Below are 56,109 nucleotides of genomic sequence, written 5' to 3'. Positions count from 1 at the left end.
CGACCGGTGGAGAAGGTCTGCACCGAGATCCCGTTCCAGCTTGGCCAGACGCGCGCTGGCGACAGCCGGTGCAAGGCCGAGGTCCCGGCCCGCGGATCCGATATTCAGCTTTTCAGCGGCCAGCACAAAAAGGCGGAGGCAGTCGATATCCATTTGATTATTTCGAAATCCCGAATTCTGAACCCATTTTTAGCCCATTTATATTGGAAACGAAATGACCATATTGCACTCAACGCCGCGACACCATCAGCCAGAGAACAAGGACCGGATTCAATGCCCAGCGATACCGGGAGCCAAAGCTTTCGCCCGATCAACCGGGCATACAATACGGTGTTCAGGCCGAACCGGTTGAGCCTTGGCCTGGTAGTACCGCTTGAAGCCTATCCGCACAGCTCCGTGCCCATGATGGAAGCCCATCTGGAGCGTGTCAGGCTGGCTGAGGAGCTCGGCTTCGCTGCACTGTGGCTGCGCGACGTGCCGTTCAACGTTCCTTCCTTCGGTGATGCCGGGCAGATTTTCGATCCGTTCGTCTATCTCGGTCTTCTGGCTGGGCAGACACAGCGGATCGGCCTGGGCGTGGCAAGCATCATTCTTCCCCTGCGCCATCCAGCGCATGTGGCCAAGGCCGCGGCAAGCGCCGACGTCCTTTCAGGCGGACGGCTGCTTCTGGGGGTCGCTTCGGGCGACCGGCCGCAGGAATATCCGGCGCTGAACATGAGTTTCGCGGATCGCGGCGACCGGTTTCGCGAAAGCGTGGCCTATATCGGCAGGATGGCTGAGCCCTTCGCAGAGTTTTCGAGTGCACTCGGCAGTCCACATGACATGGACATGCTGCCGAAACCGGCAGGCGGCAAACTTCCCCTCCTGATCACCGGAGGTTCGCAACAGCATCCCGACTGGATCGCTGCGAATGGAGACGGCTGGATCACCTATCCGCGCGAAGTGCCGGCGCAGGCCGACATCGTTTCCGACTACCGGCGCAGGCTGGCGGAGGCGGATCAGCCGGACAAACCCGTTACCCAGTCGCTCTATATCGATCTCGCGGAAGACCCCGACGCCCGGCCGCAGCCGATTCATCTGGGGTTCCGCTCGGGCATCCGGGCGCTGCGTGAGTATCTACGTTTGCTGGAAGACATAGGCATCAACCACGTCGCCCTGAATCTGCGTTTCAACAAGGCGCCGACCGAAACCACGATGCGGCAACTGGCCGAGCATCTGTTGACCGATTTCGAGAGCTGAGGACAGACCATGGCAAAGACAATATTCATCACCGGAGCGACTGACGGTATCGGCCTGGAAACCGCCAAACGCCTGGCAGCCGACGGACACAAGCTCCTGCTGCACGGGCGCAGCCCAGCCAAGCTTCAGGCGGCTCAAACCGAAGTCTCGCCGGAAGCGGAGACCTATCTGGCGGACCTGAGCAGCCTGCCGCAGACCCTTGAGCTGGCGGATGCCATTCGCGCCAGGCACAGCCATATCGACGTGCTCATCAACAATGCCGGCGTCTACAGAACGCCGCAACCACTCACTGCGGACGGCCTGGACGTGCGCTTTGTGGTCAACACGGTCTCGCCTTATCTGCTGACCAAAACCCTCTGGCCGCTATTTGCGCACGAGGGGCGTATCGTCAATCTGGCCTCCGCCGCCCAGGCTCCGGTAGACCCGGAGGCCCTTGCCGGTAGAAAACGCCTTTCGGACATGGAGGCCTACGCACAAAGCAAACTGGCGCTGATGATCTGGACCCGCGCGCTTGCAGCAGATCACCCCGAGGGGCCGTCGGTCGTATCGGTCAACCCGGGTTCACTGCTTGCCACCAAGATGGTCAAGGAAGGTTTCGGGGTAGAGGGAAGCGACCTCGGCATCGGTGCCGATGTTCTTCGCCGGGCTGCGCTATCGGAGGAATTTACCGGGCACAGCGGAGACTATTTCGACAATGATGCAGGCGATTTCGGGCACCCACACCCGGATGCTCTCGATGCTCGCAAAACCGGAGTTGTGATGAAGGCTCTCAATGCGCTGGTGAAAGCGGCGTAAGGGGTTTTTCAACAGCACGTCGTGAGCGTCCATATCCGGCGGACGGCTTCCGGGACAGGCTCGATCAGCGGCACACGCGCCCGGGAAGAGAGAGCACGGGCGGCCACGGCGAGCGGACCGCCGCCGATGACCACGGCCTCCGCGCCATCCTGCGAGACGGCGGCCTCGACAGCCGCGCCAAGACGCTTGATGAGCAACCCGGGTGTCTGCATGGTCTCGGCGAGATCACCTTCCGTCAGCCGCACGGATGCGAGCTGCTTCCCGACGCCGTAACGTTCCGCGCGGCGCTCGATGGCGGCGACCAGATCGGGTGTCGTGGTTGCAACGGAAAACCGGCGTCTGCCCCCGGCCGCGGCAAGCATGCCCGCCTCGGCGATCCCGACAACGGGGACCCTGAGCGTTTGCCTCAATGCATCAAGGCCCGGATCGCCGAAAGCCGCGACGATCACGCCTTTCAGGTCAGCGAACCGCGTCAGGTCGATTGAAGCGACGGCTTGCGCGGCAACGGCAAGGGCAGGTTCGTCCGAAATCAGCGGATTGCCGAACCGGGCCGTCACTCCGGTTATGCCGGCTTCGGGCAGAGTTTCGCGCGCAATCCTTACCATCGCTTCGGTGGTATCCGGGGACGTGTTGGGATTGATCAGGACAATCGTCATCCGCTCATCTTACCAGCAGACCGTAGTGCCGCGGCTGCCTGTGCTGAGCGAAATCGAAGATGTTGTCCTGGATCTCCCGGCAGCGATCCAGGTCGCAGTCGGCCATGATCAATTCGTCGCCCAGTGTCGAGCACCTGGCGACGATTTCTCCGGTTGGCGCAATGATGCAGGTCCCGCCGATCAGGTCGCAGCCTTCCTCGCATCCTGCCTTGGCAACCCCGACGACCCAGGTGCCGTTCTGATAGGCACCCGCCTGCATTGACAAATGGTTGTGAAAGTCCTGCAGATGGTCATGTTCGGGAGCCGGCGGATAGTGAACCGGCGTGTTGTATCCGAGCAGGACGAGCTCCGCCTTCTGCAGACCGAGCATGCGGAAGGTTTCCGGCCAGCGCCTGTCGTTGCAGATGCACATCCCGACCCGCCCGCCAAGGGCTTCCACCACCGGGAAGCCGAGATCGCCGGTTTCGAAATAGCGTTTTTCCAGATGCTGGAAAGGCCGCCAGGTCTCGTTTTCCCGATGACCCGGCAAGTGGATCTTGCGGTACTTCAGCAGGACCGCACCATCCGGGGCGACAAGAAGCGATGTGTTGAACCGCCGCGTTTCACCACTCTCGTCAACCGTCTTTTCCGCGAAACCGAACGAGAAGGCGAGCCCGAGACGTCTTGCGGCATCGAAAAGCGGCAAGGTTTCTTCCGAGGGCATTTCGGTTTCGAAGAACGCGTCGATCTCGGCCTGATCCTCCATGTACCAGCGCGGAAAGAAGGTGGTGAGGGCGAGTTCGGGAAAGACGACGAGATCCGCACGCCGGTCCGCCGCGGTTTCCATCAGCTTCGTCATCCGGGAGACCACGGACGAGCGTGTTTCCTTGCGGGCGATCGGGCCGAGTTGCGCTGCGGCAATCACGAGCGTGCGGGACATCGGGTTTCCTTTGCGCAATTGGCGGTGCTCCTCATGTTCAGACCGCCTCCGGGGCGAGACCGACAAGCTGTTCATAGAGCAGGGGATCGGTTGCCCCCTCGGTGCCGAACACCAGGACGCGGGCATTTTCCGTGAGCCCGAGCGCAGTGCGCTCGGCGTCTTTTCCGCTGACCGCAAGCAGCGCCATCAGGCCCGCGACGGCTGATTCACCGGCCACAAGAGGCCGGTCGCCATCGCGGCCTCCGGCGAGCAGCTTCATGCCTTCCACGGCGGACGCGTCCGGAAGTCCGACGACTGCATCGGCACCTTTTTCCAGAATGCTCCAGGCCAGTTCGGAAATTTCCCCGCAAGCAAGGCCTGCCATCACGGTTTCGATGTCGCCGTCAACGACTGTCGGCGCGCCGTTGCGGATCGTCTCCAGCCAACAGGCCGAGTTCAGCGGATCCGCCAGCACGAAAACCGGACGATCGGCGCCAAAGCGCCGCCAGAAATGGGCGACCACCGCGGCAGCCATGCCGCCGACACCGGTCTGCAGGAACACATGCGTTGGCGGAGCTCCATGCGGCCACTGGTCCAGGGCTTCGAAGGCCATCAGTTCGTAGCCTTGCATCACATCCCGCGGGATATCCGTGTAGCCGGGATAGGACGTGTCCGAGACGACAGTCCAGCCGTTGGCATCCGCCTGGCGCTGCGCTTCGCGCACGCTGTCGTCATAGTTGCCCTTGCAGCGGACCACCGTGGCGCCAAAATTTTCGATTGCCTGTTTGCGGCCCTCGCTGACGGTTTCATGAATGTAGATAACGCAATTACAGCCGAAGGTTCGGGCCCCCCAGGCAACCGAGCGGCCGTGATTGCCGTCCGTTGCACAGGTCACCGTCAATCCTGCGGCGTGCGCCGCAAAGGCCTTGTCGTCCGACCGGGAGATGCCTGCCTGCGCGGCCGACCTGCGGAGTACCCGCCAGACAGCATAGGCGCCGCCCAGCGCCTTGAAACTTCCGAGGCCGAACCGGTCGGCTTCATTCTTGTAGGCAAGCGCGGCTATTCCCGCCTGCTTCGCAATTCCGGGAAGTAACACCAGCGGCGTAGGGGCATAACCCGGCCAGCCGGAAATTGTGGCACGGGCGGTTTCAAACGCCTGATCGTTCAGGATGGCGGACCGGTCAGGACCGTAGACCTCGCACCGGCCCGCCAAACCGTTCAGGCAGAATTCGTGGGTAAGCCCAGCTTCAGGTGTCCGTCCCATCACAACGCCTCCGCGAGAGCGAGAAGGTCTTCATCCCGCATACGCTCGCCGACAAGCGACAAGCCGACCGGAGCTCCATCCACCCTGGCACCGGGGACGGAGAGCTCCGGATAGCCGTTCAGTCCGGCAATGCAGGTCAGGCACATCGTCGCGTGCCGGTAGGCTTCCAGGTCCTGCTGAGACGCCGTCAGCAAAGGCGCCGCCCCCGGGGCCGACGGCAGGACAAGCACGGTGTTCTCCGTCATCATCGTGTCCATGGAACGACGGATCGCGGACCGGCGCCGCACGGCGCCCGTGAAGCTTTCCGCCGTGGTGGCGGAGGCTGTTTGCAGACGCTGGCCCACGCCGGGTCCGAATTCGGCGGACACCGAACTGACCCAATCGCCAACCGCCTGCCACGCTTCCGCGGCCTGATGAACCCGGAAGGTTTCGAACCAGTCCTCCAGCACCGGTTCCGGCAGGGGTGTTGTGTCGGCCGGACCCAGACGCGCCTCAAGTTTCGCCAGCCCGGGCCTCAGGGCCTCGACAACCGGAGCGGCCACACCCGCCCAGACGGTTTCCGGCATCCACAACCGGTCCGGCAGCCGGCCGCTTTCGGCCGATATTCCGTAGGCACCGCTGACGCGGACCATCACTTCCAGCTCTCGTGCGAACCACCCCGGCACATCGAAACTCAAGGCGAGTGGCAGAAGACCTTGCGAGTCAATGCGCTCGTGGCTGGTCCGCAGCCCGTAAAGACCGCAGAAGGAGGCGGGAACCCGCACCGATCCTCCCGTGTCACTGCCTAGCGCGAAATCGACCAGCCCCGCTGCGACCGCCGACGCGGAGCCTGAGGAGGAGCCGCCCGGAACACGGTCTGGCGCCGCGGAATTCACCGGCGTTCCGGTATGGGCGTTGGCGCCGATCACGCTGTAGGCCAATTCATCCATATGGGTAAAGCCGACCAGCGAAGCGCCGGCCTCCAGCACGGTGCGAAGGCAGTGAGCCGTCCTCTCAGCCGGCTCGTGCGTCTCCTTCCAGACCGGATTGCCGTTCGAGGCGATACGGCCCTCGAACTGGTAGTTCTCCTTTGCCGCGAAGGTCAGGCCGTCAAGCGGCCCGCCACCGGGCCTGTACGGCACCGAAAGAATTTCGGAAAATGCGGACACAGTGTCGTCGATCATGCGCCTGATCCTCGATGCGGGACAGCCAGTTCAATGTCGCAGCGGCGTGCGGCGGCGCGGATGTGGTCCGTCAGGGCGGCACAGGCGGCCGCGCTATCGTTCGCCTCGATCGCATCGACGATGGCAAAATGTTCCCTTGCCGTGTCGCGCACGCGCTCAATGATCACCATGGGCACCCATTGGCTCTCCTGCATAACCTTTGAAAGATGCCGGCGGATATCCCGGAAGATCGGATTGCGGCAATGATCGAAAATCACGTCGTGAAAGGCCGTGTCCTCTTCTGCGGCGGCAACCGCGTTGCCCTGCCGGGCCGCCAGCATCAGCGCCTCGGCATGCAGACGCAGACGCTGGAGGCCTTTGTCCTTGAGAAAAGGAAATGCCAGCGCGAGCGCCTGAGGTTCAAACCCCACCCGGAACTCGAAAACTTCCCTGAGGCCATAGCCCTTGCCCGACGGCCAGAACTCGGCCGGCAGCCGTCCGGCCGCGGCAGCGACGAACAGGCCCTTGCGCTTTTCCACGCGGATGAGCCCCAGCGTTTCCAGCATCGATATGCCCTCGCGCACCGAAGGCCGCGATGCCTGGAGCATGCCCGCGAGCTCACGCTGGGAGGGCAACGGATCTCCGGGCTGCAAGTACCGTTCCGCAACCATATCCTGGATTGCGCGGGCCACCCTTGCGGGGACCGAACGCTCACGCTCCGGGTCCCCACCGGTTTGCTCTTCATCGGTTTCAACTGGCGTCAAAATGATCATAAATGCCTAAACTATATTCTTGCACACTTTTTAGCCCATCAATACGCTGATCTGGTCAGACCAGAGAATTGGTAACCTGAACAGGCGTTACAAAACAAGAGGAAAAATCATAGAACTTACTGATTTCATTGATCTTTATAAGCCCTGCCAAATAAGGAGACGGGGCAAGAGATCGTGGACGGAAGGTTATATCAGTTCGATCGGAAACAGGCGGTTCGCCCGATTTTCCGCGCCGACCTGACCAATCTTCCGCTGCCTTCCAAAGGGCGGATCGGGTCGGCCAAGGACGACCATTGCGGGAAACGTTCCAGAAGTAGGCATTTCGAGACGTCGCGGCCTGCGGCAGACCGCAGAGGCCGGCATTTTCACGGAAGGACAACAGCAATGGCATTGAAGAGATTGAAGGGCGCGGCACTCGCAGCCTTGTCCGTCGCAGTGCTCGCGTCAGGTTCAGTTCAGGGTTGGGCAGCAGGCACGTTACGTGTCGGCATGACGGCGGCCGATATTCCGCTCACCACCGGCCAGACGGACCAGGGCGGCGAAGGCATGCGTTTCATGGGCTATACGGTCTATGATTCACTGATCGAATGGGACCTGACCAGCGCCGACAAGGCGTCCGTCCTGATCCCCGGCCTGGCGACCGAATGGAGCGTGGATCCCGACGACCAGACCAAATGGACCCTCAAGATCCGCGAAGGCGTAACGTTCCACGACGGCAGCCCGTTCACCGCGCAGGATGCGGTTTGGAACTTTGAGAAGCTTCTCAATCCGGATTCCGAACAGTACGATCCGCGCCAGTCCGCCCAGGGCAAGTCGCGCATCCCTGCCGTCGCCTCCTACAAGGCGCTGGACGACTATACGCTCGAAATCACCACCACGACGCCAGACGCGACGCTGCCCTACCAGCTTGCCTGGATCCTGATGTCTTCCAAGGCCAACTGGGAAGCCAAGGGCAAGAACTGGGAAGAGGTCGCCAAGGATCCGTCCGGAACAGGCCCGTGGAAACTCACCGGATTCGTACCGCGCGAGCGTGCCGAACTGGTGCCCAACACAGCCTATTGGGACGAGACCCGGATCCCGAAACTGGACAAGATGATCCTGATGCCGCTGCCTGAGCCCAATGCCCGAACCGCGGCACTGCTCTCAGGTCAGGTCGACTGGATCGAGGCACCGGCTCCGGACACGATACCGGCGCTCACCGGCAACGGTTTCGAGGTCGTCTCGAACGCCTATCCGCACAACTGGACCTGGCATCTCTCCCGCCTTGACGACTCGCCATGGAACGATATCCGCGTGCGGAAGGCTGCAAACCTTGCCATCGACCGCGAAGGCCTGAAGCAGTTGCTCGGCGGCCTCGCCGTACCGGCCAAGGGTTTTCTACCGCCCTCCAGCCAGTGGTTCGGCAATCCGACCTTTGACGTGAAGTACGATCCGGAAGCCGCAAAGGCCCTGCTGGCCGAAGCAGGTTACGGTCCCGACAAGCCGCTCAAGGTCAAGGCGCTGATTTCGCCGTCCGGCTCCGGCCAGATGCTGCCGCTGCCCATGAACGAATATGTCCAGCAGAGCCTGGCGGAAGTCGGCATCGAGGTCGAGTTCATGGTCGTGGAATGGAACCAGATGATCAATCTGTGGCGCGCAGGCGCGGCGGATCCGAGCGTCGACGGGTCCCAGTCCATCAACTTCACCTACTTCATCCAGGATCCGTTCACCGGCCTTATCCGGCACCTGTCCTGCGATCTGATCGCACCGAACGGCACCAACTGGGGTCACTATTGCGATGAAGAGATGCAGGACCTGTTCAACCAGATCAAGACCACTTTCGATCCCGAGGCACAGGACGCGGTTCTTCGCAAGACGCATGAGAAATTCGTCAACGAAGCCCTGTTCCTGATGGTCACCCATGACGTCGCACCGCGCGCCATGAGCCCGAAGGTCGACGGTTTCGTGCAGGCCCAGAACTGGTACCAGAACTTCTCCGGCATCACGATCGAGGAGTGATCCGACAACCGGGTTCGCGAAGCTCGTCTTCGCGAACCCTTTTTCGTTCCGCAGCTTCGTGCTGCGGCCTTGCAGATTCCGGACTTCAAGACGAGCGGCCCGAATGTTCACCTATCTCGTTCGCCGACTGATTTATGTTCTGCCGGTCGCCGTCGGCGTCAGCATCATCTGCTTCCTCCTGGTGCATATCGCACCGGGCGATCCGCTCACCGCCATCATGCCGGTGGACGCGACCGCCGAAGAACAGGCCGCGATGCGGTCGGCCTATGGTCTCGACAAGCCACTGCCCGTGCAATACGCGATCTGGATCGGCAAGGCGGCCATGGGCGATCTTGGAAAATCCATCGCCACCGGACGACCGGTTGCCGACGAGGTTTTCACGGCGGTCAGGAATTCGCTTCTTCTGGCTTTCAGCGCCAGCGTGATCGCTTTTCCGATCGGTCTGTTTCTCGGCTTTCTCGCCGGATATTTCCGCGACACGATTTTCGACCGGCTGGTCACGGCAATCGCCATCACCGGCGTGTCGGTGCCGAATTACTGGCTCGGCATCGTTCTGGTGATCATCTTCTCCGTCCAGCTCGGGTGGCTGCCCTCCATGGGCGCGGGACCGGGCGGATCGGGCGAATGGACCTGGGATTACGCCCATGTCAGACACCTGATCCTTCCGGCCGTCACGCTGGCCGTCGTACCGATCGGTATCGTGGCGCGCACGGTGCGTGCACTTGTCGGCGATATCTTCTCGATGGACTTCGTTCAGGCGCTCTATGCAAAGGGGCTACGGCACGGCGACGTGCTGCGCCATGTGGTGCGCAACGCGGCACCGACCGCCCTGTCGGTCATGGGTCTGCAACTCGGCTACCTGCTCGGCGGGTCGATACTCATCGAAACCGTCTTCAACTGGCCCGGTTCCGGCTTTCTGCTGTCCAACGCCATCTTCCAGAGGGACCTGCCCCTGCTGCAAGGAACGATCCTGATCCTGTCGCTGTTCTTCGTCGGCATGAACCTGATCGTCGACGTCGCCCAGGCGGCCATAGACCCGCGCATCAAGAGGTCGTGACATGAGCGCCGCAACCGATACAATCGCACCGGATGTGCCGGTTACCGCCGCCGCAGGCTACTGGACCGGCGTCCTGAAACGGTTTTCCCGCGATCCCGTCGCGATCACCTGCGCCTTGATCGTCCTGCTTCTGATCCTGTCGGCGATCTTCGCGCCCTATCTGGGGCTGGACGACCCCTACAAGTCCAGCATGATCAAGCGGTTGAAGCCCATCGGCTATCCCGGCTTTCCGCTGGGAACGGACGAGCAGGGCCGGGACATGCTGTCCCGGCTCATCTACGGCGGCCGGCTGACGCTGTTCGTCGGTCTGGTGCCGGTTGTGCTCGCGTTTTTCATCGGTTCGGCTTTCGGCCTTGTCGCCGGTTACGCGGGCGGGCGGATCAACGCGCTGATCATGCGTACGGTCGACGTGTTTTTCGCGTTTCCCTCGGTGCTGCTGGCAATCGCCATTTCAAGCGCCCTTGGCGCGGGCATCGTCAACAGCCTCGTGTCGCTGACCATCGTCTTCATTCCCCCGATCGCCCGCGTGGCGGAAAGCGCCACGGCGAGTGTCCGGGCGCTCGACTATATCGACGCCGCGAGAGCCAGCGGCGGCGGAGCGCTGACGATCATTCGGGTGCATATCATCGGCAATGTCCTCGGACCGATCTTCGTCTATGCGACGAGCCTGACCAGCGTATGCATGATCCTGGCGGCGGGCCTGTCCTTCCTGGGTATCGGCGTACGCCCTCCCGAACCGGAGTGGGGCCTGATGCTGAATACGCTGCGCACCGCCATCTACGTCAATCCCTGGGTGGCGGCGCTGCCCGGCCTGATGATCTTCATCACATCCCTTTGCCTCAACCTTTTGAGCGACGGTCTCCGGAGTGCCATGAATGTCAAAGACTGAAGCCGGATCCGGCCAGCAGGACCGGGGTGGCCCCGGTCAACCGCTGATCATCGCCAAGGACCTGAAGAAGCACTTTCCGGTCCGCTCGGGTCTTTTCAATCGCCGATCCGCAACAGTGCGTGCCGTCGACGGTGTCTCCTTCGACGTGATCAAGGGTGAAACCCTCGGGATCGTCGGGGAATCCGGTTGCGGAAAGTCGACCACCGCCCGCCTGCTTATCGGCCTGATCGAGCTGGACGAGGGCGGCATCATCTTCGATGGCGACACCCTCGGCGGCGACATAGGGCTGAAAGAATTGCGCCGTGGTGTGCAGATGGTCTTTCAGGACAGCTACGCTTCGCTCAATCCTCGCCTGACCATCGTGGACTCCATCGCTTTCGGACCGAAGATCCAGGGCCTGGACAAGCCGATGGACCGGGCGCGCGATCTTCTCGCCCGGGTGGGACTTGAGCCAGACCGCTTCGCCCAGCGCTATCCGCACGAGCTTTCCGGCGGGCAACGCCAGCGCGTCAATATCGCCCGGGCGCTGGCCATGGAGCCGCGGCTGGTCATCCTGGACGAGGCCGTCTCCGCGCTCGACAAATCCGTCGAGGCGCAGGTTCTCAACCTTCTGAACGATCTCCGCCGGGAATTCGGTCTTACCTATGTGTTCATTTCCCACGATCTCAACGTGGTGCGCTACATCTCCGACCGGGTGCTTGTGATGTATCTGGGCGAAGTCGTGGAAATAGGACCCTCCGAAGCCATCTACGCGAAGCAGGCGCACCCCTATACCGCGTCACTGTTCGCCGCCATGCCGTCGATGGATCCGGACAATCGTACCGACGAACCGCCACTGGCGGGCGATCCGCCGAACCCGATCGATCCGCCCTCCGGCTGCCGCTTCCACACCAGGTGCCGGTTTGCCGAAGACGTATGCGCGGCACGCAAACCGGTCCTCAGCGTTATCGCCGGGGACGAAGCGCATCTTGCGGCCTGCCACATCCACGAACCGGGCTCGGGCCACAGCCTTGCAAAACGGGAGGCAGCGGAATGACCGAGACCCCCCTTGTCGAATTCAATGCTCTCAAGGTCAGATTCAAGGGAGAGCGCACGGTTCATGCCATCAACGGTCTGAGCCTTTCCATGCAACAGGGCGAGACGCTTGGCCTTCTGGGGGAATCCGGCTCCGGAAAGAGCGTGACCCTGAAAACGCTTCTGCGCCTCCTGCCGCCCAGGCGCAGCGAAATCGAAGGCAGCGTCCGCGTCAACGGCACCGACATCACGACCCTTTCCGGCCGGGCCCTTTCCGCCTACCGGGGCCGCGAGGTGTCGATGGTGTTCCAGGAGCCCGCGCTGGCTCTCGATCCCGTCTACACGATCGGCGACCAGATCGCCGAAACGGTGATGCGTCACAAGGGGATCGGCAGGCACGCCGCCATGGACGTCGCCCTCGACATGCTGACCCGGGTGCGCATTCCTTCACCCGAGCGGCGTCTGAAAAACTATCCGCACGAAATGTCCGGCGGCATGCGCCAGCGCGCCATGATCGCGCTGGCGCTCGCCTGCCGCCCCAAACTCCTGCTTGCCGACGAACCGACCACCGCGCTGGACGCAACCGTGCAGATCCAGATCCTGCTGCTGCTGAGGGAGTTGCAGCGGGAATTCGGCATGGGCGTCATCTTCGTGACCCACGATATCGGCGTCGCCGTGGAAGTCTCCGACAGAATTGCGGTCATGTATGCCGGCAACATCGTCGAGACGGGGACAACGCGCGATGTGATCAAGAACCCGCGGCATCCCTATACACGCGGCCTGCTGGCGGCCAACCTGCACGGAGCGGTCAAGGGCGAGCGCCTCGACGCCATTCCGGGCTCCCCGCCGGCCCTGGAAGAGCTGCCCTCCGCGTGTTCCTTCGCACCGCGCTGCGCCTTCGCGCGTCCGCAATGCCTCTCAGGACTGCCGCCGGTCACCGATCTGGGCGATGGTCACTCCGTGGCATGTGTGCTTGAACATCCGGCGTTCGATGAACGCAGCCGAGAGGCGCTCCCAGTTTGAAAGTCGCCCCCCTTTCAGGTCTTCAACCGGCTCCGGCTTGGGGCTGCCTAGGGGCGGCTGACGCTCCGACCGTCAGCTTTCCAGCGGCTGTCCCAGGCCGCGCTCTCAGGCGGCCGGTTTACTGCGCGCAATATGCATGCCGACGGGATCAGCCGACGGCATCCTGCCGTCGGCGACAACGGTCCTGCCGCGCACCATGGTGAGAACCGGCCAGCCGGTCACCCTGAAGCCTTCGTAGGGCGTGTAGTCCGAGCCATGATGAAGACTATCCTGGGTGATGGTCACTTCCCTGTCCGGATCCCATAAAACGATGTCCGCATCCGAGCCGATCGCAATCGTGCCTTTTTGCGGATAAAGACCGTAGAGCCTGGCGTGGTTCGTCGCGGTCAGCTCCACAAAGCGCTGCAGGTCGATCCGGCCCTTTCCCACACCTTCCGAAAACAGGATGGGCAAACGGGTCTCGACCCCCGGTATGCCGTTGGGAATCCATCGGAAGCTTTGTTCTCCCCGGGGATGTTTTTTCCCTGCGGTATCCTCATAGCGGAACGGACAGTGGTCGGAGGAAAAGACGGAAAAAATGCCCTGCTCGATGCCTTCCCAGCAGGCCACCTGGCTTGCCTCGTCGCGAGGCGGCGGCGAGCAGACGTTCTTGGCGCCTTGCGGAATATCGAGATCTTCAGCGGTCAAGACCAGATATTGCGGGCAGGTTTCACCATAGATCTTGAGCCCCCTGGCGCGTGCACGCGCTATCTCCTCCATCGCTTCCCGGTTGGAGACATGAACGACGACCAGCGGCACATCTGCGATTTCGGCAAGACTGATCGCACGGTGCGTCGCTTCACGCTCCACCGGGATAGGCCGGGTCGCGGCATGAAACTTCGGAGCTATATCGCCGGCGAGCTCCGCCTGGTCCCGCAGAAAAGCGATCGCGTCGTCATTTTCCGCGTGGATCATTGCGCGGGCGCCGGAGACCTTCGCCGCCGTCATGGTTTCCAGGATCTCGCGGTCGGTGAGTTTCAGATCGTCGTACGTCATGAACATCTTGAAGGACGTGTAGCCTTCTTCCGCCAGAGCGGGCAGTTCCTGGCCCAGCACCTGTGGCGTCGGGTCCGAGACGATGAGATGAAAGCTCACATCTACGTGACATTGTCCCTCCGCAAGACCGTGATACCAGGCGAGCGCTTCGCGCAAGCTCTGCCCCTTTTCCTGGAAACAGAATGGCATGAGCGTGGTATTGCCGCCGAAGGCCGCAGAGCGGGTGGCACTGTCAAAATCGTCGGCCATGACGATCCCCTCGCCTGAGGGCTGTGAGATATGGACGTGGCTGTCGATCCCGCCGGGCAGGACGAGCCTTCCGGTTGCGTCGATAACCTCGTCCGCCCCCTCAAGAGCCTCCGCGATGGCAACGATCCTGCCGCTCCGAATGCCGATATCCGCCTTGAAGACGTCGGACGCGGTGGCAATTGTCCCACCTTTGACGATCGTCTCGAAACTGTTCATGAATTTCCCTCTTCGCCTTCGCTCGCTTTCAGCCAGTGCCGGGCTATGTCCCGCCGCGTCGCGAACCAGGCCCCGCCCTTCGCAACAACATGGTCGAGAAAAGCCGCCAGTCCGCCGATCCTTGCCGGTCTGGAAACAATGCGCAGATGCAGCCCGACACTCATCATCCTCGGGACCTCACCCCCCTCCTCCCACAGCCAGTCATAGGCCGCGCACAGATAACGGGCGAACTCCGCCCCGTCCCTGAACCCGTTGGGCAGCTGAAAGCGCATGTCGTTGGTATCCAGCGCATAGGGCATGATCACATGCGGGCCGTTATCCGTGCGGACAACCCTTGGCAGCTCGTCGTCATAGGCGTCGCTGTCGTACAGGAACCCGCCATGTTCGATCAGAAGGTCGCGCGTGCGGGGACTGGCCGAGGTGCGGGTGTGCCACCCGACGGGCGGCGTGCCGGCCGCCTGTTGAAGTGCGTCGACCGTCTTGCGGATGCGGTCGCGCTCATCGTCGCCGGACAGTCCCTGGTGGCCCTCCCAGCGCCAGCCATGCGCGGCAATCTCGTGCCCCCGGCCGACGGCATCTTCGAACATCCACGGATAGAGGCGCGCGGTCTCCCCGGTGGCGCTCAGTGTCGCCGGTACGCCATGTTTTGCCAGAAGCCGGACAATCCGCCGGTAACCCACCCGGGGGCCATAATCGAAATGGCTTTCCATGGCGATATCGGGATGGCGGAAGGGTTCGGCGGTCATGTCGTAGATGCGTTCGTTGACGGCATCGCCGCGGCGGATCGAAAACTCGGACCCTTCCTCGACATTGATGACAAGCGACACGGCGACCCGTGCCGCGCCCGGCCAGACAACACGTGGCGGAGAGGCGCCATAGCCGAGATAGTCCCGCTGATAGAATGACATCGCAAGCACCCCGGCTCAGTCGAGTTCCTGAAACAACCGGCCCCAGCCGGTCACCCGTGCAGGATCGGCGCCGCAGACTTTCATGGATTTCCAGACCGCTGTCTGGACGGTGTCATAGATGGGAACGCCGAGTTCCCGTTCGAGCCTGTCCACAACGGTGGCGCCAAGAAGATTGGTACAGAAGACCAGGATGGCGTCCGGGTTGCCTTCCGCGGCAACGGCGCGGATCATGTCCTCGATCTGCGCTTCGGACACCTCGGAAAAGGAAAAATTGACCTTGAGGTTCAGGTGCCGTTCCGCGGTGCATGTGAAGCCCGCAGAGGCGTAATTGGAGACAATTCTTTCCTGAACGTCATCGAGATAGGGCGTCACCAGTCCGAATGTCTTCACCCCGGTGCGGTCGAAGATTTCATTGATCGCCAGCACGGACGAACAGGCCGGAACCCCTGTTCTTTCGGTAATCGCGGCGCAAAGCTCCTCGTCGCGTTCGAAGCCGAGCCACCCCGCCGACGTGCCGTTCCAGCAGATGCAGCCCACAAGGGCATCCGCGAGCAGTTCGGCGGCCGCGAGCATCGGTTCATTCTCGAACTGGCCGAGCGCGTTTTCGCCGAGCGAGATTTCGGTGACGCGGAAGCGGCCGAAATGCGCCGTCGTGTCCTCCAGGTCGGACACCATCGCCGAGGTGACCGGTTCGAGAACTGTGTTGGAGGAGGGTGTGAGCATGCCGAGCAGATAGCGTTTTTGTGATGTCATCAATGCGGTTCCAGAGTCAGAAGTCAGTCATTCGGCGCAAGCCCACCAGCCGGTCGGAAATGACGAGGACGATGATGGTGAGCAGGATGAGAAGGGAGGAAATCGCCGCGATGGTCGGATCGGGCCTGACCTCCAGATATTCCAGGACCTGGATCGGCAACGTCTTGTTGCGCGCGTCCGTCAGGAAGATCGAGATCGGGTAATTGTCCATCGAGGCGAGAAAGGCGAACAGGCCGGAACTCAAATAAGCCGGACTGAGGACCGGAACGAGAACCTTGATGACCGCTTTCGGGTAGCTGAGGCCGAGCGTTCTGGCCGCATCGATCAGTGTGAAATCGAACAGGCTCAGGCTGGCCTGCACCGTCCTCATGATGAAAGGGAGCGTGACGATCACATGCCCCAGAATCAGACCGGTATAGGCATCCCGGTAGCCGATCTCGCGCAGAAACTGCAGCAGCGCGATGCCGATCACGAGCCCCGGCATCATCAACGGAGAAACAACGAAGGTCGAGATCGCGGTGCGGCCCGGGAACCGTCCCTTGACGACGGCAATCGCCGTCAGGGTTCCAAGGACCAGGGAGATGCCAGTCGATATGAGGGCAATCTGGACCGAGAGGGTCAGGGAGGGAAGGAATCCCCGTTTGGATCCGAGCGCCTCATACCAGCGCAGCGACCAGCTTGGCGGTGGCAGGTCGAAGACGGGTGAAGCGGAGAAGGAAACCGCAACGGTCACGAAAAGCGGCACCATGAGATAGACGCACACGGCCAGTCCGATGGTCCACACAGCCAGGCGGGCAAGGCGTTCGAGGGTGGTCACGTGTTCGCCCTCACCTTTCCGGCCAGCCACTGGCTGGCGACGATGACGATCAGCGAGAAGACCAAGAGGACAACCGCAACCGTCGATCCCAACGTTTCGTTGCGCAGGTAGAGATAGGACCGCGCGATCTGCTGGGACAGGGTCATGAACCTTTCACCGACAAGCAGTGTCGGAATGACATACATGGCCAGCGCCAGTGAAAACACGAAGGCGATTCCGGCAATGATGCCCGGCACGGTGAGTGGCAGAATGATTTTCCAGAAGACGTAGAGCGGGCCGGCGCCGAGGGTCCGGGCTGCTTCCGCCAGCCTCGGGTCAAGGAGGCGGATCACCGAATAGACCGGCATGATCATGAAAGGCACGAACACGTTGACCGCGCCAAAGATCAGTCCCGTCTCCGTGAAAATCAGCCGCACCGGCTCGCTGGTGAGACCGAGCGCCATCAGCGCCTGGTTCAGGACACCGTCGCTGCGCAGCACGATCGTCCAGGCGAATGCCTTGACCACGATCCCGACCGAAAGCGGCAAGATCAAAGAGATCAGGAACAGTGACTGCAGCCAGCCTTTCGACCAGGCCAGCGCAAAGGCCGCCGGATAGCCGATCAGAAGGCAGAAAGCCGTCGTCAGAAGGGCCGACCGCAGAGTGTTCCAGATGATGTACCAGTTGAACGGATCACCGAAAAAATCGATATAGGCGGATATGCTGAACGCCTCAGGCAGCCGAAAGCTGGCCAGCAGCAGCAAGCCGAGCGGCAGCGCGTAGAGCACGGTCAGATAGCCGACACCCGGAGCGGCGAGGATCCACGTCCTGTCCTTTTGCTCGCCTTGCTTCTTCATTGTCCGTTCCCCGGGAAGATGAGGGTCTTTTCAGGGCTCCAGGCGGCAGCATAGGTCGCGCCCTGATCCAGACGGCCGGCATGATCCGGAGACAGATCGATGGCGAGGCTTTCCCCCTGGCTGCCGGTGAAATGCGCCTGGGTGCGGGCACCGACATAGATGCGGTCCCTAAGGACCACCGGAACGGTGTTGTGGCCCTCCGGCGCGCTTCCGGGGAGGTGAATCGACATGTCCTCCGGGCGCAGGGCCACTGTTACCGGAGCGCCCCTGACGAAGCGCCCCGCTGCGCGGACCTCGGAGCCGCCGACGGATATGGTCAGCTCGCCTCCGGTTTCCGCCAGTACGGTCCCCGCGAGCTGCGAGGACGAGCCGATGAAATCGAGGACGAAACGTGAGCCGGGAAATTGGTAGATGTCCTGCGGCGCACCGAACTGCTCGATGACACCCGCATTCATCACCGCGATCCTGTCGGACATGACGAGCGCCTCTTCCTGGTCGTGAGTCACGAAGACCGAGGTGATACCCAGATCGCGCAGCAGCGACTTCAATTCGATCTGCATGGTCTCGCGAAGCTTTCTGTCCAGCGCGCTGAAAGGTTCGTCGAGCAACAGGATATCTGGGCGGGGCGCCAGGGCGCGGGCGACAGCAACCCGCTGCTGCTGCCCGCCCGAGAGCGCAGAGGGAAACCTTTCGGCTATATCCGGCAGCTTGATAAGCTCAAGGAACCGGTCGACGTTCGCCTTAGCCTCAGACGTGGAAACCCCGCGTGCCTTCAGGCCGAAAGCGATGTTTTCACGTACGGTCAGGTGGGGAAAGAGGGCGTAGTTCTGAAAAACCACGCCCACGTTTCTCCTGTGCGGCGGCAGGCCGGAAATAACCTTGCCGCCGAGCGTGATCGACCCGCCATCGACCGCCAGAAGGCCGGCGATCATCCGCAGCAAGGTGGTCTTGCCACACCCGGACGGGCCGAGAAGGGAAACGAATTCACCCTTCCCGATTTCAAGATCGAGGTTCTCCAGAACACGGGTGCCCTGAAAACTCTTCGATACGGAAGCGGCGACCAGATAGTGCGGGTCGTCGAATGCGGGAACCATTCAGCTCATCCTGGCTAGCGGATACTCGGGAAAGTCAGACGGCGATCTCGCGGTCGAACCGCTCGATCCAGTCCCGCCGGTTGCCGGCAACCGCACCCCAATCCGGAGAGAAGGCCTTTACATCGGTCGGCACGCCGTCGCCGGCGGTCACGCCGGTGTTGGTCGGCAGGGCGAAAGTCTCCTTGATCATGGCCGCCTGAAGCTCCGGCCCGAGCATCTCGTTGATGAAAGCCGCGGCCAGTTCCTCTTCCGGTCCGCCCATCACCCGGGCGATGCCGGAAGGCATGGCGCCGACGCCTTCCTTCGGCGCTGCAAGATCGACCGGTGCGCCTTCCAGCTTGCGGGGAATCGCGATGGACGAAAACGATCCCGCCAGCAGCGACGCTTCGCCCTGCTCAAGCAAATTGAAGCTCGGCGGCATCTTGGTGTAGATCGTGAGCAGATTGGGCTTCAGTTCCGCCAGCTTATCGAAGGCGGCATCGATGTCGTACTGGGCTTCCTCAAGCGGCTTGCCGGTCGCAAGCTGGGCGGCGAAGAACAGCGTCCACAGGCCTTCCGTATTCTGGAGCGACGGGATTATCACCTTGCCCTTGTATGCCGGGTCCCACAACGCCTCCCAGGAGGGAACGTCACTGACCAAGCCTGTATTGAAGGCGACGCCGCACCAGGGCTGCTGGTAGTTGGCCCACATCCCCTCCATATGAATGGCCTCGGGCTTGATGGACGACATGTTGGACAACGCGCCCGGATCGAGCTTTTCGATCAGCTTTTCCTCAACCGCCTGTATCAGGACCGGATCGTCCATCATCACGACGGAAAGATAGGGCTGGTCCTTGTTCGAGCGCATTTTTTCCAGGTTCACGGACGACTTCGTCCCCTCGAGAATGATTTTGCAATCATACTTCGCCTCGAAAAGCGGAAGGACGGCTTTTTCCATCCAGCCGACATGGCCGCCCGCGCAGCCGACGATCATTTCCTTCGACTGGGCCCGACCGATTGCCGGCATTGCCAGGGTGCCGGCTGCCGCGGCACCAAGCTTGAGCGCATTTCTGCGTGTAATGGTATTCCTGCGAGACATATTCCAATCCTCCACGCTGGGGGAACAAAGACATGGACGGCCATGCAAGCACGGTGCCAAATGTGCACATTTTTATTTATTGTTTTAATTCAATGCTTTAATTAAACTCATGTGAGAGGCGGTAAATTCAGAAAAATTTTGTGCACATTTTTTGATATTTTTGTGCACAAATTGATTCCAGAAAGACCAACGGACGTGAAACAGACCATGCGGCGCACCCCCAAATCCGCACCCGAGATTGACGAAAGGGTTTATGACCGGCTGTCGAACGCGCTTATGGAAGGCAAGCTGAGAGCAGGCACGAAGCTGGCCGAGCACAAGCTTGCCGATGCCCTGGGCGTATCGCGCGAACGTGTGCGCAAGGCCCTGCATCGTCTTGCCGCCGACCGCCGCATCGACATCATTCCCAACAGGGGTGCGCGCGTGCCCAGTCCTTCCGCGGAAGAGATCCGGGCTGTCTACCAGGCCCACAGGACGCTCGAGGCCGGTGTGCTTCTGCAACTCGGCACATCCCTTTCCGAAGCCATGCTCGCCTCGCTGGAGGAACATCTTCGCAAGGAGCGCGACGCCGCGCGCGCAAACGACCGCGCATTGTCCGTGCGCCTTTCCGGCGAGTTTCACATTCTGCTGGTTGATGCGCTCGACAACGAAGAACTGTCGCGCTTCATCCGGGACCTGCTCAGCCGCTCGTCGATCATGGTTTCTCTTTACGAACATGCCGGGCACTCGGCCTGCGGCGTCGATGAACACGCCGCGATCGTCGACGCCCTGCGCAAGGGAGACCCGATGTCGGCCGTGGCACTTTCCAGGGACCACTTCACACACGTTCAGGAACGTCTCGATTTCCCGGAAACGGTTTCCGCCCCGGTGAATTTCGAGGAGATTTTCCAAAACTGAAGGCACCGCCGACCCGGCTCTGCCGCCGCCGGTGTTTTCCCCGCTGTACGCTTCCCGACGATCCGGCACCGTATATGCCCTGACCATGCGTTCCCTTCCTTCCGGTTTATCCCGCCCAAGAAATCTGGTTGCGCGGGAAGGATCTACAGAAGAGAAGCAATCGCAGTGCCAAGAGCCCGCCACGGGCGGGAAATCTTCCTAAGTTATTGAAACGAAATATTTTACTTCCAGGGCGCCGGCCACCCGAATAAGCCGGGAGCGTCGATTCTTGCAGCCTTACATTGTATATTGTATACAATTTAGGCGTAAAAGATTGATATATAGGCATTATATAATTTACCAGATCGCCATTTTCGACGATTATCGTCACCAACATGACTCAGCATTCGAAAAATTCATCCGGACGGACGGTGCGTCCCGTTCGCCGCCAGCAGCTCCATGAAAATGTTGCCAGGCAGCTGCGTGCGCTCATTCTGGAGGGCGCGCTGAGCGACGGTGACCGCATCATCGAGACTGCATTGTGCGCGCAGCTCAACGTCTCTCGCACGCCGCTTCGCGAAGCGATCAAGACGCTGACGCATGAAGGTCTGATCGAGCACCGGCCTAACCGCGGTGCCCGTGTCACGAAGACGACCGCCAAGGAAATGCGGCAGCTGTTCGAAGTCATCTCGGGTCTCGAGATGCTTGCCGCCGAAACCGTGGCCGCCTCCATAAAGCAGAGTGAATTCAAACGCTTGAAATCTCTTCACGACAAGATGGCCATGCATCACACGGCAGGTGAACGGGATGAATATTTCGCACTCAATCACCAAATTCACCTGAAGATCGTCGAACTCTCGGGCAATCCGATCCTCATTGAAACACACGCATCGCTCATGACGCGCGCCCGCCACCTGCGCTACCAGGCCCTCGCCGGACAGGACCGCTGGATGGAAGCGATGGAGGAGCACAACGGCATCATGAAAGCGTTCGAGGCGGGCGACGCTGCACTTGCCGGACGTCTCATGAAGCAGCACGTTCGGCGCACGGGAGAAGTGGTCGAAGCGACCTTTCCCGCCCCCTAAACGAACGCTACCGCCTGCCCATTCCGCACAATTGGCACAACGCTTGCTGCACGTACTCCGTCAGAACAAAATGGAGTACGTCATGCGTCAATTATTTGCAGCCCTTTCCCTTGGCCTTCTGCTTGGATCGCCGGCGATCGGCGAGACCGTCGAACTGAAGGTGCTCGGCCAGCCGGGAAGCACCGGCCTGATCCAGAAGAACAAGGAACAGCCCTTCTTCGAAACCTTCGCGGCGGACACCGGTCTCGACGTGACGGTGAACTTCCAGCCGCTGGATGCGACCGGCATCAAGGACACCGAGGAACTGCGTATCCTCAAGAGCGGCCTGTTCAACATCATTTCCCTGCGCATGTCGCAGGTCAGCCGGGACGAACCGACCATCCTGGGTCTGGATCTCGTCGGCCTGAACCCGACCTACGATGCCGGCAAGAAGACGATGGCCGACTTTTCGGAAATCGTCGACAAGCGCCTTCAGGAAAAATTCAACACCAAGCTGCTCGGCATCTGGCCGTTCGGACCGCAGGTCCTGTTCTGCAAGCCGGAGATCAGCAAGCTGACCGACCTCAAAGGTTACAAGGTGCGGGTCTATGACCAGAACCTTGCCAAGTTCGTGGAAAGTGTCGGCGGCATCCCGGTCCCCCTCAGCTTCTCCGAAGTCCAGCAATCCCTTGCCCGCGGCGTCGTGGACTGCGCGATTACCGGCCCGAGCTCGGCGAATTCCGCCGCATGGCCGGAAGTCACGACCCATGTCCTGCCGCTGGCCTTTCAGATCGCCCTGAACGGTTACGGGATCAACCTCGATACCTGGAACAAGTTCACCCCGGAGGACCAGGCGAAGATCGAAGCGGCCTTCGACACATTGGTCTCCGATATCTGGGCCTATTCGGAGGAACTGTTCGACGACGCCATGCGCTGCAATGTCGGCAAGACGCCTTGCGAATTGAACAAGCCGTATGATCTCGTCGAGGTTCCGATTTCGGAGGAAGACCTGAAAATCGTCGAAAGCGCGGTGAAGGAACTCTCCTTCCCGGCCTGGGCCGAAGTCTGCGATGCCACCAACCCGTCCTGTTCGGCGGATTGGAAAGCCACAGTCGGCACCCGCCTCGGCATGTAACAGCTACCGGCGCGCCGAAAACGGCGCGCCGTTTTCCTCTGAATAACAGGTCTTTGCGATCATGCACTTCTTCACTCGTGTGGCGAGTTGGTCCTTCGGACTGATTCTGCTTGCCTTTTCCCTTTTCGTGACCCTGGAAACGCTCAGCCGGAAGATATTCAACCATTCGTTCCAGGGGGCCGACGAGCTCGGCGGATATGTTCTAGCGATCTGCGGCTCGCTTGCTTTCTCCATCGCAGTCGTCGAACGCGGACACATCCGTATCGACTTTCTCTATGACCGGATGCCACCGCGCGTACAGGCGGCGCTCAACATTCTCGCGACGCTGTCCATGTTCGCCTTCGGTATCTTTTTCCTGCGCTACTGCTTTTCGGTCATCAAGGACACGCTCGAGTACGGCAGTACCGCCGCCACGCCCTGGGCAACGCCGCTCATCTATCCGCAAACCATCTGGTACGCGGCCCTGGTGATCTTCTTCATCGTGACCGCATGGCGCACCGCGTCAGCTCTCAGGCAGCTGGTTTCGGGAGATCTGGACGGACTGAACCACGACTTCGGACCCAAGGGTGTCTCGGAGGAACTGAATGACGAACTGACGGACCTTCGGAGCAGATAGTCGAACCATGGCCGTATCAACCATTCTCATCGCCTTTTTCATCATGCTGGCCGTGATGCTGGTCGGAGTTCCGATCGCCGCCGTCATGGCACTTGCAGGCATCGTCGGCGGGGTGCTTGCCTTCGGCTGGCCGCTGGTGGAAACCATGGGGGCCGTCGTCTGGGGCGTCCAGAACGAAAACCTTCTCACAGCGATTCCGCTGTTCATCCTGCTCGGCGAGTTGCTTCTGCGCAGCGGCATCGCCGACCGGATGTACGGGGCAATGTCCATGTGGCTGGGTTTCCTGCCGGGTGGGCTGCTGCACACGAACATCGGCTGCTGCGCGCTGTTTTCAGCAACCTCCGGGTCGTCCGTGGCGACAGCCGCGACGATCGGCACCGTCGCCATGCCGACCCTCGACGCGCGCGGCTACGACAAGGCCAAGGCCCTGGGCAGCCTTGCAGCCGGCGGAACGCTGGGCATTCTCATTCCCCCGAGCGTCAATCTGCTTGTCTACGGTTCGATGGCAGAGCAGTCGATCGGACAGCTGTTCGTCGCCGGCATCGTTCCGGGAATCCTGCTGACCCTGTGTTTCATGGCCTATATCGGCTACACCCACCGGCACGAACGGCGAGAAAGTGCCGACGTTTTCTCCCTTGCGGACAAGGTAAAGGCCTCAACGGCCCTGCTGCCACCCGTGATCATCTTCCTGATCGTTATCGGCAGCATTTATCTGGGCATCGCGACGCCGACGGAATCCGCCGCGCTCGGTGTCACCACCGCCCTGGGTTTCGTCCTGTTCCACCGCAAACTCAGCCTTGATTTCCTGAACCGCTGTTTCGTCCAGACGGCCAAGACCACAGGCATGGTCCTGCTTATCGTCACAAGCGCCTTCATCCTGAACGTGACGCTTTCCCTGACTGGCGCGGCCCAGTCGATGACCTCCTGGATCGCATCGCTCGGCCTGTCGCCGGTCGGGCTGCTTCTCGCTCTGGTGGTCTTCTACCTTGTCCTCGGCATGTTCATGGATGTGCTGTCCATGCAGGTGCTGACCATTCCGATCGCCGTGCCGGTGATCACGTCGGCGGGGATCGATCCGGTCTGGTTCGGCATCTTCGTCGTGCTGATGTGCGAACTGGGACTGATCACCCCGCCGGTCGGCATGAACCTCTATGTTGTCCAGGGCGTGCGGCTGGATGGGGGGCCCTTCATCGATGTCGTCAGGGGAGCCGTGCCCTATGTCGTCATCATGCTGGTCTTCACTTTGCTGATGATCGCCTTCCCGAATATTGCCCTCTGGCTGCCGCAAACGATGTTCCAATGACCGAAGTGTGGAAGAAAACGCTCATCGAACTCGCTTCGGATCTGGCGGCAGGCCGTATCTCGTCGGTGGGGATGACCGAGGCGGCGCTGTCACGCGCCGATCGGCTCGACCCTGCGCTCAACGCACTGGTCACCCGCAACGACATGGCGCTCACCCAGGCCGCGGAAAGTGATGCCCGCCGCGCGACAGGGGAAACCCTGGGGCCACTGGACGGCATTCCGTTCGCGGTGAAGGACAACATCCTGACCGCGACGGTCCGCACCACATGGGGAAGTCCGGTCTATGCCGATTTCATACCTGTCGAGGACGAGACGCCTGTTGCGCGGTTGAGAGCGTCCGGCATGGTGATACTCGGCAAGACCAATGTTCCCGAATTCACGCTGGAAGGGTTTACCGACAATCCGCTGTTCGGGCCGACGCGCAACCCGTGGGACACGAACCTGACCCCCGGCGGCTCCAGCGGCGGATCGGTCGCAGGGGTTGCCGCAGGTCTTTTTCCTGCGGCGATCGGAACCGACGGAGGCGGGTCAATCAGACGGCCCTGCGGCTATACGGGTCTTTTCGGACTGAAGCCGACGATCGGCCGTCTCCCGCGGACGGTCACCCTTCCCCAGGTTCTCTTCGACATGGAAGTCATCGGCCCGATCACCCGGGACGTGGAAAGCGCTGCGCTGCTTTTTCGCGCCATGGAAGGATACCATCACGGTGACCCGAGATCCGCTCTCCCGGAAGAGCCGGGAAAGGACCTGGATCTGGGCTCCGCACCGGCTAGCCTGAATATCCTCTACGTCGAAAAGATGGCAGATGCCCCGCTTGATCCCCTGATCGCCGATAGCAGCCGACAGATGGCGGCAAGACTGGAGACGCTCGGCCACCGGGTGACGCCAGGTACTCTGCCGCTGGACCTTGCCGACCTCAACGAGCACTGGACGCGTATCGGCCAGGCCGGACTGGGATCCCTCGCCGGGCGACTTGGCGACACATTCGCCAGTGCCAGTCCGAAATACAGGGAGATGGCCGATTGCAGCCGTTCCTTCGGGTCCGATGCGCTGTTTAGCCTCTTTGACAGGATCGCCCGCCTGCGCGAGGACGCAGCGCGTTTTTTCCAGACCTGGGATGCGGTTCTGACACCGTCGAGCGCCGCCATGCCCTGGCCCGTGGGCACGGATTATCCGCGCATGATCGACGGTCATTCGGTCGGACCGCGCGGACATGCCGTCTATACCGGCTGGGTAAACGCCATCGGGCACCCGGCAGTCAATCTGCCCGGTCCGCCGGCCCCGAACGGACTGCCCATCGGCTGCCAGCTGGTCGGCGCGCACAATCGCGACTGGCTCCTGATGAGACTGGCCCTGCAATACGAAAACGCCTTCCCCTGGCACGACACCTGGCCGGAGATGGCACTCGATGACTGACAGAGATCCCGAATGGACGGAAAAAAGGCTCGATACCGCTGCGGAACTGCTCGCTGGGTGCCGCGGCAGTGGCGCCACGCTTGCCCACCTGCCCGCTTATGCCCGGCCGGAGACGGAACAGGAAGGGTACGAGGTGCAGCGGCGCGTTGCGCGGTTTCTGAACGTCACTCCGCAATGCTGGAAGGTGTCTGCTTCCGGCCCCAGTGGACCGACCGCGGCACCCGTCTGGGGCGACGAAGCCCAGTCGTCATCCACCCGCGCCGGCCAAAGGTTGCTGCTGGAAACCGAGATCGCCCTCAGGCTCTGTCACGACCTGCCCTGCCGGCCATCTGTCGCCTATACGCGAAACACCATCCTGAAGGCAGTGGACGTCTTTGCCGTGGCTTTCGAACGTGTCTCATACCGGCTGACGGCGCCCGATCTGCCGTTTCCCCAGCGGTTGGCGGATTGTCTGGCGAATGACGGTCTGGTCATCGGCACGGCTTTGCCCGTTGCCGCCCTGCGGCCCGATCCGGTGGCGTATCTGACACTTTGCCGGAACGGCACGCCCGAGGCATTCACACCGGTCAATATCGATCCGGTAGGAGCCCTTCTGGCCTATGCCAACCACGGCGGCGACATGCTGGGCGGCCTGAAAAAAGGTCAATGGGTGCTCACCGGTTCGATGACCGGAATGCAGAAGGTGGACGATGCGTCGGAATGGAGTGCCGTCTGGAACGGTGTTTCCGAAGTGCGGCGCAGCTTCTGAAATTCCGAGGGTCAGCCGGTCACGCCAATGCGGCAGCCATGATGCGGTCTCTCGTCAGCGGCAGTTCGCAGACCTGGATGCCCAGGGCGTTGAAAAGGGCGCTTCCTATCGCTGCCGCGACCGGTCCCTGCATTGCTTCGGCGCAGCCGAGCGGCGGCATGTCCGGCCGATCGATCAGGCTGACGGAAACCTCCGGAACCTCTGAAAATTTCAGGATCGGATAGTCGAGCCAGGTTTCCGTCGCCACCAGCGGGCCTGCCAGTTTCACCTCTTCCTTCAGGGTCCAGCTCATTGCCTGGAGAATCCCGCCCTCGATCTGATTGAGCGCGCCATCGCGATTGACGACTTCACCGGAGTCGACCACGGCGTGAACATGCGACACTGAAACACCTTCATCCACTTTGACCCGGGCCAGAACGGCGGCGTAGGCACCGGCGTTCTTGTATCTGCCGAAGCCCAGACCGCAGCCCTCGGTTCCTGGCTCAAGGTCCTCCCTCAGCGCCCTGCCTTCGGACATGGCAGTCTCGATCACGGCCCGCGCCCTTGGATCCTCGATGTGCCGCAGTCTGAAAGCAGCCGGGTCTTCGCCGGTCGCGGCCGCGCATTTTTCCATCAGCATCTCGATGGCGAAGATATTCAGATGCGCGCCGAGCCCTCTGAGCGAGGACGTTCTGTAGGGCAGGTCGTGAACCAGCTTCTTGGCCACGCGAAGATTGGGGATCGTATAGGCGGGAACCGCGTTGCGGTCCGCTCCCCCCTGCGGGAGGGGCAGGTCGGCGGATCTTGCAAGCGGGATCGGATTGGCGAGTCGGGTGGCGGTCACGAGGTTCGGAGCACCGGCCATGTCGGGGCGGTTGGCATGCGGCGGGCTCGTCACAAGGACGGCGGCGGAGGTAAGCGTGCCTGTCTCGTCGAGATGGGCTCTGGCGGAGGTCATCATGGCGGCGCCGAGCGGCGCGACCCGGAACTCGTCCAGCCGGCTCCAGATCACCTTCACCGGTTTTCCCGTGGCATGACGCGCCAGCAGAGCCGCATCGAAGGCGGCATCGTCCGCACCGTTATGACCGTAACAGCCAGCGCCCGGTGCGTGTTCGATGCTGACGTCCTCGATATCCAGCCCGATCACCCGGGCGACGGCGTTGCGTAGCTGGAACACGCCCTGCGAATGTGACCATATCTTCAGCCTGCCGTCCCGCCAGACAGCCATGGCTGCGGAAGGCCCGATGGAGCCGTGACTGAGATAAGCCCGGCTGGCGGTAACCTCGACGGCGTCTGCGTCCTCAGCCGGGACTTCCCCTGTTTCATGGACGACCGTTTCAGCACCGGCGGCGCTGGCAAGAAGTTCACGGAGCGACCCGTCTTGAGGGAAGTCCGGGACAGACCATTCGGCGCGGATTGCCGCCCAGCCTGTCGCAGAAGTCACCTCGGCAAAGCTCTCTGCAAGAATGCCGACAACGGACCCGTCACGAAAGACGTCGATGACGCCAGGTCTTGCCGCCAGGGCTGTCAGGTCCAGCGAGCGCAACACCGCCCCCAACGCCGGAGGATGAAGGATACGCCCATGGACCATGCCGTCCGGCGCAAAGTCGTGAATGAAAGGGGTTCCGAATATCCTGTCGGGCAGATCCCTGCGCGGCAGGACGTGTGACGACAGCGTGTGCCGGTCCGGTCCCAAGGGGGCCGCGTAGCCCATCACCGGGACCGCGAAATCCAGACCGGCGGCGAGATCCCAGAGATCCAGATCCGTCTGCCGTCCCTCTTCCAGAATGCTGCCGTCGCGCACGCTCAGACAGCGGTAATCGGCATTCAATTTCAGCGAGGCTTCCCGCAGGATCAGCACACGGGCCGCCGACGCGGCGAAGCGGAGCGCCATGCCGCCCATGGAGACCGACATGCTGCCGGCGGTGTATCCTTCATTGGGGGTGCGCTCGGTGTTGCCGGAGGTGATGACGATGTCACCCGGAGCAAGTCCCAGTTCATCCGCTGCCATCTGCGCCAGTGCGGTCAGATTTCCCTGACCGAGTTCGACGCGGCCGGTCAGCATCTCGACGGTCCGTCCCGGTCCGAAACGGATCCAGTCGGATATCTCGGGAGCGGCCTTGAGCGGCAGGGGAATGCTGAGCGCGCTCATCGGTCTTTTGCCGCTGTCATGGTTTCACTTGCCAGGCGGACCGCCCGCAGGATGCGCAAATGCGCCCCGCAGCGGCAGAGGTTATCGTCCAGCGCCTCGCGAATCCGGGCGTCCGGTGCGTCGGGCTCGCGATCGAGCAGGGCTTTCGCCGCCATCAGGATGCCCGGAAGACAGTAGCCGCATTGCGCCGCCTGACAGGCCAGAACGGCTTCCGCCAGCGGATGGGTCGCACCGGCGGCGGTCAGGCATTCGACGGTTTCGATGCGTTTTCCGCGAACCGCCTCCAAGGGCAGATCGCAGGAGGTCACCGCCTTGCCGTCGACGATCACCGTGCAGGCCCCGCAGGTGCCCTGTCCGCAGCCGAAGCGCGTGCCTTTCAGTCCGAGAACCTCCCTGAGGACATGAAGCAGCGGCAGGGAGTCGTGGCCACTGACAGCGGTCTGGCGGCCGTTGAGCGTGATCGTCATGCCGTCTGTGCCTTGCTGGTCTGCCATTCAGGTTTTCCCGTCCGCTCAGAGCAAAAGACGCTGCGGCTCGCCGATCAGCGATGCATATTCGGCAAGAAATCTGGCCGCCTCCGCTCCGTTGATGACGCGATGATCGTAGCTGAGATCAAGCGGCACCACGGGACGCGGCTGAAAGGCCTCTCCGTCCCAGACCGGCTGGATGCGGGTGCGCGTGATGCCGAGGATGGCGACTTCCGGCGGGTTGACGATGGGCGTGAAGGCCGTTCCGCCGATACCGCCGAGATTGGAGATCGACATCGACGCGCCGCCAAGTGCATCGGGCGGAAGCTTGCGCTCGGCGGCTTTTGCCGCCAGGGCGGAAATGTCCTTTGCAAGCTCGAACAGACCCTTGCGGTCGGCATCGCGGACAACGGGAACCGTCAGGCCGTAGGGCGTATCGACGGCGATGCCGATATGCACATAGTCCTTCAGATAGAGCGTTGCCCCGTCCGGACTGAGCGATGCATTGAAGGTCTCGAAGCGTTTCAGGCAATGTGCCAGCGCCTTCACATGGAAGGCGAGCGCGGTCAGCCTGACGCCGTTTTCCGCCGCTTCCGCCTTGAGGGCCTTGCGGAACGCCTCGATCGCGCCGACGTCGGCCTCGTCATGATGGGTCACCTGCGGGATAAGCGCGTTCGCGGCAGCCAGATTGCGGGCCGACACCCGGGCGAAGCGAGACATCGGCTCTTCGCGGACCGGTCCGTAGGCGGAATGATCGACATCCCAGAAGGTGGCATGATCCGGCCCGGACGCAGACAGGCCAGCGCCCGGTTTCGAACCGGATACCGCAGCCTCGACATCCTCGCGCGCCAGCGCCCTGCGGCCGAGCGACCGGCCGAGATCCTCCAGATCGATCCCCTTGCGCCCGGCGAGGGCGCGGACGGACGGACTTGCGGTGACCCTGGTCAAATCCGTGTCCCTACCAGCTTGCGGAGATGTATTGAGTCTCCATGAATTCCAGCATGCCCTCATGGCCGCCTTCACGCCCAAGACCGGACTGCTTGGTGCCGCCGAACGGCGCCGCCGGATCGGAAACCAATCCCCGGTTCAGGCCGACCATGCCGTAATCGAGCCTTTCACAGACCTGCAGTCCGCGTTTCATGTCCTCGGTAAACACATAGGCCACCAGCCCGTATTCGGTGTCGTTGGCGCGGCGGATAACGTCTTCCGTGTCGGAAAAGGTCTGCAACGCGGCGACGGGACCGAAGATTTCGTCATCCACGCAATCGGCCGTTTCGGGAACATTTGTCAGAACGGTCGGCGGATAGAAGAAACCGGGTCCGGCCGGAGCTGTTCCGCCGAGCAGCAGCTCCGCGCCCTTGTCGATTGCGTCCCGGACAAAGGCGGCCACCTTGTCGCGCGTGTCGGCATTGACCAGCGGGCCGACATCGACATCCGGATCGAGACCGTTACCGAGTTTCAGAGCGGCCATCGCGGCCGTCAGTTTTTCGGCGAATTTGCCGGCGACACTCTCGTGAACGTAGAACCGGTTCGCGGCGGTGCAGGCTTCGCCGAGATTGCGCATCTTGGCCAGCATCGCGCCTTCGACGGCCGTGTCGAGATCCGCATCATCGAAAACGATCAGCGGCGCGTTGCCGCCCAGTTCCATTGCCGGTTTCAGCACCTGATCGGCGGCGGAATGGAGCAGTTTGCGGCCTACCTGGGTCGAACCGGTAAAGGAGACGACCCGCACACGCGGATCGTGCAGAAGATGATCGACCAGCGCGCCGGATTTTTTCGATGGCAGAACGCTCACCAGCCCCTTGGGAACACCGGCCTCTTCCAGCAGCGGCATCAGCGCCAGCATGGTGAGAGGTGTTTCGGAGGCCGGCTTGATGATCACCGGACATCCGGCTGCCAGAGCCGGTGCGATCTTGCGCGTGCCCATGGCGGCGGGATAGTTCCAGGGCGTCACCAGAACCGCGATGCCCGCCGGCTTGTGCTGAACGATGATCCGGGCGCCCGATGCCGGTGCGCGGGTGATCAGACCGTCCGCACGCACCGCTTCTTCGGCAAACCAGCGGAAGAATTCCGCCGCATAGGTGGCCTCGCCGCGTGCGTCGTTGCCCGCCTTGCCGTTTTCCAGGGTGATCAGGGTGGCGAACTCGTCGAGCCGCGCGGTCATAAGTTCCCAGCATTTGCGCAGGATTTCGGAGCGCGCGCGCGGCGTGCGCGACGCCCAGTCGCCAAAAGCGGCTTCAGCGGCATCGAGCGCGGCGTCCGCGTCGGCGATTTCGGCGGAGGCGACCGAAGCGAGCACGTCTTCCGTCGCCGGGTTGAGGACGTTGAAACGTTCGCCGTTCGCCCCTTCCCGCCAGCTTCCATCAATGTGGAGGTCGGACAAAAACTGCCGCGCATCGACATTCAGAACAGGTTTGGTCATCGGTCTTGTCCTCAAAGTAGCTGCCGGAGGGGTTCCTCCAGCCGCCCGGCAAAGGCGTCGAGCATGGCGATCAGCGCCGTGTCGTCAAGTTGGTCCCGGGTCGCCGAAAGAGATACCGTCAGGTCCGCCTGACTGCGGGCAATTGTAACCGTCGGCGCATGGGTCGCCGCAAGTTCCGCTTCCGTCAGGCGCGATGCGGTCAGATTATAGACAATCAGATCGGAGTGCTGTCCGTCTTCGTCTTCTGAAAGGTCTAGAAGGCCGCACCGGTCAGGATCCTGGAAGATCCGCGAGGGTTTGCGCGGAGCGGAAACGGAGACGGCGAGCGACTGAAATCCGGTTGCCGACCTGAAGCTGCCGGCCGCGAAGGTGGCAAGGACCAGATCCGCCGTGACCGCGCCCTGCCCGGCAAGCCAATTGCAGAATTCGTCGAAGGCTGCCGCCGGAACCGTGGCGCGTGCGAAGATGCGCTGCGAGGCGGCAAACTGCCCCCCGTCCGCCTGGCTGGCCTGCAAACTCTTGAGCTCGTCGAGATCGGCGGCGCGATAAGGCTGCGGGTGACCGGCTTTCGCCAGCCGGGTCAGATCAAGCCCTTGCTCGGCCGCCAGGCGTTTCGCCTTGGGTGAGGCCTGTACCCTGCCTTCAGGCGTCGGTGCCGTATCCTTCGGTTTTTCCGGAATTTGTGGGGCTGGTTTCGCAACAGCGGGCGCGGCCTGCGGTGCGACGTTCCCCTTGTCCGTCGTTACAGCCGGTGTTGCCGGAGCATCTTCAGTCGGCGCTCCGGCGGCTTTGTCCATGCTGGCGGAAATGATGGCGATCACGGCGCCGACAGGAACGTCCTCACCCTCTTTTGCGCGCAACTCGGTCACGAAGCCGTCGGCCTGTGCCTCGACTTCCATGGCGGCCTTGTCGGTCTCCACTTCCATCAGGACGTCACCGATCTTCACGGCGTCGCCCGGCTGCTTGTGCCAGGCAAGAAGCAATCCGGTTTCCTGGGCCATTCCAAGCGCGGGCATGATGACTTCATGGGTCATCGTCAGATCTCCCCCCGGCAGAGCCGGCGCGCCCGCTCCGCAACCTTTTCGGGCGTCGGCACGGTCAGGTCTTCAAGTGCGGGAGAGAACGGCACCGGTACATCCATCGCCCCCATGCGCTGAACGGGATTATCCAGGTAATAGAATGCCTTGTCGGAAATGCGCGCGGCGATTTCAGCCGTTACACCGAAGTTCTGGTGTCCTTCGTCGACGACGATGGCCCGACTGGTCTTTTTCGCCGAACCGACGATCGTGTCCTCGTCGAGCGGAACAATGGTGCGCGGGTCGATGACTTCTGCCGAAATGCCGTCCGCCGCCAGAAGCTCTGCCGCCTTCCGGCAAACCTGAACCATGGAAGAAGTGCCCACCAGCGTGACGTCCTTGCCCTGGCGCAGAATTTCCGCCTTGCCGAACGGCAGCAGATATTCCTCTTCCGGGACGGGCGCCTTGTCGTTGTACATCAACTTGTCTTCGAAGATCACGACCGGATTGTCATCACGGATCGCGGTCTTCAGCAGCCCCTTGGCTTCATAGGCCGAGGACGGCAGCGCCACCTTGAGGCCCGGTATGTGGGCGACGAGCGCATGCAGGGACTGCGAGTGCTGGGCCGCGGAGCGCCGGGTCGCACCCAGATTGGTGCGCAGAACCAGCGGCACCTTCAGCTTGCCGCCGGACATGTAGTGGGTCTTGGCGGCCTGATTGCAGAGTTGGTCCATCACCAGGAAAAGGAAATCGCCGAACATGAGATCAACGATCGGCCGGGATCCGGTCATGGCCGCACCGACGGCCATCCCCATGAACCCGGGTTCCGAAATCGGCGTGTCGATGATGCGCTCGGTTCCGAATTCTTCGACCAGACCCGAGAGCACCTTGAACGGGGTTCCGGCTTCCGCCACATCCTCGCCGATCAGGAAAATCGCCGGGTCGCGGCGCATTTCTTCCGCGATCGCTTCATTGACCGCCCTGGAAAGAGTTATTTCGCGCATTCAGGCCCCCTCGGCGAAAACATGCATGTCGACTTCGCAAACATCCGGATAGGGCGCTTCGAGCGCGTACCCGACGGCGGCCTCGGCATCCGCCCGGACCTCGTTGTCCATGGAAACGAGTTCGTCCGGCGTGACGATCTTCTGACCGATCAGCCACTTGCCGAAATTCACGATGGGATCGCGGTGCTTTTTCCAGTCGGCTTCCTCGTCCTTCGTCCGGTAGTAGTCGCGGTTGATGTCGCCGACATGGTGTCCGTGATACCTGTAGGTTTCGAGTTCCACGAAGAACGGTCCCTCGCCCTTGCGGCACCGCGCGACCAGCGTTTGTGCCAGATCGTTCACGGCCAGCACGTCCTGACCGTCCACGGTGAAGGACTCGATACCGAAGGCCTCGGCGCGTGCCGTCAGCGAGCCGGCGGCGATCTCCGCCGTCTTGGTATATTCGCTGTAACCGTTGTTTTCGCAGGCATAGATGATCGGCAGCTTCCAGAGCGCGGCCATGTTCATGACCTCGTACCAGAGCCCCTGCGCCGTGGCGCCATCGCCGAAAAAGCAGACCGTCACATGGCCGGTGCCCTGGCGCTTGGCGGTCAGGGCCGAGCCGGTGGCAATGCCCATAGACCCGCCGACAATGGCGTTCGCACCGAGATTGCCGTTCGCCTGATCGGCGATATGCATGGATCCGCCCTTGCCGCGGCAATAGCCTTCGGCTTTGCCCAGAAGCTCGCAGAACATCTGCCGGAACTCCGCACCCTTGGCGACGCAATGTCCATGGCCGCGATGGGTGGAGGTGATCTTGTCGTCGGAGGTGAGCGCCTCGCATATGCCGACCGCAACCGCTTCCTGACCGGAATACATGTGGGTCAGTCCCGGCATCTTCGCCGAGAGATAGAGCTGGTTGGCGTTGTCCTCGAACGCGCGGATTCGCGCCATCTGGCGATACATGCGCAGATAGGCTTCCGTATTGGCCTTAGACTTTCTGGCTGCCATTTGAAACTCCTGCGAAGGGACCCGGCCGGCGAACGGCGCGCCGGACCGGGTGGGTCGGACGTCGGTCAGTACCGGTTGGCGATCGGAAGTTCTTCTGCCGGGAACAGCGAAATCACTTCGCAGCCGGTATCCGTGACGACCACTTCTTCCTCGATCCGGGCCGCCGAATAGCCGTCGGCTGCCGGACAGTAGGTCTCGAGCGCGAAAACCATGCCCGTCTTGATCTCCATCGGATTGTCGAGCGACACCGCGCGGGAGATGATCGGGCGCTCGTGCAGCGCCAGTCCCAGCCCATGTCCGAATTGCAGGCCGAATGCCGCCAGCTCATTGGGAAAGCCCAGGCTTTCCGCCGTCGGCCAGACTTCGGCCACCTTGTCGGTGGAGACGCCGGGCTTGATGCGCTCGATGGAGGCGTCGAGCCATTCGCGGCATTTCACATAGGCATCGGTCTGCTCGGGCGTCGCCCGGCCGATGTTGAACGTGCGGTAGTAGCAGGTCCGGTAGCCCTGATAGGACTGGAGGATGTCGAAGAAGGCCTGATCGCCCGGCCGGAAGTAGCGGTCGGTGAAATTATGCGGGTGCGGGTTGCAGCGCTCGCCGGAAATGGCGTTGATGGCTTCCACGTCGTCGGAACCCATTTCGTAGAGCATCTTGTTGGACATCGCGACGATGTCGTTTTCGCGAATACCCGGCTTCAGCTCCTCGTAGATCATGTGATAGACGCCATCGACCATCGCCGCCGCCTGGGTCAGGAGCTGGATCTCGTCGATATTCTTGATCTCGCGCGCCGACAGCATGATCTGCTGACCGTCCACCACATTGATGCCGGCTTCCTTCAGGGCGAAGAACATCGCCGTTTCGGCATAGTCCACGCCGACCGGCATGCCCGACATGCCGGCGTCGCGGATGAGGCCGGCGATTTCCTCGGCATAGAGTTTCATCAGGCCGAAGCTTGGCGGAATGGTGCCGCGCATGCCGACGACGCCCGCCCGGCAATGTTCCGGGTTGAGCCAGTCGGCGTATTTCTTGTGGTGAACGGCGGCCGATCCGAAGTCCCAGACATATGGCTCGTCGTCGCCTGTGAGGAGACAGAAGCGACACATCTTGTCCCGTTCCCACTCGCCGATCTTGGTGCCGGAAATGTAGCGGATGTTGTTGACGTCAAAGAGCAGGAGCGAGCCGCAATCGCTCTTCTTGAGTGCATCCTTCGCCCGGCTCAGCCGATAGCGGCGCAAGCGGTCATGATCGACGCGGCGCTCGAAATCGACCGCCGTGTGCCCCCAGGCCGGCAATCTGCCTTCCCAGCGCCAGTTCGGATCCATGTCGCCCGGCTGCAGTATCCGGGGGGTCAGGGCCTGGTTCATTGTCTTTTCTCCTCATCGTGGAACGCGGTGCCGGTCTTTCCGGCGCGCTCCTTGTTCCTCAGTCCGCATTCAAGGAATGCGCAATCGATTGCATATGCGGGCGAAACGCGTTCTCTTGATCCGCCCCAGATCCGTGTTAGCCGCGACTGACCAGGAGGGCCCCGCCGAGAACCATCGCCAGTCCCAGAAGTCGCCAGACCGAGACCGTCCGCACATCGAGGCCGAAAGCTCCGAAATGGTCGGCCAGCATCGAGCCGATGAGCTGACCGGCGACGATGCACACGAAAAACACCATGGCCCCGGTGACGGGCGCCACGACCGGACCCGAGGCTACGAAAATCGCGCCGGCGAGACCGGACAGATAGACCCACCAGGGCACGGAACCCAGGGACTTGCGCGAGATGTCTCCCCACCCGGAGAAGACAATGAAGGCAAGGATGCTTGCCAGAGCCACCGCGATGGAAATCGTGGCCGCGCCATAGGCACTGCCAACAGCGCGTCCGAGCATGGAATTAAGCGGCGGCTGCGTTGACAGCATCATTCCGATGACCACCGTCGCAAGCATGTAGGGAACCATTTGCATCGTTTTCAGGCCTCTGCCATCCGCTCGTTGCGCAGCGCGGCAAGGTGCGGATATTTTTCCGTTAGAAGAGAGCCATGGTAGTAGGTCTCCGGGAAAGGCTCCGTCAACCTGATCCGCTCCAGCCACGCACCGATAGCCGGATAGTCCTGCCAAATTCCACCCAGATTGATGTCGTCCATGCGCACGATGACCGGCATGATCGCCACATCGGCCAGAGAGATGTCCTCACCCAGGATCCACGGCCCGCCGCTTTCCTCCAGCCAGCGCGCCATGCGTTCCACGCCGCGCGTCAGCCGGCCAAGCGCCTCGTCCATGTCCTGCTTCGGAAAACCGGTGCGGCCCATTTTCATCAGGAACTCCCTGCGCAGCGGCTTGCTGTCGCAAAGCGCCTGAAAGTCCGCTTCGCTCATCGCCTGGAAATGGGGCAGGAAGGCCAGATTGTAGGACGGCACCCGGATCGCCGGTGTCGGCACCTCGTCGATAAAGCGCATCATCGCCCGCAGTTTCGCCGTTTCGCGCGGGTCCTCGGGCCGCATGTGCGCGGTTCCGGGCAATATGTCTTCCAGGTATTCCAGGATCACCGCACTGTCGATGACGGGTGTTCCATCGTGAACCAGAGCCGGCACGACACCGTTGGGATTGATCGCCAGATATTCCGGCTTCAGCTGATCGCCGGAGAACAGATCCAGCTTGTGTTCCTCAAAGTCGATGCCCTTGGCATGCAGCGCGTAGCGTACCCGCTGAGAGCAGGTCGATTGCGGCGCATTGTGAAGCACGAAAGAACTCATGACCCTCAATCCCAGTTCAGAATGCGCGGCAACTTCCTAAGGCGCGCGAGCGTGCCGACGATGCCGAGCGGGAAGAACATCAGGCAGAGCATCATGATGAGACCGGTTGCCAGGATGTTGATCTCCGAGGCGCCCAGGGTCGCGACAAAGAACTCGTTGAAGGCCACCAGGAGCACGGCGCCGATCACCGGCCCGGCGATGGTTCCCTTTCCGCCGAGAATGCAGATCAGCACCATGTTCACCGAGACGAGGATGATCAGGAAGATGTTCGGCCGGATATAGGTCAGGTATTCGCCCCAGACCGCACCTGCCATGCCGACGAAGAATGCCGAGATGGCAAAGGCGAGCGTCTTGTAGAACCGGGTGTTGATGCCCGCGCTTTCCGCCTTGATCTCGTCCTTGGAGATGGCCCGCAGACCCAGCCCGAACTTGGAGTGCTTGATGCGGTAGGCGGCCCAGACAGAGAAGGCGGCCATGATGACGAAGGCATAATAGTAGGGCAGCTTGGCCCATTGCACGGGAAGGTCGTTCGCCTTCAGCGACACGCCTGCGGCCCCGCCGACGAAATCCCAGTTTTCGAACAGGATGCGGAAGATCATCACCAGCGCCAGCGAAGAGATGATGAACGACGGCCCGCGCACCCTGAGGGTGATCTGGCCGACGAGATAGCCGAGCAGACCGGCGACCAGACCGGCGAAGGGCGCCAGGATGATCGTCGAGATGCCGTAGCGGGCGAAGATCATGCCGGCGAAATATCCTCCGACCGCAAAGAACACGTTGTGTCCCAGCGAGATGTAGCCGGTGAAGCCGCCCAGAATGTTCCAGCCCGAGGCCATGACCACATAGCTGGCCGTGAACAGGACTAGGTGGATCAGATAATTGTAGTTGCCGGTGAATTGCAGGACGGGCAACAGCAGGAGCAGCGCCAGGACCAGGGCCGGGAACCAGTAGGCCCGTTCCTTCGAAACGTCCTGGACGAGGCCGGCGTTATAGGCTTTACGCGCCACAAGCACGTCATTGGTATCAAGGCTAGCCACTATGCCAACTCCGGTTTTTCGCCAAAGATCCCCTGGGGCCTGACAAGAAGCACCACGAACAAGGCGACAAAGAACGTCAGGGTGGACCAGGTGGCGCCGAAGTAGGCGCCGATGAATGCGGCGATGACGGCCAGGATGAACGAGGCCAGGACGGTGCCGAAAATGGAACCCATGCCGCCAAGCACCACGAGGGACATCAGGACTGCGATCCACTCCCAGTGTTTTGCCGGAAAGAACGAGAACACGAAGGACACCAGCGAACCCGCGGCACCGGCAAGGCCGATCCCGATCGCGAAACTCACAAGCCCGACGAAATTGACGTTCACGCCCAGCAGTTCGGCCGCCTCCCGGTTCTGGGTGGTGGCGCGGATCGCATAGCCGAAGCGGGAGTATTTCAGGAACAGGGCCAGCGCGGAAATGATCGCGAGGGAGACAATGCCGGCATAGAGCTGTCCCTTGGGGATGAAGATGTCGCCGATAAAGAAGGCGTCGGTCGCATAGTCCGGCGACGTGACGCGCTGGGTGTTGGTGAAGGCCGTCCCCAGCGCCCCCTCGAGCACCATCGCCAGGGCGAAGGTCAGGAGCACGGTCATTTCGGAGTATTTCGCGGATCTGGCCTCGCGTTCGAAAACCAGCTTGTAGAGGATCACGCCGGTTGCCGCGAGGATGATGGCGGCAATCGGCAGCGTGAGAAGCGGGTCGAGCCCGTAGAGGCGGGCCGCCCAGTAGGCGACATAGGCTCCCGCCATGATCAGCACCGGATGGGCCAGGTTGACGATGCGCATGACACCGAACACCAGGCTCAGTCCGGAGCCCATCAGGGCATAGACCCCGCCGAGGGCCATCCCGAGTATAAGTATTTGAATGACCTCAGCCATTACGCAGCCTTCTTTCCACCAAGATAGAGTTCCTGGATCCTCGGATCCGTCAGCACCTCCGCCGCGGGCCCCTCGAACAGGGTCCGGCCAAGGTCGAGCACAACGCCCCAGTCGGCGTGCTTCAATCCCATCAGCGCGTTCTGCTCCACCAGCAGGATTGTGATCCCTTCATCGGCCATCAGCCGCATGATGGAGAAGACCTCCTTGACGATCTTCGGTGCGAGCCCGAGCGACGGTTCGTCGAGCATGACGATTTCCGGCTTGAGGATCAGGGTGCGCGCCATGGCAAGGGTCTGCTGCTGGCCGCCCGACATGGTACCGGCATGCTGGTCGCGCCGTTCGCCGAGGATCGGAAAGCGCTCCTCGATTTCGTCGATCCGTTTTTCCAGCTTCGACTTGTCGGCCAGCGAGAAGCCACCCATACGGAGGTTTTCCCTAACGGTCATCTTGGGAAACAGCGCCCGTTCCTGCGGGACGAAGCATATGCCCCGGCGCAGAATCTGGTCCGGCCGCTTGCCCTTGAGGCTCTCGCCCTTGAAGGTCACGCTGCCCTGGCGGATCTTCAGCATGCCGACGATCGTCTTCAGCAGCGTGGATTTGCCGGCGCCGTTGGGACCGATGATGCAGTGAACCTTGCCCGGCTGAACCGACAGGTTGGCGCCGTCCAGGATGGCGGGGCCGTCACCGTAACCGGCAACCACGTTGGAAACTTCCAGAAGTCCGCTCATGCAGCCTCCTCAAGTGCACCGCCCAGATAGGCGTCCAGCACGTCCGGATTTTCGCGAACCTCGTCCGGGGTGCCATCGGCAATCACCCGTCCATGTGCCATGACGACAACCCGGTGGGACAATCGCATGATCAGGTCCATGTTGTGCTCGACGATGAGGACTGTCAGTCCCTGCTCGTTGAGCTTGCGGATATGGCCGATGATTTCCTCCAGCAGCGTCGGGTTGACGCCGCCGGCCGGTTCATCAAGGAGAATGATCTTCGGGTCGCTCATCAGCAGCGCCGCGAGGTCCATCAGCTTTTTCTGGCCGTAACTCAGGTTGGACCCGTCTTCGTGGGCGATGCGTGTGATGCCGAGGAATTCGAGAATGCCGAAGGCCTTGTCGATTTCCTCCGCGCTCATCGCCGGGCGGAAGAGATCCCGCCAACCATGGATCTTCGACTGGCAGATGACGTTTTCCAGCACCGTCATGTCGGCGAGATTGCGCGAAATCTGAAAGGTCCGCGACAGGCCCGCTGCCGTGACCTGGTAGGGGCGGAGAGTGTCGATGCGCCTGCCATCCAGCCGGATTTCCCCGGCCGACGGCGCCATCGTACGGCTGATGCAGTTGAAAGCGGTCGTCTTGCCCGCCCCGTTCGGCCCGATCAGCGCGGTGATCTTGCCACGCTCGGCCACAAACGAACATTTGTCGACCGCCTGGATACCGCCGAAGTGTTTGCTCAGGCTCTTGACCTCAAGCATATGCGCTCCTCCGCTCAAAATTCGTCCTGATCAACGGATGACCTGTCGGAACCGACGGTCATCCGAAGTTGATCGGTACAAAGTGACCGGGCGCGTTGCCGTGCCCGGCCGTTTTCAGCTTATCAGAATCCCTGCTTGGGATAGGTCATCTTGGAGACCCCGTCGAACTCGTCCGTCGGATAGACGAACTGCAATTCGCCGTCGTTCCACTGGGCGACGAGGAACGGCTTGTTCACCGGCAGCCCGACATCGTCCCAGGCGAAGCGGCCCAGGATCGTGCGGACCGGATCGTCGGCCGTGCGTTCGGACAGCCATTTGCCCATGGCGGCATTGTCTGTCGAACCGGCGCCGATGATGGCCTGTTCGATCCCCTGGCAGACTGCGAAAGGAATGGCCGCATCTTCATCCGGAGCCGCGTCGTATTCCTCCTGGTACGCGGCGACGAACTCGGCGTTGGTGAACTCTTCACCGGCGAGAGTGCCCTTGTAAGGCGCCGCCGGATGCCAGGACGTGTGCATCAGAATGCTGTCGGACGCGCCCTGCGTGCCTTCATAGAATTCCGCCTGGGTGCCCTGGCTGTAGTAGACCATCTTGGGTTCCGCCCGCACGGTCTTCAGCGCACGCGTGATCTGCACCGCTTCTTCCGCGGACGCGGTCAGGGCGATGATGAGTTCGGCGTTGGAGCGCTTGATGGAGTTGGCGAGGTTCAGCCAGTCGTTGAAGCCCTCTTCCGGCCATTTCTCCGAAAAGACGACCTCAATGCCCGCATCGGCGAGGTAGCCGGGTGCAAGATCCGCGACGACACTGCCGTCGGCCGGGTCCATGACCTGCTGACCGAGGAAACCGGCCTCCACGGCATTGGCGAAGAAGTCATCGGCCGCCACGATCGCCGCGGTTTTCGGACGCTCGCCTTCCGCGACCAGATCCGCGATCAGGCCTTTCAGGGAACTGCCGACATATTCGGCCGCATTCGGCTGGAAGTAGAACAGGTTGTCATGACCCTGCTTGTAGATGCGCAGCGCGCCGCCGGCCGGGATCGGATGGACGTAGCCGTATTTCGCCAGAATGTTGGCGACCGGAAAGGTCAGGCGCGACGAGAAGGTGCCGAAGACGGCATCGACGTTGTCGACATTGATGAACCGCTCATACTGGCTGATGGCGGTGGCCGGATCGGAGCGGTTGTCCGAGGTGATCAGTTCGATCTTCTCGCCGCCGATACCGCCCCTTTCGTTCAGCATCTTCACACACAGGTCGTAACCCTGCTTGTGCTTGGCGCCGGCGATCGAGAACGCCCCGGTCAGTGGCAGGGACGCCCCAATCTTGATGTCAGCATGTGCTGCCGTCGCCATCGCGCAGACGGCAACCGTCGTGGTGAGTAGTGTACGAAGCTTCATTGCTATTCCTCCCAATGTTCGGAACTAAAGGCCCTCTTTCCTCGTTCCGGGACGCCGTTCTGGTTTTTCTTGGCGCCGTAAATCCGCTCAGCCGCGATTATTCCGCGGCCTGCGGCAATTCCAGACCTGTCGGGTATGGGGTTTCTTCGCTCTTGAGCTCCAGGCCCGAAGCCAGAGCAACGGTTTCAAGGAGCGCTGCGAAATCCATTTGCAGGTATGCTTCGGGATCCTCCTTCAGCGTAGCGGCGCCGAAATGCGCCTGCAACGCTTCGCGGGTTGCCGCGGTCACCGGCATCGGCACGCCCAGATTGCGGGCCGAGCCGAGACCGAGGTCCAGATCCTTGCGCAGCAGCTCCGGCGTGAAGGTGGTCGTCCAGTCGAGATTCACGAAGGCGTTGGTCTTGTAGCGCGTATAGACGGAGCCCATGACCGAGTTGTTCATGAAATCCAGGAAAGCGGCGCGCGGAACGCCGGCCTTTTCGGCCAGAACTGTGATCTCGGCCAGGTTCTGCGTGACAACACCCAGAAAGACATTGTGGGCGATCTTGCAGAACCGGGCGAGTTCGCCCTCGCCGACATAGGACGCGCCATTGGCGGCGATCGCGGAGATGACCGGCTCCACCTTGTCGAAGGCCGCTTTCGGACCGGACGCAACGGCGCTCAGTTTGCCTGCCTTGACGCATTTGCCGTTGCCGCTGACGGGCGAGGCAATCAGATCGGCACCGCGTTCGGCAAGACGGGCGCGGATTTCCGCCGAATGTTCGCTGGAAATCGACGAGCAATCCAGAAAGATCTTCGGTGTCCTGTCGCCTGAAAGAACTCCGTTTTCGCCAAAATAGACCTGTTCGACGTCCTTGCCGGTGGACACCATGGTGCCGAGAATATCAACACCGGCCAAGTCACGCGGCGAATCCACCAGCGTTGCGCCCTTGGCGGCCAGCGGTTCAGCTTTCGACCGGGTCCGGTTCCAGACATAGGTATCGAAGCCCGCATCGACGAGCCGTTCGGCCATGGGATATCCCATGCGCCCCATTCCGACCCATCCAATCTTAAGGCTGCTCATTATCTACCTCCACTTATATTTCTTTTGCAGTCCGAGCCCTTCCTGCGGGCGAGAATTCAGACTGATGAGTCCCGTATCCACACGATGTCCGTGCGAACGTTTGCGTCTTTTATGAGATTGAAAACCGGGCAGCGCGCTTCCGTCTCTTCGACGACCTCGCGCAGACGCGCTTCGGATTCCCGCGTCCTTACACAGGCCTCGACCTTGACCGACTGGAAATGCGGCACGACGCCCCTCATTCCGGAACGGCCGCGAATGTCGATGCTGAAAGCCGCGCTGAATTCAATTCCCTCGTAGGAAAAACCCATTTCGCGGGCCGTGCGTCCGAAGGTCACCGCTTCGCAACCGCAAAGGGCGCCAAGCACCGCCTGCAAAGGGCTCGGCCCCAGATCCGACCCGCCGTGAGCGCTCGGCTCATCGAGGGTCATAGTGCCGAATTCGCCGCAATCGACGACTGTCGCCAGTCCACCGGCGTTCTTCGCCGTGAGAACCTTGCGGCGGATGAGCGGCTTGTCGAAATCAGCCTTGTCGACGACCTGAACCATGTTTCCCCCCACTCAGAGCCTGACCGGCCTGGTTGAATTGTCGCGCTTGTCATCTCTGCCAATTTGATGGCTGAAAGTTGCGCAATCGATTGCATGAATACTAGAAACGGTTTCAGGAAGCTGTCAATCCCTTTTCGCAAACGATTGCGAAAATCTTTCCGCGACCTTAGAACTGAGCGCTTCGAAACCAACGAGAATGGACGCATGAACAGACCGGTTACGCTGAAGGACATCGCACGTGAAACCGGCGTCCATGTCTCGACGGTTTCACGTGCGCTTGACCCCAATGCCCGGACGTCCCTGACGCGGGAGGTGGTGGAACGGATCCGGACCACGGCGGAGCGCATGGGCTACCGCCCGAACCGGCTTGCTTCCGGCCTGCGCACCAAACGCACGATGTCCATCGGCCTGATGATTCCGGATATTGAAAACACCCTGTTTCCTCCCATCGTGCGCGGTGCGGAAAGCGTCCTGGAGCCAGCCGGATACACGTCCATCATCGTCAACACGGACAGCGACCGGAAGCGCGAAACCAAGCTGGTCGATGTGTTGCTGGAGCGCGGCGTTGACGGCATCATTCATGCCGCTCCCTATCGCAGCGATCCGCGCATGATCGAAGTGGCGCGCCGGGGGCTGCCGATGGTCACCGTCAACCGCCAGATCGAAAACTGCGATATCCCGGCCGTGGTCAACGACGATCCGGGCGGAATTGCCATGATGCTCCGGTATCTTCACGAAAATGGACACCGCCGTATCGCGCATATCGCCGGGCCGAAAAACCTATCGACGGGCCGGGCGCGCATAGAGGCTTTCCGGGCCACCGCACAGGAGCTCCACCTAGATCTTCCGGACGAAGCGCTGGTGGTTTCGGACTATTTCGATGAGCAGGAAGGTCGGCGATGCACCATGCAACTGCTGGACTCCGGCGCCGAATTCACAGCCATCCTGTGCGCCAATGACCGCCTTGCCCTGGGAGCATTCGACGCGCTGCGGCGGCGCGGGCTGTCCTGTCCGGAGGATGTCTCCGTCACCGGTTATAACGGCATTCCGTTTCTCGATCTCATCCCTCCGGGGCTGACGACGATCCAGATCCCCCAGTTCGACATCGGCCGCATAGGCGCGGAGCTGCTCATCAAGATGATGGCCGATCCAGATGTCACCATTCCCAGAACCACCATCCTCCCCGTCAAGCTTGTCGAACGCGGCAGCGTGAAACACATCGACCCGGCCTGACGGAACAGGTTTTCCGGCGGCCCCGGGCACGGGACCATCGTTCTGGCACCTTCCAAACTCGCCATTCGTATTCCGATTGACCTTTTTGCAATCGATTGCATAATCGGCAAGATTGCCCGCAATCGTTTGCACGAATTATCAGGCGCAATTGTCATGATTGCGTATAGTCAGGGGAACCGCATGGCCGATGTAACCACCGACACGGAAATCATTGCGATCGAAGAGCATTTCATGCACGAGGCTCTTGCCCGGCACCTGGGGTCGGCGGCCGATCCGGCATCCCCGCTTGGCAGGAAGCTCTACGATTTTGCCGGCGTGCGCCTGGAGGAAATGGATGCGGCCGGCATCGACATGCAGGTGCTGTCGCACCAGTCCCCCGGCAGCCAGACCCTTTCCGGCGAAACCGCGGTGGAAGCCTGCCGGGCGGTCAATGACGCTCTCGCGGCGATCATCCGGGAGACGCCGGAGCGGTTTGCCGGGCTCGCGATGATCCCGAGCTCGGCGCCGGAAGCCGCGGCGGACGAACTCCAGCGCGCCGTCGAGGAACTCGGCCTGAAGGGCGCGATGCTTCACGGAAAGAGCTGCGGCGAATTCATCGACGCACAGAAATTCTGGCCGATCTATGCCCGCGCGGAAGCGCTCGACGTGCCGATCTATCTGCACCCTGCCCAGCCGGACAGGACAATGGTCGAAACCTGCTACGCACCTTATGACCAGAGCCATCCGGCCCTGACCGGCCCTGCGTGGGGTTTTGGTGTGGATGCCGGGACACACGCCATCCGGCTGGTTCTGAGCGGCGTCTTCGACCGCCATCCGGACCTCAAGATCATTCTGGGACATATGGGCGAAGCCCTGCCGTTCTGGCTGCCGCGGATCGATGAGTCGCTTGCACGGCCCGGAAACGCGCCGGTGCGCTTTGCCGAAATCTTCAAAAACAACTTCTTCGTGACGACCAGCGGCTTTTTCTCCGACGCGGCGCTTCGCTGCTGCCTGGAATGTCTCGAGCCGGATCACATTCTCTTCGCTGTCGACTGGCCTTATGCGGACAATCGGGCCGGCGTTGACTGGCTGCATTCCCATCCGATGGGTCACGACTGGAAAGAGGCGATCTTTTCCTCGAACGCCCGAGCACTGCTCAAGCTCTGATACCTGAAAGACAGATCGGCCCCTGGCCTTAACCGAAGACCAGGTTCGGCAGAAACAGCACGATCCCGGGCAGGAACACGAGAAGAAGCACAACGAGCACGACGGCGGCCAGCAGGCCTTTCGACTCGCGGGTATATTCTCCTATCGGGCATTTGAGGATCGAGCACACGGCATACATCGCAGCGCCCACCGGCGGGGTGAAGTTGCCGATGGTGGCCGCGATGATGAAAACGATGCCGAAATGCACCGGATCGCCGCCGAGCTGACGGATAACCGGCAGGAAGATCGGCGTTAGCATGATGATCAGCACCGTGGCGTCGATGAAAAACCCGATCACCAGCACGAAAACCGCAACCAGGATCATCGCCGCATCAAGGTTGTCCGTCACACCAAGGATCCAGCCCGACACGACTTCCGGCACCCGCTCGAACACGAGGCCGTAGCTGAAGATGGCCGAAAGCGCGATCAGGAACATCACGGCACCGACATCCGTCAGGCTGCCTTCCAGCGCCTCGAAGAATCCCTTCGCGGTCATTTCCCGATAGATCAGAACGCCGATGAAGATGGCGTAGAATACGGCAAACGCCCCGATTTCCGAGGGTGTAAAAACGCCCATCCGCAGGCCGAACAGCAGAAAAACCGGAAACAGCAGCGCCCAGATGCCTCCCGTGAAGGCGCTGGCGGCCTCCTTGAGGTTCGGGCGTACCTTGCGTTCGGGCTCATAGCCGCGGCTGCGAGCCGTGAGCCAGACGGCCAGGGACAGGGCCAGCCAGAGGAGCAGGGCCGGCAGCACACCGGCGGCGAACAGGCGGCCGATGGATACCTGGCCGATCGTGCCATAGAGGATCATGCCGATGCCCGGCGGGATGATCGGTGTCAGGACCGCTCCGTATGAGAGCACACCGGCGGTGAACCCACGGGTGAAGCCGCGCCGGACCATATCCTCTCCCAGCATGCGCGACTGCATGGAGGCATCGGCGATGGCCGATCCGGAAACGCCGCCCATCAATGCAGACAGGGCTATGGAGACCTGCGCGAGGCCGCCGCGCAGCCGTCCGGTCATGACCGAGGCGAGTTCCAGAAGGCGCTTCGTGATGCCGGAGCGGTTCATGAAATTTCCCGCAAGGATGAAAAGCGGCACCGCCAGAAGCGAAAAGTTCTGGGTCTGCGAAACGGTGATCTGCGCCGGGATCGTGAACGGAAGTTCGGGGTGCTGGGCGAAGAACAGAACGCCGGAAATACCGATGGCGAAGGCCACCGGCATGCGCATCAGAAGGAAGACGACGAAGGCAATGGCGACGATGAGCATGGTGTCAGGCCGCGTCACCCCGGGCCGCCCCGCGCAGGCGATCCTCCTTGAGGGCCGTCACGACTTTCAGCACCGTCGTGAGAAGAAGAAGCGCTCCGCCGACCGCGATGCTCATGGTCACCCAGGAGTAGCTGACGCCCGGGATGCCCTGGAAGCTGCGTGCCCTGGAGACCCAGGAGAGCCAGCTTCCGGCGTAGATCAGGTAGACGAGAAAGGCGGAAATCAGGGCGTAATTCAGATAGTCGAGCGTCCGGTTTGCCCGCGGGGAAAGGCGTTTTCCCCACAGGTCGATGGACATGAGGGCGTTCCTGCGCCAGGCAATATCGGCACACAGGAAACAGGCCCAGGCAAAGAAGCAGGTGGAAAGATCGATGGTCCAGTTGAGCGGGTGATGCAGCATGCGCGCGACACCACCCGTGAAAATCAGCAGGACCATCAACATCAGGAACACGCCGGCCAGAACGGCCTCAAGCCGTAAAAGCACCGAATAGACTGTCCGTGCCCTGACCATTGCCGCCGGCTCCGTTTTTGGCCCCAACCGTTCTTACTGCTGCATTTCAGACTGCAGCTGTTTTTTCGCATCGACAATGCCGAGCGCTTCATAGGCGGCCTCGCCGGCTTGCCGGAAGGCTTCCATGTTCACGTCCTCGACAATCGTCATGCCGGCCTCGACCAGCTTGTCCTTGGCGGCTGCCGTTGCCTGGCGAATGACCTCGGAAGTTTCCTGACCGGCCGTCCTGCATTCCTCGACCAGAGCTGTCTGATAGTCCTGCGGCAGCGTGTCGAACCACTGCGAACTCACAACCTGAAAATTCACCAGCAGAATGTGTTTGGTCTCATTGGCGACGTTGAGCACTTCGTTCAAATTGGCGGCGGTGATGTTGGGATAGACAAGCTCGGCGCCGTCAATCGCGCGTTGCTGCAGGCCCGGATAGACATCGCCGAAGTTCATTGCCGTTGGTTCGGCGCCCAGCGCGCGGATGGATTCCTGCCAGATCGGAGCCGGCGGGGTGCGGATGCGCAGGCCTTCAAGGTCGGCAGGCTCGCGAATTTCCTTGTTGGTGTAGAAATTGCGGAACCCCTGCACCCAGTCGAAGCAGACGACCTTGAGACCGTGGTCGTCGGCAAGCTCCTGCTGCCATTTTTTCATGGTGGGCAGATCGGCGAGCGCGTAGGCCTGCTCGATGGTGGAGACGAAATAAGGGCCGTTCACCACCGCAATGCCCGGAACGTAGTTGCCGAGACGCGCAGCGTCGGTGTTCTGGCCGATATTGGCGCCCTGGCGGATCTGCTCGATGATGTCTTCCTCCACGCCAAGCTGGGAAGAGTGGAACACGTCCATCTTCAATCCGCCGTTGGTGCGTTCTTCAACCCGTTCGGCCCAATCGCTGAACCCATTGTGAAACGGTTCATTCGGTCCGAGCACGTGGTTGAACCGCAGAGTGTAGGTTTCCTGTGCCTGCGCGGCGCTGATGGCCAGTGTGCTTCCGGCCAGCAGCAGGGCTGCACATGTCTTCCAGACTTTCCCGTAAACTGTCATTTCATCCTCCCTTCGATGCCATGGTCAATCAGTGGGTCAGGGCGTGCCTGTCCTTTCAGGAAACGGTACGCCGTAGGCTTCCGCGAGCGTGCGGAAAGCCAATTCGGTCTTCGGGTCGATGGGAACGCCCTCGCTGTCGCGGCGCGCGGCTTCGGCCCATTCCCGGTCGCCCGGGGCCAGAACGGTCTCGCTCGCCGCCGTCGGCGAATTGCGCAGCGAGTGCAGGTAGCGGCGCATACCCGCTTCGAATGCCGCCGGATCGAGAAATGCGGCTGGGTCGAGCGCCATCACGAAGGCACCCATGTAGCGCGGTGTGGACATGTCCTCCCCCTCCATGGGCAGGATTTCCGAGCTCAGGTTCATGCCCGTGAGAACAGCGCTGAAGATCTCCACCAGCCCCGCCAGACCGGCGCCCTTGAAGCCGAATTCACCGCCGAGCGGAGCGAGCATGACCGCCTGCGAGGCATCCTGCGTGTCCTGCCCGTCCGCGAGCGAAGCCACCGACCGGGGCAGAGGCTGGCCGAGGCTTTCGAAAAGGCGGATGCGGTTATAGGGAATTGAACTGGTCGCCATGTCGAGCAGCCAGGGATCGTCTGCCCCGCTGGGCGCCGCCACGGCAATCGGGTTGGTGCCGTGAAAGCGCTCGGCACCGCCATGCAGGCGAACGAAGGCATCGGAATTGCAGAAGGTCAGCCCGATCATTCCTGCTCTTGCCGCTTCGACCGCATAGGCACCGGCTGGCCCGAAATGCGAACTGCGCTGTATGGCAACCGCTCCCATGCCGTTGAACCGGGCAATGGAAACGGCTTCCTTCATGGCTTCATAAGCGGCAAGCGCCCCATGCGCATCACCGGCATTCAGGGTGGCGACGACGCCCGCCCGGTAGTCGAATTCCAGCCGCGGATTGCCATTGACACGGCCGCCTTTGATGGCTTTTGCGTAGTGTGGCAGCAAACGGATGCCATGGCTGTCGATTCCCAGCCGGGACCCGTGCAACATGGACCGGGTCGCGGCCGATGCCGTTTCCATGTTCGCCCCCGCAGCGGACAGCACGGATGTGCTGAAGGCGCCCAGGTCCTCAAGGGCGATGCGCTGAGCCTCGATTTCGCTGACCGGCGTGCTGGAGTTCACAGCGTCTGCCCTCCATCGATGACCATTAGCGTACCGGTGGTGAAGCTCGATTCATCGCTGCCGAGATAGACCGCCGCCGACGCCATTTCCTCCACGGTTCCCAACCGGCCCATCGGCTGGCGCGAAGTGAATTCGCGGCGCGTCGCCTCCGGATCCGGGGTGGCCTGCATGCGCGCTTCGAGCGATGGAGACAGGGTCGTGCCCGGACACAGCGCATTGCACCGGACACCCGACCTTATGAAGTCACGCGCCACACTCTTTGTCAGGCCGATGACCGCCGCCTTGCTGGATCCATAGGCTGCACGGTTGGCCACGCCGGTGATCGAGGAAGCGACGGAGGCAACATTGATGATGGACCCGGATCCCCGTTGCAGCATGCCGGGCAAGACCGCCCTGATGGTTCGGTAGATCGAGGTGACGTTCTGGTCGAAGCTGTTCAGCCAGTCCTCCGGTGAACAGTCCAGGATCGTTCCGTTGTGCACCCAGCCAGCGCAGTTGAACAGGATATCGACCCTGCCGGCGTTCGAAACGGCTTCCTGCACGCTGTCTGCGTCCGTGACGTCAAGCGCCAGCGGTGTGATGGCGCCGTGCAGAGCGGGCAGGTCTTCCATTTTTGACAGCGTGCGGCTGGCGGCTATGACTTCGGCGCCTTCACGCGCGAAAGCCAGTGCCGTGGCTCGTCCGATTCCCTGACCCGCGCCTGTTACAAAAGCCCGTTTTCCGGCCAGCCTCTCAGACATGCCTCGTGCCCTTCGCCTTGTGCTCAACATCCGAATGTATAATGTGCACACTATACATTCAAGGAGATGTTATACAAGTCGGAAATCATCCCTTTGCGTTCAGCCCTGGATTTTGAGCGTTCCGCAATTGCCAAAGGAGGGCGATTCTGGCTATCGTCAGCGCACACATAAATCGATTGAATCTGGGAGCCGGGAAGATCGCAGAACCGCCTGCCACGGATGACCATTTGCTTCAGGAAGCCGGCTGCGACCCGATTACGGGAGCTGCGCCCCGCCTCTACGAGCGCGCCTTCCAGATCCTCGCAGAGGAGATCCGGCAAAAGACGCTCGGCCCGGGGTCACATCTGAACGAGACGGGAATAGCCGCGCGCTTCGGCATCAGCAGACCCCCGGCACGTCAGGCCCTCCTCCAGCTGCAGGAGGCCGGACTTGTCGAAAAAGCGGCGGGCAGAGGCTTCGTCGTCTGCGGAGACCCCGACGACAAAGCGGTTTCCCAGGCGCCGCCGGAACTTCAGCGGCTCGTATCGGCGTCCAGTTGGGAGCGGATCTACAACCAGGTGGAAGCTGAAATCATCTCACGGATCGCAATCGGCAGCTGGCGGATCGTCGAGACCGAGCTGGCGCGGACCTATCATGTAAGCCGGACCGTGGCGCGCGACGTCCTTGCCCGGCTGCAGCAAGCCGGCCTGGTGCGCAAGGATGACCGCTCGCGCTGGTTCGCGCCGGCGCTGACGCCCCACCATGTGGGCGAACTCTATGAAATGCGCTGGGTGCTGGAACCCGCCGCGCTGAAAAACGCCGCCCCGAACGTGCCGCCATCGCTGCTTGCGCGGATGCGCTGCAATCTGGAGGAGGCGCTCGCCAACGCCGCCAATCTTGGCAGCGCGGACCTCGACCGCTTTGAGAACGAGATGCATGTCGAGCTGCTGAGCCATGGCAGCAACGCCACCATGATCCAGACCATCCACACGCATCAGTCGCTGATCATCGCGCACCGCTTCCTGTATCGCCATACCAACGAGATGTTCGAGGTCGAACCGTTCCTGCCGGAGCATCTGGAGATCGTCGAACACCTGCAGGCGGGCGACCCCGGCAAGGCGGCGGACGCGCTTGCCGATCATCTGAAGATCTCGCTCGACCGCTCGCTCAGCCGTATCGACATGATCGCGACATATTGCCAGCCGGAACCGCTGGCCTTTCTGGAAAAACTGGATATCTGAGACCTGATCGCGGCGGGGCGGTCTCAAATATCTCCATCAGCCCCCCAAATGAGCACTCACTCGTAGGCGCCTGCCGAATACGTGAGCTCATAGCTGTGGGAATAGAGTTCGAAGACGATGCCGAAGGGGTCTTCGACATAGACCATGCGATAGGGCTTCTCTCCCGGGAAATATTCGCGCACGGGCATGCGCTGCCGGCCGCCGGCTGCAAGGATCTTCTTCAACAGGCCTTCCAGGTCAGGGTCCTGGATCGCGAAGTGGAACAGGCCGACCTGGCGATGTGGAAGATTGTCCTCGGGCTGGTAGTTGTCCGGAAACTCGAAGAGTTCGAAGCCGATGCGATCGCCGGTGGCCAGATGCGCGATGCGGAACTTGTTCCAGCCGGGGCCGAACACGTCATTGCACATTGCGCCGATGGCGCTGTCGTCCTCCTCGATTTCGGTGGGTTCCATGATCACGTAAAAGCCCATCACGTCCCGATAGAAGGCGACCGCCTTGTCGAGATCCGGCACGGACAATCCGATATGAGAGAATGTTCTGGGGGTTGTTTGGGTCATAACTGGCTCGCTTTCTGTTGCTGCCAATATGTGTTGGAAAAACTTGCCATCCAAATTATCATTTTATATGGAAATGATAACAAAATGGAATTGACGCAATGTTGAACGCGGTCTGGCTGGAAACATTCGTGACCCTCTGCGACCTCGGGCATTTCACCCGTGCCGCCTCGGCTTTGAACATGACGCAGCCCGGTGTCAGCCAACATGTGAAAAAGCTCGAACAGCAGGTTGGCCAACCGCTTCTGTCCCGAGACGGCAAGAGCTTCATCCCGACCCCTGCCGGGGAGGCGGTTCTGGACATCGGCCGCAGGCGTCAGATCGAGGAAAGGCAACTCCGGGACGCTGTGCAGAATGACGATCCGGATACCGGCGAGGTTTCGATTGCCTGTTCCGGATCCCTCGCCCTGCTGCTTTATCCGCTTTTTCTGGATCTCATGTCCGCGGCGCCGGCGCTGGTTATCCGGCTTGAGGCCATGCCGCGCTCCCGCGTCCTGGAGGGCGTGGCAGGCGGCGCCATTGATCTCGGCATCGTCGATCACGCGCCGCGCCATGCCAGGCTGGAAGGCGACAGGATCGGCCATGAGGAATTGTGCCTGATCGTTCCGAAGACCGGCACCATGCCGAAGACGATGGCGGACCTAGAAACGCTCGGCTTCATCGCGCATCCGGATGGCTACGCCTATGCCGACGAATTGCTCGCGGCGAATTTTCCGAATGACTATCCCGGCGCGGACCGGCTTCGGCAGCGCAGTTTCATCAACCAGATAGGCCAGATTCCCGAACCTGTTGCCCGGGGTCTGGGATATACGATCCTTCCCCGGAGCGCGGTTGATGCCTACCCCGGACGCGACAGACTGTCGATCGCGCCACTCCCGCACCCGGCGCGCCATGAGCTCTGGCTGATTCAACGCAAGGCCCGCATCCTGCCCGCCCGGACCCACAAGGTCCACGCGATGATCGCGGAGACGCTCGGCAATCCGTGACAAGGCGGGCTGACGCCAACCGGTCACTCAAGTTCGCAGGTTGCCCGGGGAAAGAGCGCCGGATGCGGTCCGGCGCGCCGGCACTGCGGCAGGCAGCAGTCTCTTCTTGCGATATGTAGAGGGCGGCATTCCGACATATCTGCGGAATGCGTTGCGGAAACTGGATGGTTCGGTGTAGCCGACTTCAGCGGCAATATCCTCGATAGACGTATCCGTCGTTTCGAGCATTTGCTTGGCTTCCTCGATCCTGAGCGTCTGGATGTATTCAAACGGCGTTTGGCCTGTCGCCTTGCGAAACCGGCGCAGGAGACTGCGTTCGTTCATTCCGACCCGCGCCGCCATCAAGGCAACCGGCGTGAGTGCGGCGTAATTTTCGGATGCCCATATCTGGGCTTCGCCGATCAGCCTGTCGTCATGCTGGGCGCCTGCAACGAGTGAAGCATATTGCAGCTGTCCGTCCGCATGCGGTTGCAGCAGATAGACTCTGGCCAGCCGCCGGGCTTCTTCCTGGCTGGCAAGCCGGCCGACCAGATAAAGCACAAGGTCCCCCCATGCCGACGCCCCGCCCGCGGTCACGATCCGGTGCCCTTCACCAGCCGGGATGAGAATCCTTTCCTTCCGCATTCTGACTTCAGGGAACCGCCGGGCTATGGCGTCGCAAAAGCCCCAGTGGCTGGTTGCATCCAGTCCATCCAGCAGACCCGACGCGGCAAGCAGCAAGGCGCCTGAGCACACCGATGTGATGATCGCACCTTGCGAATAGGCCTCCAGAAGCCACGGGACCAGCTGCATGACGTCGTCGGGAGGTGGGGCCTGGGGATCGAGATGCAGGTCGGGTACGACGATGATATCGGGCCGACTGCAGTCCCGCAGCGCCCCGTCCGGCGTGATCCGGCGTCCATTGACGTCGGTATAGGGCTTGCCGTCCGCAGAGAGCAGCCTCGCTTCGAAAACCGGCGAATTGGGTTCAGTGCCATGCAGCATTTCCCAGTCGCGCCCCGCTGACGCCAATGCGTCGACGATGCTGAAGGCCGTGGACGTGCCGACGCAAGGCATTGTCAGCACAACGGTCTGAAACGCCTTCCTCTTCATGGAAATGTCCGATTATCACCGATTGGAGCTGTTGCGAGCATATCAGGATCCCGAAGTATCCGGCAATACGAGGGCGTATTTTGACCTCAGGACACTTCAGGATTTTCAGAAATGGACGTTAATCACACAAGGGATGTTATCATTGTCGGCGCCGGTCTTTCAGGCCTTGCCGCAGCAACGGAACTGCGCAAACGCAATATTCCGGTGACAATTCTGGAGGCATCGGACCGCGTCGCAGCGCCCTGGCGCGCACGTCACCCGCAATTACGGCTGAACATTCACCGCCACTTTGCGCGCCTTCCCGGCCGCCTCGCGATCCGCGCCAGGGACACCTACCTGCCCAGGACTTCGGTTGTCGATTATCTGTGCGAATACGCGGACAACCTGGATGCGGAGATCCGCTTCGATACAAGCGTTCTCGCGGTGCATCGCGATGCCGGTATATGGCACATCAGGACCAGCAAGGGGGCCTTCCGGGCCGCGCACCTGATCGTCGCAACCGGTCGGGAACGGCTGAAAAGCCTTCCGGACTGGCCGGGTCTGAACGACTTCGGCGGTCAGATCATCCACTCTGCCGATTTCGGCAAACCGCAGGATTATGACGGCAAAAAAGTGCTGGTCATCGGTGCCGGAAATTCAGGCACCGATGTCCTGAACCATCTGTCACGCACCAATCCTGCGCGGGTCTGGGTCTCCGTCAGACACGGCCCGTCCATCCTGCCGTCGCGGATCTGCGGGTTTCCGCTGCATCGTCTGGCAAACCTGTTCGCATGCCTCCCACATTGGTCGCTGGACCCGACCTTCGCGATGATGCAACGCCTGTGTTTTGGTGATTTGCGCAAATACGGACTGCGCCGCCACGCAGTGGGCGGAGGAACGCGCCTGTTCAAGGAGGGTATAACCTTCGCCCTCGACGACGGGTTCGTTGCCGCGCTTAAATCGGGACGCTTCGAAGCTGTCGCGGAGACCAAGGGCTTCCAGCCGGAGTGCGTGGAGCTGTTCGACGGGCGCAAGCTCGATCCGGATGTGGTCATCTGTGCCACCGGATACCGGGCCGGACTGGAACCCGTATTCGGCCACCTCGGCGCATTGGACGCCAACGGCTATCCGCGTCACC

56 protein-coding genes (2 of these 56 only partly in view) are annotated in these 56,109 nt (G+C 61.7%); 19 read left to right on the top strand and 37 right to left on the bottom strand.

Features of this window, described 5'->3' with window-relative positions; all coding sequences use genetic code 11:
• Positions 1 to 153 carry the beginning of a LysR family transcriptional regulator gene (locus Q1B40_RS00560; protein WP_299808449.1) on the bottom strand. The gene continues 756 nt to the left of window position 1, outside the view, so only the first 153 of its 909 coding nucleotides appear in the window; it begins with the start codon at positions 151 to 153; its stop codon lies beyond the left edge, outside the window.
• A gap of 120 nt (positions 154 to 273) precedes the next feature.
• Here Q1B40_RS00560 and Q1B40_RS00555 point away from each other — a divergent pair, with 120 nt between their 5' ends.
• Both Q1B40_RS00555 and Q1B40_RS00550 read left to right on the top strand, forming a co-directional pair.
• Complete coding sequence (locus Q1B40_RS00555) at positions 274 to 1,239, top strand: LLM class oxidoreductase (RefSeq protein ID WP_299808446.1); 966 nt, start codon at positions 274 to 276, stop codon at positions 1,237 to 1,239.
• Between the two features lie 9 nt (positions 1,240 to 1,248).
• Positions 1,249 to 2,034, top strand: a complete 786-nt coding sequence (locus Q1B40_RS00550; protein WP_299808439.1) for an SDR family NAD(P)-dependent oxidoreductase — start codon at positions 1,249 to 1,251, stop codon at positions 2,032 to 2,034.
• An 8-nt stretch (positions 2,035 to 2,042) separates the two neighbouring features.
• Here the strand turns inward: Q1B40_RS00550 and Q1B40_RS00545 are convergent, their stop codons facing one another.
• Genes Q1B40_RS00545 through Q1B40_RS00525 form a run of 5 tightly spaced genes read right to left on the bottom strand, consistent with a single transcriptional unit; the run spans position 2,043 to position 6,767 of the window.
• Positions 2,043 to 2,690, bottom strand: coding sequence for an aspartate/glutamate racemase family protein (locus tag Q1B40_RS00545; RefSeq protein ID WP_299808436.1), 648 nt, complete (start codon positions 2,688 to 2,690; stop codon positions 2,043 to 2,045).
• Positions 2,691 to 2,694: 4 nt separating this feature from the next.
• Positions 2,695 to 3,609: an N-carbamoyl-D-amino-acid hydrolase gene (locus tag Q1B40_RS00540; RefSeq protein WP_299808433.1), complete on the bottom strand. Its 915-nt coding sequence runs from the start codon at positions 3,607 to 3,609 to the stop codon at positions 2,695 to 2,697.
• Between the two features lie 37 nt (positions 3,610 to 3,646).
• Positions 3,647 to 4,852 carry a diaminopropionate ammonia-lyase gene (locus tag Q1B40_RS00535; protein WP_299808430.1) on the bottom strand — a complete coding sequence of 402 codons (1,206 nt, stop codon included), beginning with the start codon at positions 4,850 to 4,852 and terminating at the stop codon, positions 3,647 to 3,649.
• Entirely contained in the window at positions 4,852 to 6,015 is a 1,164-nt protein-coding gene (locus Q1B40_RS00530) for an amidase (protein WP_299808428.1), read from the bottom strand. The genes Q1B40_RS00535 and Q1B40_RS00530 overlap by 1 nt, the downstream gene beginning before the upstream one ends.
• Complete coding sequence (locus Q1B40_RS00525) at positions 6,012 to 6,767, bottom strand: FadR/GntR family transcriptional regulator (protein ID WP_299808425.1); 756 nt, start codon at positions 6,765 to 6,767, stop codon at positions 6,012 to 6,014. Before Q1B40_RS00525 ends, Q1B40_RS00530 begins: the two co-directional genes overlap by 4 nt.
• Before the next feature lie 384 nt (positions 6,768 to 7,151).
• Between Q1B40_RS00525 and Q1B40_RS00520 the strand changes: the two genes are divergently transcribed.
• From Q1B40_RS00520 to Q1B40_RS00500, 5 genes are all read left to right on the top strand, one after another.
• Positions 7,152 to 8,765, top strand: a complete 1,614-nt coding sequence (locus Q1B40_RS00520; RefSeq protein WP_299808423.1) for an ABC transporter substrate-binding protein — start codon at positions 7,152 to 7,154, stop codon at positions 8,763 to 8,765.
• Between the two features lie 103 nt (positions 8,766 to 8,868).
• On the top strand, positions 8,869 to 9,822 hold the full coding sequence (locus Q1B40_RS00515) for an ABC transporter permease (protein ID WP_299808420.1): 954 nt from the start codon (positions 8,869 to 8,871) through the stop codon (positions 9,820 to 9,822).
• A 1-nt stretch (position 9,823) separates the two neighbouring features.
• Positions 9,824 to 10,711: an ABC transporter permease gene (locus Q1B40_RS00510; RefSeq protein WP_299808416.1), complete on the top strand. Its 888-nt coding sequence runs from the start codon at positions 9,824 to 9,826 to the stop codon at positions 10,709 to 10,711.
• Positions 10,698 to 11,747 carry an ABC transporter ATP-binding protein gene (locus Q1B40_RS00505; protein WP_299808413.1) on the top strand — a complete coding sequence of 350 codons (1,050 nt, stop codon included), beginning with the start codon at positions 10,698 to 10,700 and terminating at the stop codon, positions 11,745 to 11,747. The genes Q1B40_RS00510 and Q1B40_RS00505 overlap by 14 nt, the downstream gene beginning before the upstream one ends.
• The gene (locus Q1B40_RS00500) at positions 11,744 to 12,748 is read left to right on the top strand and encodes an ABC transporter ATP-binding protein (RefSeq protein ID WP_299808410.1); all 1,005 of its coding nucleotides are present in this window, start codon (positions 11,744 to 11,746) and stop codon (positions 12,746 to 12,748) included. Before Q1B40_RS00505 ends, Q1B40_RS00500 begins: the two co-directional genes overlap by 4 nt.
• Positions 12,749 to 12,853: 105 nt before the next feature.
• On the opposite strand, the gene hydA is transcribed toward Q1B40_RS00500, so the two are convergent.
• From hydA to Q1B40_RS00465, 7 genes are read right to left on the bottom strand one after another with little or no spacing between them, the layout of a single operon-like run.
• A complete protein-coding gene (gene hydA / locus Q1B40_RS00495; RefSeq protein ID WP_299808406.1) occupies positions 12,854 to 14,248 on the bottom strand; it encodes a dihydropyrimidinase in 1,395 nt (464 codons plus the stop codon).
• Positions 14,245 to 15,156, bottom strand: a complete 912-nt coding sequence (locus Q1B40_RS00490; protein ID WP_299808402.1) for a polysaccharide deacetylase family protein — start codon at positions 15,154 to 15,156, stop codon at positions 14,245 to 14,247. The genes hydA and Q1B40_RS00490 overlap by 4 nt, the downstream gene beginning before the upstream one ends.
• Before the next feature lie 15 nt (positions 15,157 to 15,171).
• Positions 15,172 to 15,909 carry an aspartate/glutamate racemase family protein gene (locus Q1B40_RS00485; RefSeq protein ID WP_299808399.1) on the bottom strand — a complete coding sequence of 246 codons (738 nt, stop codon included), beginning with the start codon at positions 15,907 to 15,909 and terminating at the stop codon, positions 15,172 to 15,174.
• Between the two features lie 16 nt (positions 15,910 to 15,925).
• A complete protein-coding gene (locus tag Q1B40_RS00480) occupies positions 15,926 to 16,726 on the bottom strand; it encodes an ABC transporter permease (protein WP_299808396.1) in 801 nt (266 codons plus the stop codon).
• Positions 16,723 to 17,562, bottom strand: a complete 840-nt coding sequence (locus tag Q1B40_RS00475; protein ID WP_299808393.1) for an ABC transporter permease — start codon at positions 17,560 to 17,562, stop codon at positions 16,723 to 16,725. The genes Q1B40_RS00480 and Q1B40_RS00475 overlap by 4 nt, the downstream gene beginning before the upstream one ends.
• Entirely contained in the window at positions 17,559 to 18,656 is a 1,098-nt protein-coding gene (locus Q1B40_RS00470) for an ABC transporter ATP-binding protein (protein WP_299808390.1), read from the bottom strand. Before Q1B40_RS00470 ends, Q1B40_RS00475 begins: the two co-directional genes overlap by 4 nt.
• Before the next feature lie 34 nt (positions 18,657 to 18,690).
• Positions 18,691 to 19,734 carry an extracellular solute-binding protein gene (locus Q1B40_RS00465; RefSeq protein WP_299808386.1) on the bottom strand — a complete coding sequence of 348 codons (1,044 nt, stop codon included), beginning with the start codon at positions 19,732 to 19,734 and terminating at the stop codon, positions 18,691 to 18,693.
• 207 nt (positions 19,735 to 19,941) lie between these two features.
• On the opposite strand from Q1B40_RS00465, the gene Q1B40_RS00460 reads away from it, so the two are divergent.
• The 7 genes from Q1B40_RS00460 (at position 19,942) to Q1B40_RS00430 (ending at position 26,891) form a co-directional block, all read left to right on the top strand.
• Positions 19,942 to 20,631, top strand: a complete 690-nt coding sequence (locus tag Q1B40_RS00460; protein ID WP_299808384.1) for a GntR family transcriptional regulator — start codon at positions 19,942 to 19,944, stop codon at positions 20,629 to 20,631.
• Positions 20,632 to 21,041: 410 nt separating this feature from the next.
• Positions 21,042 to 21,695 carry a GntR family transcriptional regulator gene (locus tag Q1B40_RS00455; protein WP_299808381.1) on the top strand — a complete coding sequence of 218 codons (654 nt, stop codon included), beginning with the start codon at positions 21,042 to 21,044 and terminating at the stop codon, positions 21,693 to 21,695.
• Positions 21,696 to 21,777: 82 nt separating this feature from the next.
• On the top strand, positions 21,778 to 22,809 hold the full coding sequence (locus Q1B40_RS00450; RefSeq protein WP_299808378.1) for a TRAP transporter substrate-binding protein: 1,032 nt from the start codon (positions 21,778 to 21,780) through the stop codon (positions 22,807 to 22,809).
• Between the two features lie 61 nt (positions 22,810 to 22,870).
• A complete protein-coding gene (locus Q1B40_RS00445) occupies positions 22,871 to 23,425 on the top strand; it encodes a TRAP transporter small permease (RefSeq protein ID WP_299808375.1) in 555 nt (184 codons plus the stop codon).
• Positions 23,426 to 23,432: 7 nt separating this feature from the next.
• On the top strand, positions 23,433 to 24,728 hold the full coding sequence (locus Q1B40_RS00440; RefSeq protein WP_299808372.1) for a TRAP transporter large permease: 1,296 nt from the start codon (positions 23,433 to 23,435) through the stop codon (positions 24,726 to 24,728).
• The gene (locus tag Q1B40_RS00435) at positions 24,725 to 26,143 is read left to right on the top strand and encodes an amidase (RefSeq protein ID WP_299808369.1); all 1,419 of its coding nucleotides are present in this window, start codon (positions 24,725 to 24,727) and stop codon (positions 26,141 to 26,143) included. The genes Q1B40_RS00440 and Q1B40_RS00435 overlap by 4 nt, the downstream gene beginning before the upstream one ends.
• Positions 26,136 to 26,891 carry a hypothetical protein gene (locus tag Q1B40_RS00430; protein WP_299808366.1) on the top strand — a complete coding sequence of 252 codons (756 nt, stop codon included), beginning with the start codon at positions 26,136 to 26,138 and terminating at the stop codon, positions 26,889 to 26,891. The genes Q1B40_RS00435 and Q1B40_RS00430 overlap by 8 nt, the downstream gene beginning before the upstream one ends.
• 19 nt (positions 26,892 to 26,910) lie before the next feature.
• On the opposite strand, the gene Q1B40_RS00425 is transcribed toward Q1B40_RS00430, so the two are convergent.
• The 17 genes from Q1B40_RS00425 to Q1B40_RS00345 form a co-directional block, all read right to left on the bottom strand.
• On the bottom strand, positions 26,911 to 29,022 hold the full coding sequence (locus tag Q1B40_RS00425) for a molybdopterin cofactor-binding domain-containing protein (protein ID WP_299808363.1): 2,112 nt from the start codon (positions 29,020 to 29,022) through the stop codon (positions 26,911 to 26,913).
• The gene (locus tag Q1B40_RS00420) at positions 29,019 to 29,516 is read right to left on the bottom strand and encodes a (2Fe-2S)-binding protein (RefSeq protein WP_299808361.1); all 498 of its coding nucleotides are present in this window, start codon (positions 29,514 to 29,516) and stop codon (positions 29,019 to 29,021) included. The genes Q1B40_RS00425 and Q1B40_RS00420 overlap by 4 nt, the downstream gene beginning before the upstream one ends.
• Positions 29,517 to 29,534: 18 nt before the next feature.
• A complete protein-coding gene (locus Q1B40_RS00415) occupies positions 29,535 to 30,437 on the bottom strand; it encodes a 2-oxo acid dehydrogenase subunit E2 (RefSeq protein WP_299808358.1) in 903 nt (300 codons plus the stop codon).
• 10 nt (positions 30,438 to 30,447) lie between these two features.
• Positions 30,448 to 31,911, bottom strand: a complete 1,464-nt coding sequence (locus Q1B40_RS00410) for an NAD-dependent succinate-semialdehyde dehydrogenase (RefSeq protein WP_299808355.1) — start codon at positions 31,909 to 31,911, stop codon at positions 30,448 to 30,450.
• 11 nt (positions 31,912 to 31,922) lie between these two features.
• Positions 31,923 to 32,945, bottom strand: coding sequence for a biotin/lipoyl-containing protein (locus Q1B40_RS00405; protein ID WP_299808352.1), 1,023 nt, complete (start codon positions 32,943 to 32,945; stop codon positions 31,923 to 31,925).
• Positions 32,946 to 32,947: 2 nt separating this feature from the next.
• The gene (locus Q1B40_RS00400) at positions 32,948 to 33,931 is read right to left on the bottom strand and encodes an alpha-ketoacid dehydrogenase subunit beta (protein WP_299808349.1); all 984 of its coding nucleotides are present in this window, start codon (positions 33,929 to 33,931) and stop codon (positions 32,948 to 32,950) included.
• Positions 33,932 to 34,921 (bottom strand): thiamine pyrophosphate-dependent dehydrogenase E1 component subunit alpha, encoded by a 990-nt coding sequence (locus Q1B40_RS00395; protein WP_299808346.1) that lies wholly within the window; start codon positions 34,919 to 34,921, stop codon positions 33,932 to 33,934.
• Positions 34,922 to 34,986: 65 nt separating this feature from the next.
• Positions 34,987 to 36,285 (bottom strand): Xaa-Pro peptidase family protein, encoded by a 1,299-nt coding sequence (locus Q1B40_RS00390; protein WP_299808343.1) that lies wholly within the window; start codon positions 36,283 to 36,285, stop codon positions 34,987 to 34,989.
• A gap of 136 nt (positions 36,286 to 36,421) precedes the next feature.
• The gene (locus tag Q1B40_RS00385; protein WP_299808340.1) at positions 36,422 to 36,862 is read right to left on the bottom strand and encodes a DMT family transporter; all 441 of its coding nucleotides are present in this window, start codon (positions 36,860 to 36,862) and stop codon (positions 36,422 to 36,424) included.
• Positions 36,863 to 36,873: 11 nt separating this feature from the next.
• Positions 36,874 to 37,656, bottom strand: coding sequence for a glutathione S-transferase family protein (locus Q1B40_RS00380; protein ID WP_299808337.1), 783 nt, complete (start codon positions 37,654 to 37,656; stop codon positions 36,874 to 36,876).
• Between the two features lie 5 nt (positions 37,657 to 37,661).
• Entirely contained in the window at positions 37,662 to 38,693 is a 1,032-nt protein-coding gene (locus Q1B40_RS00375) for a branched-chain amino acid ABC transporter permease (protein ID WP_299808334.1), read from the bottom strand.
• The gene (locus Q1B40_RS00370; RefSeq protein WP_299808331.1) at positions 38,693 to 39,571 is read right to left on the bottom strand and encodes a branched-chain amino acid ABC transporter permease; all 879 of its coding nucleotides are present in this window, start codon (positions 39,569 to 39,571) and stop codon (positions 38,693 to 38,695) included. The genes Q1B40_RS00375 and Q1B40_RS00370 overlap by 1 nt, the downstream gene beginning before the upstream one ends.
• Positions 39,571 to 40,299, bottom strand: a complete 729-nt coding sequence (locus Q1B40_RS00365; protein WP_103220271.1) for an ABC transporter ATP-binding protein — start codon at positions 40,297 to 40,299, stop codon at positions 39,571 to 39,573. Before Q1B40_RS00365 ends, Q1B40_RS00370 begins: the two co-directional genes overlap by 1 nt.
• Complete coding sequence (locus tag Q1B40_RS00360; protein WP_299808320.1) at positions 40,296 to 41,039, bottom strand: ABC transporter ATP-binding protein; 744 nt, start codon at positions 41,037 to 41,039, stop codon at positions 40,296 to 40,298. The genes Q1B40_RS00365 and Q1B40_RS00360 overlap by 4 nt, the downstream gene beginning before the upstream one ends.
• 122 nt (positions 41,040 to 41,161) lie before the next feature.
• Complete coding sequence (locus Q1B40_RS00355; RefSeq protein WP_299808316.1) at positions 41,162 to 42,433, bottom strand: amino acid ABC transporter substrate-binding protein; 1,272 nt, start codon at positions 42,431 to 42,433, stop codon at positions 41,162 to 41,164.
• A gap of 97 nt (positions 42,434 to 42,530) precedes the next feature.
• Positions 42,531 to 43,499, bottom strand: a complete 969-nt coding sequence (locus Q1B40_RS00350; RefSeq protein ID WP_367279111.1) for an NAD(P)-dependent oxidoreductase — start codon at positions 43,497 to 43,499, stop codon at positions 42,531 to 42,533.
• A 53-nt stretch (positions 43,500 to 43,552) separates the two neighbouring features.
• Positions 43,553 to 44,041, bottom strand: coding sequence for an OsmC family protein (locus Q1B40_RS00345; protein WP_299808310.1), 489 nt, complete (start codon positions 44,039 to 44,041; stop codon positions 43,553 to 43,555).
• A gap of 204 nt (positions 44,042 to 44,245) precedes the next feature.
• On the opposite strand from Q1B40_RS00345, the gene Q1B40_RS00340 reads away from it, so the two are divergent.
• Positions 44,246 to 45,274: a LacI family DNA-binding transcriptional regulator gene (locus tag Q1B40_RS00340; protein ID WP_299808307.1), complete on the top strand. Its 1,029-nt coding sequence runs from the start codon at positions 44,246 to 44,248 to the stop codon at positions 45,272 to 45,274.
• Between the two features lie 180 nt (positions 45,275 to 45,454).
• Entirely contained in the window at positions 45,455 to 46,420 is a 966-nt protein-coding gene (locus tag Q1B40_RS00335) for an amidohydrolase family protein (RefSeq protein WP_299808304.1), read from the top strand.
• 28 nt (positions 46,421 to 46,448) lie between these two features.
• On the opposite strand, the gene Q1B40_RS00330 is transcribed toward Q1B40_RS00335, so the two are convergent.
• Genes Q1B40_RS00330 through Q1B40_RS00310 form a run of 5 tightly spaced genes read right to left on the bottom strand, consistent with a single transcriptional unit; the run spans position 46,449 to position 51,140 of the window.
• Entirely contained in the window at positions 46,449 to 47,747 is a 1,299-nt protein-coding gene (locus Q1B40_RS00330; protein ID WP_299808301.1) for a TRAP transporter large permease, read from the bottom strand.
• The gene (locus Q1B40_RS00325) at positions 47,734 to 48,240 is read right to left on the bottom strand and encodes a TRAP transporter small permease (protein WP_299808298.1); all 507 of its coding nucleotides are present in this window, start codon (positions 48,238 to 48,240) and stop codon (positions 47,734 to 47,736) included. Before Q1B40_RS00325 ends, Q1B40_RS00330 begins: the two co-directional genes overlap by 14 nt.
• 33 nt (positions 48,241 to 48,273) lie before the next feature.
• The gene (locus tag Q1B40_RS00320; RefSeq protein WP_299808295.1) at positions 48,274 to 49,269 is read right to left on the bottom strand and encodes a C4-dicarboxylate TRAP transporter substrate-binding protein; all 996 of its coding nucleotides are present in this window, start codon (positions 49,267 to 49,269) and stop codon (positions 48,274 to 48,276) included.
• A 36-nt stretch (positions 49,270 to 49,305) separates the two neighbouring features.
• On the bottom strand, positions 49,306 to 50,400 hold the full coding sequence (locus tag Q1B40_RS00315) for an Ldh family oxidoreductase (protein ID WP_299808292.1): 1,095 nt from the start codon (positions 50,398 to 50,400) through the stop codon (positions 49,306 to 49,308).
• Positions 50,397 to 51,140 (bottom strand): SDR family oxidoreductase, encoded by a 744-nt coding sequence (locus tag Q1B40_RS00310; protein ID WP_299808289.1) that lies wholly within the window; start codon positions 51,138 to 51,140, stop codon positions 50,397 to 50,399. The genes Q1B40_RS00315 and Q1B40_RS00310 overlap by 4 nt, the downstream gene beginning before the upstream one ends.
• Before the next feature lie 227 nt (positions 51,141 to 51,367).
• On the opposite strand from Q1B40_RS00310, the gene Q1B40_RS00305 reads away from it, so the two are divergent.
• Positions 51,368 to 52,360, top strand: a complete 993-nt coding sequence (locus Q1B40_RS00305) for a GntR family transcriptional regulator (protein ID WP_299808286.1) — start codon at positions 51,368 to 51,370, stop codon at positions 52,358 to 52,360.
• A gap of 56 nt (positions 52,361 to 52,416) precedes the next feature.
• Here the strand turns inward: Q1B40_RS00305 and Q1B40_RS00300 are convergent, their stop codons facing one another.
• On the bottom strand, positions 52,417 to 52,917 hold the full coding sequence (locus Q1B40_RS00300) for a lactoylglutathione lyase family protein (RefSeq protein WP_299808283.1): 501 nt from the start codon (positions 52,915 to 52,917) through the stop codon (positions 52,417 to 52,419).
• Positions 52,918 to 53,015: 98 nt separating this feature from the next.
• Between Q1B40_RS00300 and Q1B40_RS00295 the strand changes: the two genes are divergently transcribed.
• Complete coding sequence (locus Q1B40_RS00295; protein WP_299808280.1) at positions 53,016 to 53,900, top strand: LysR family transcriptional regulator; 885 nt, start codon at positions 53,016 to 53,018, stop codon at positions 53,898 to 53,900.
• Positions 53,901 to 53,927: 27 nt separating this feature from the next.
• Here the strand turns inward: Q1B40_RS00295 and Q1B40_RS00290 are convergent, their stop codons facing one another.
• Complete coding sequence (locus tag Q1B40_RS00290; protein WP_299808277.1) at positions 53,928 to 54,992, bottom strand: GlxA family transcriptional regulator; 1,065 nt, start codon at positions 54,990 to 54,992, stop codon at positions 53,928 to 53,930.
• A gap of 111 nt (positions 54,993 to 55,103) precedes the next feature.
• On the opposite strand from Q1B40_RS00290, the gene Q1B40_RS00285 reads away from it, so the two are divergent.
• On the top strand, positions 55,104 to 56,109 hold the 5' portion of the coding sequence (locus Q1B40_RS00285; protein WP_299808274.1) for an NAD(P)/FAD-dependent oxidoreductase. 224 nt of this gene lie beyond the right edge of the window; only the first 1,006 of its 1,230 coding nucleotides appear in the window; the start codon lies at positions 55,104 to 55,106; its stop codon lies off the right edge, out of view.

The sequence above is a fragment of the uncultured Roseibium sp. genome (assembly GCF_947496995.1).
Lineage (GTDB): Bacteria > Pseudomonadota > Alphaproteobacteria > Rhizobiales > Stappiaceae > Roseibium.
This window is presented reverse-complemented; position numbering and strand designations above follow the sequence as displayed.

Bases quoted from the DNA above. Each gene is read 5' to 3' on its own strand.
- Q1B40_RS00365 (WP_103220271.1), bottom strand. From the start codon at position 40,299: ATGAGCGGACTTCTGGAAGTTTCCAACGTGGTTGCCGGTTACGGTGAC.
- Q1B40_RS00295 (WP_299808280.1), top strand. From the start codon at position 53,016: ATGTTGAACGCGGTCTGGCTGGAAACATTCGTGACCCTCTGCGACCTC.
- Q1B40_RS00460 (WP_299808384.1), top strand. From the start codon at position 19,942: ATGCGGCGCACCCCCAAATCCGCACCCGAGATTGACGAAAGGGTTTAT.
- Q1B40_RS00470 (WP_299808390.1), bottom strand. From the start codon at position 18,656: ATGGTTCCCGCATTCGACGACCCGCACTATCTGGTCGCCGCTTCCGTA.
- Q1B40_RS00485 (WP_299808399.1), bottom strand. From the start codon at position 15,909: ATGACATCACAAAAACGCTATCTGCTCGGCATGCTCACACCCTCCTCC.
- Q1B40_RS00540 (WP_299808433.1), bottom strand. From the start codon at position 3,609: ATGTCCCGCACGCTCGTGATTGCCGCAGCGCAACTCGGCCCGATCGCC.
- Q1B40_RS00475 (WP_299808393.1), bottom strand. From the start codon at position 17,562: ATGAAGAAGCAAGGCGAGCAAAAGGACAGGACGTGGATCCTCGCCGCT.
- Q1B40_RS00345 (WP_299808310.1), bottom strand. From the start codon at position 44,041: ATGGTTCAGGTCGTCGACAAGGCTGATTTCGACAAGCCGCTCATCCGC.
- Q1B40_RS00425 (WP_299808363.1), bottom strand. From the start codon at position 29,022: ATGAGCGCGCTCAGCATTCCCCTGCCGCTCAAGGCCGCTCCCGAGATA.
- Q1B40_RS00500 (WP_299808410.1), top strand. From the start codon at position 11,744: ATGACCGAGACCCCCCTTGTCGAATTCAATGCTCTCAAGGTCAGATTC.
- Q1B40_RS00300 (WP_299808283.1), bottom strand. From the start codon at position 52,917: ATGACCCAAACAACCCCCAGAACATTCTCTCATATCGGATTGTCCGTG.
- Q1B40_RS00465 (WP_299808386.1), bottom strand. From the start codon at position 19,734: ATGTCTCGCAGGAATACCATTACACGCAGAAATGCGCTCAAGCTTGGT.
- Q1B40_RS00550 (WP_299808439.1), top strand. From the start codon at position 1,249: ATGGCAAAGACAATATTCATCACCGGAGCGACTGACGGTATCGGCCTG.
- Q1B40_RS00355 (WP_299808316.1), bottom strand. From the start codon at position 42,433: ATGAAGCTTCGTACACTACTCACCACGACGGTTGCCGTCTGCGCGATG.
- Q1B40_RS00535 (WP_299808430.1), bottom strand. From the start codon at position 4,852: ATGGGACGGACACCTGAAGCTGGGCTTACCCACGAATTCTGCCTGAAC.
- Q1B40_RS00395 (WP_299808346.1), bottom strand. From the start codon at position 34,921: ATGGCAGCCAGAAAGTCTAAGGCCAATACGGAAGCCTATCTGCGCATG.
- Q1B40_RS00530 (WP_299808428.1), bottom strand. From the start codon at position 6,015: ATGATCGACGACACTGTGTCCGCATTTTCCGAAATTCTTTCGGTGCCG.
- Q1B40_RS00340 (WP_299808307.1), top strand. From the start codon at position 44,246: ATGAACAGACCGGTTACGCTGAAGGACATCGCACGTGAAACCGGCGTC.
- Q1B40_RS00310 (WP_299808289.1), bottom strand. From the start codon at position 51,140: ATGTCTGAGAGGCTGGCCGGAAAACGGGCTTTTGTAACAGGCGCGGGT.
- Q1B40_RS00370 (WP_299808331.1), bottom strand. From the start codon at position 39,571: ATGGCTGAGGTCATTCAAATACTTATACTCGGGATGGCCCTCGGCGGG.
- Q1B40_RS00440 (WP_299808372.1), top strand. From the start codon at position 23,433: ATGGCCGTATCAACCATTCTCATCGCCTTTTTCATCATGCTGGCCGTG.
- Q1B40_RS00505 (WP_299808413.1), top strand. From the start codon at position 10,698: ATGTCAAAGACTGAAGCCGGATCCGGCCAGCAGGACCGGGGTGGCCCC.
- Q1B40_RS00410 (WP_299808355.1), bottom strand. From the start codon at position 31,911: ATGACCAAACCTGTTCTGAATGTCGATGCGCGGCAGTTTTTGTCCGAC.
- Q1B40_RS00445 (WP_299808375.1), top strand. From the start codon at position 22,871: ATGCACTTCTTCACTCGTGTGGCGAGTTGGTCCTTCGGACTGATTCTG.
- Q1B40_RS00420 (WP_299808361.1), bottom strand. From the start codon at position 29,516: ATGGCAGACCAGCAAGGCACAGACGGCATGACGATCACGCTCAACGGC.
- Q1B40_RS00555 (WP_299808446.1), top strand. From the start codon at position 274: ATGCCCAGCGATACCGGGAGCCAAAGCTTTCGCCCGATCAACCGGGCA.
- Q1B40_RS00290 (WP_299808277.1), bottom strand. From the start codon at position 54,992: ATGAAGAGGAAGGCGTTTCAGACCGTTGTGCTGACAATGCCTTGCGTC.
- Q1B40_RS00525 (WP_299808425.1), bottom strand. From the start codon at position 6,767: ATGATCATTTTGACGCCAGTTGAAACCGATGAAGAGCAAACCGGTGGG.
- Q1B40_RS00515 (WP_299808420.1), top strand. From the start codon at position 8,869: ATGTTCACCTATCTCGTTCGCCGACTGATTTATGTTCTGCCGGTCGCC.
- Q1B40_RS00400 (WP_299808349.1), bottom strand. From the start codon at position 33,931: ATGCGCGAAATAACTCTTTCCAGGGCGGTCAATGAAGCGATCGCGGAA.
- Q1B40_RS00545 (WP_299808436.1), bottom strand. From the start codon at position 2,690: ATGACGATTGTCCTGATCAATCCCAACACGTCCCCGGATACCACCGAA.
- Q1B40_RS00435 (WP_299808369.1), top strand. From the start codon at position 24,725: ATGACCGAAGTGTGGAAGAAAACGCTCATCGAACTCGCTTCGGATCTG.
- Q1B40_RS00385 (WP_299808340.1), bottom strand. From the start codon at position 36,862: ATGGTTCCCTACATGCTTGCGACGGTGGTCATCGGAATGATGCTGTCA.
- Q1B40_RS00320 (WP_299808295.1), bottom strand. From the start codon at position 49,269: ATGACAGTTTACGGGAAAGTCTGGAAGACATGTGCAGCCCTGCTGCTG.
- Q1B40_RS00430 (WP_299808366.1), top strand. From the start codon at position 26,136: ATGACTGACAGAGATCCCGAATGGACGGAAAAAAGGCTCGATACCGCT.
- Q1B40_RS00490 (WP_299808402.1), bottom strand. From the start codon at position 15,156: ATGTCATTCTATCAGCGGGACTATCTCGGCTATGGCGCCTCTCCGCCA.
- hydA (WP_299808406.1), bottom strand. From the start codon at position 14,248: ATGAACAGTTTCGAGACGATCGTCAAAGGTGGGACAATTGCCACCGCG.
- Q1B40_RS00405 (WP_299808352.1), bottom strand. From the start codon at position 32,945: ATGACCCATGAAGTCATCATGCCCGCGCTTGGAATGGCCCAGGAAACC.
- Q1B40_RS00520 (WP_299808423.1), top strand. From the start codon at position 7,152: ATGGCATTGAAGAGATTGAAGGGCGCGGCACTCGCAGCCTTGTCCGTC.
- Q1B40_RS00510 (WP_299808416.1), top strand. From the start codon at position 9,824: ATGAGCGCCGCAACCGATACAATCGCACCGGATGTGCCGGTTACCGCC.
- Q1B40_RS00450 (WP_299808378.1), top strand. From the start codon at position 21,778: ATGCGTCAATTATTTGCAGCCCTTTCCCTTGGCCTTCTGCTTGGATCG.
- Q1B40_RS00390 (WP_299808343.1), bottom strand. From the start codon at position 36,285: ATGAACCAGGCCCTGACCCCCCGGATACTGCAGCCGGGCGACATGGAT.
- Q1B40_RS00335 (WP_299808304.1), top strand. From the start codon at position 45,455: ATGGCCGATGTAACCACCGACACGGAAATCATTGCGATCGAAGAGCAT.
- Q1B40_RS00360 (WP_299808320.1), bottom strand. From the start codon at position 41,039: ATGCTTGAGGTCAAGAGCCTGAGCAAACACTTCGGCGGTATCCAGGCG.
- Q1B40_RS00325 (WP_299808298.1), bottom strand. From the start codon at position 48,240: ATGGTCAGGGCACGGACAGTCTATTCGGTGCTTTTACGGCTTGAGGCC.
- Q1B40_RS00380 (WP_299808337.1), bottom strand. From the start codon at position 37,656: ATGAGTTCTTTCGTGCTTCACAATGCGCCGCAATCGACCTGCTCTCAG.